50 protein-coding genes (2 of these 50 cut by a window edge) are annotated in these 57,671 nt (G+C 49.0%); 26 read left to right on the forward strand and 24 right to left on the reverse strand.

Annotated features, from left to right (window positions below):
* Together FOC66_RS01020 and FOC66_RS01025 are read left to right on the forward strand one after the other, a co-directional pair.
* Positions 1-180, forward strand: partial view of a zinc-finger domain-containing protein gene (locus tag FOC66_RS01020; protein ID WP_003745781.1) — the 3' portion only. 18 nt of this gene lie to the left of the window's left edge; only the last 180 of its 198 coding nucleotides appear in the window; the start codon falls outside the window, past its left edge; the stop codon is at positions 178-180.
* 3 nt (positions 181-183) lie between these two features.
* Positions 184-540, forward strand: a complete 357-nt coding sequence (locus FOC66_RS01025) for a hypothetical protein (protein ID WP_003745784.1) — start codon at positions 184-186, stop codon at positions 538-540.
* A 6-nt stretch (positions 541-546) separates the two neighbouring features.
* Here the strand turns inward: FOC66_RS01025 and mutY are convergent, their stop codons facing one another.
* Positions 547-1,581, reverse strand: a complete 1,035-nt coding sequence (mutY, locus tag FOC66_RS01030; protein WP_003745785.1) for an A/G-specific adenine glycosylase — start codon at positions 1,579-1,581, stop codon at positions 547-549.
* 162 nt (positions 1,582-1,743) lie between these two features.
* Between mutY and FOC66_RS01035 the strand changes: the two genes are divergently transcribed.
* The gene (locus tag FOC66_RS01035; protein WP_003745786.1) at positions 1,744-2,784 is read left to right on the forward strand and encodes a zinc-dependent alcohol dehydrogenase family protein; all 1,041 of its coding nucleotides are present in this window, start codon (positions 1,744-1,746) and stop codon (positions 2,782-2,784) included.
* 69 nt (positions 2,785-2,853) lie between these two features.
* On the opposite strand, the gene trmA is transcribed toward FOC66_RS01035, so the two are convergent.
* The 4 genes from trmA to FOC66_RS01055 all read right to left on the reverse strand — a co-directional run bounded on the left by trmA (position 2,854) and on the right by FOC66_RS01055 (position 6,998).
* Positions 2,854-3,939, reverse strand: coding sequence for a tRNA (uridine(54)-C5)-methyltransferase TrmA (gene trmA / locus FOC66_RS01040; RefSeq protein ID WP_003745788.1), 1,086 nt, complete (start codon positions 3,937-3,939; stop codon positions 2,854-2,856).
* Between the two features lie 117 nt (positions 3,940-4,056).
* On the reverse strand, positions 4,057-5,559 hold the full coding sequence (gene pta / locus FOC66_RS01045) for a phosphate acetyltransferase (RefSeq protein ID WP_003745790.1): 1,503 nt from the start codon (positions 5,557-5,559) through the stop codon (positions 4,057-4,059).
* A 476-nt stretch (positions 5,560-6,035) separates the two neighbouring features.
* Positions 6,036-6,671, reverse strand: a complete 636-nt coding sequence (locus FOC66_RS01050) for a DUF805 domain-containing protein (RefSeq protein ID WP_003745792.1) — start codon at positions 6,669-6,671, stop codon at positions 6,036-6,038.
* A gap of 18 nt (positions 6,672-6,689) precedes the next feature.
* On the reverse strand, positions 6,690-6,998 hold the full coding sequence (locus tag FOC66_RS01055; RefSeq protein ID WP_003745794.1) for a hypothetical protein: 309 nt from the start codon (positions 6,996-6,998) through the stop codon (positions 6,690-6,692).
* Positions 6,999-7,166: 168 nt separating this feature from the next.
* Here FOC66_RS01055 and FOC66_RS01060 point away from each other — a divergent pair, with 168 nt between their 5' ends.
* Positions 7,167-7,478: a helix-turn-helix domain-containing protein gene (locus tag FOC66_RS01060; RefSeq protein WP_003745796.1), complete on the forward strand. Its 312-nt coding sequence runs from the start codon at positions 7,167-7,169 to the stop codon at positions 7,476-7,478.
* Positions 7,479-7,579: 101 nt separating this feature from the next.
* Here FOC66_RS01060 and prfA read toward each other — a convergent pair whose 3' ends face one another.
* From prfA to FOC66_RS01085, 5 genes are all read right to left on the reverse strand, one after another.
* Complete coding sequence (gene prfA / locus FOC66_RS01065; protein ID WP_003745798.1) at positions 7,580-8,656, reverse strand: peptide chain release factor 1; 1,077 nt, start codon at positions 8,654-8,656, stop codon at positions 7,580-7,582.
* Positions 8,657-8,811: 155 nt separating this feature from the next.
* Positions 8,812-10,080, reverse strand: a complete 1,269-nt coding sequence (locus tag FOC66_RS01070) for an Nramp family divalent metal transporter (RefSeq protein WP_003745799.1) — start codon at positions 10,078-10,080, stop codon at positions 8,812-8,814.
* A 287-nt stretch (positions 10,081-10,367) separates the two neighbouring features.
* The gene (locus tag FOC66_RS01075) at positions 10,368-11,135 is read right to left on the reverse strand and encodes a TatD family hydrolase (RefSeq protein WP_003745801.1); all 768 of its coding nucleotides are present in this window, start codon (positions 11,133-11,135) and stop codon (positions 10,368-10,370) included.
* A gap of 13 nt (positions 11,136-11,148) precedes the next feature.
* Complete coding sequence (locus FOC66_RS01080) at positions 11,149-12,132, reverse strand: asparaginase (RefSeq protein WP_003745804.1); 984 nt, start codon at positions 12,130-12,132, stop codon at positions 11,149-11,151.
* Between the two features lie 66 nt (positions 12,133-12,198).
* On the reverse strand, positions 12,199-12,861 hold the full coding sequence (locus FOC66_RS01085; protein ID WP_003745806.1) for a DedA family protein: 663 nt from the start codon (positions 12,859-12,861) through the stop codon (positions 12,199-12,201).
* A gap of 249 nt (positions 12,862-13,110) precedes the next feature.
* Between FOC66_RS01085 and ubiD the strand changes: the two genes are divergently transcribed.
* Positions 13,111-14,589: a 4-hydroxy-3-polyprenylbenzoate decarboxylase gene (gene ubiD / locus FOC66_RS01090; protein ID WP_003745807.1), complete on the forward strand. Its 1,479-nt coding sequence runs from the start codon at positions 13,111-13,113 to the stop codon at positions 14,587-14,589.
* Positions 14,590-14,856: 267 nt separating this feature from the next.
* Here the strand turns inward: ubiD and FOC66_RS01095 are convergent, their stop codons facing one another.
* From FOC66_RS01095 to nirK, 4 genes are all read right to left on the reverse strand, one after another.
* Positions 14,857-16,950 carry an AsmA family protein gene (locus FOC66_RS01095; protein WP_003745811.1) on the reverse strand — a complete coding sequence of 698 codons (2,094 nt, stop codon included), beginning with the start codon at positions 16,948-16,950 and terminating at the stop codon, positions 14,857-14,859.
* Between the two features lie 175 nt (positions 16,951-17,125).
* Positions 17,126-17,395, reverse strand: a complete 270-nt coding sequence (rpsO, locus tag FOC66_RS01100; protein ID WP_003679932.1) for a 30S ribosomal protein S15 — start codon at positions 17,393-17,395, stop codon at positions 17,126-17,128.
* A 209-nt stretch (positions 17,396-17,604) separates the two neighbouring features.
* Complete coding sequence (locus FOC66_RS01105) at positions 17,605-18,360, reverse strand: formylglycine-generating enzyme family protein (protein WP_003745813.1); 756 nt, start codon at positions 18,358-18,360, stop codon at positions 17,605-17,607.
* Between the two features lie 179 nt (positions 18,361-18,539).
* Positions 18,540-19,706 carry a copper-containing nitrite reductase gene (gene nirK, locus FOC66_RS01110; RefSeq protein WP_003745815.1) on the reverse strand — a complete coding sequence of 389 codons (1,167 nt, stop codon included), beginning with the start codon at positions 19,704-19,706 and terminating at the stop codon, positions 18,540-18,542.
* 399 nt (positions 19,707-20,105) lie between these two features.
* On the opposite strand from nirK, the gene FOC66_RS01115 reads away from it, so the two are divergent.
* The 3 genes from FOC66_RS01115 (at position 20,106) to FOC66_RS01125 (ending at position 24,319) form a co-directional block, all read left to right on the forward strand.
* The gene (locus tag FOC66_RS01115) at positions 20,106-22,361 is read left to right on the forward strand and encodes a nitric-oxide reductase large subunit (RefSeq protein ID WP_003745817.1); all 2,256 of its coding nucleotides are present in this window, start codon (positions 20,106-20,108) and stop codon (positions 22,359-22,361) included.
* Positions 22,362-22,456: 95 nt separating this feature from the next.
* Positions 22,457-23,356: a 50S ribosomal protein L3 N(5)-glutamine methyltransferase gene (prmB, locus tag FOC66_RS01120; RefSeq protein WP_003745819.1), complete on the forward strand. Its 900-nt coding sequence runs from the start codon at positions 22,457-22,459 to the stop codon at positions 23,354-23,356.
* A 225-nt stretch (positions 23,357-23,581) separates the two neighbouring features.
* Entirely contained in the window at positions 23,582-24,319 is a 738-nt protein-coding gene (locus tag FOC66_RS01125; RefSeq protein WP_003745821.1) for a toxin-antitoxin system YwqK family antitoxin, read from the forward strand.
* Between the two features lie 50 nt (positions 24,320-24,369).
* Here FOC66_RS01125 and FOC66_RS01130 read toward each other — a convergent pair whose 3' ends face one another.
* Positions 24,370-24,930 carry an adenine phosphoribosyltransferase gene (locus tag FOC66_RS01130; protein ID WP_003745823.1) on the reverse strand — a complete coding sequence of 187 codons (561 nt, stop codon included), beginning with the start codon at positions 24,928-24,930 and terminating at the stop codon, positions 24,370-24,372.
* Positions 24,931-25,098: 168 nt separating this feature from the next.
* Between FOC66_RS01130 and gmk the strand changes: the two genes are divergently transcribed.
* From gmk to FOC66_RS01145, 3 genes are all read left to right on the forward strand, one after another.
* Positions 25,099-25,716, forward strand: coding sequence for a guanylate kinase (gene gmk, locus FOC66_RS01135; RefSeq protein ID WP_003745825.1), 618 nt, complete (start codon positions 25,099-25,101; stop codon positions 25,714-25,716).
* A 52-nt stretch (positions 25,717-25,768) separates the two neighbouring features.
* A complete protein-coding gene (gene rpoZ / locus FOC66_RS01140) occupies positions 25,769-25,975 on the forward strand; it encodes a DNA-directed RNA polymerase subunit omega (protein WP_003682294.1) in 207 nt (68 codons plus the stop codon).
* A 105-nt stretch (positions 25,976-26,080) separates the two neighbouring features.
* A complete protein-coding gene (locus FOC66_RS01145) occupies positions 26,081-28,237 on the forward strand; it encodes a RelA/SpoT family protein (protein WP_003745827.1) in 2,157 nt (718 codons plus the stop codon).
* 110 nt (positions 28,238-28,347) lie between these two features.
* Here the strand turns inward: FOC66_RS01145 and FOC66_RS01150 are convergent, their stop codons facing one another.
* The 3 genes from FOC66_RS01150 to FOC66_RS01160 all read right to left on the reverse strand — a co-directional run bounded on the left by FOC66_RS01150 (position 28,348) and on the right by FOC66_RS01160 (position 29,857).
* On the reverse strand, positions 28,348-28,509 hold the full coding sequence (locus tag FOC66_RS01150; protein WP_003745829.1) for a hypothetical protein: 162 nt from the start codon (positions 28,507-28,509) through the stop codon (positions 28,348-28,350).
* 75 nt (positions 28,510-28,584) lie between these two features.
* Positions 28,585-29,046, reverse strand: a complete 462-nt coding sequence (gene recX / locus FOC66_RS01155) for a recombination regulator RecX (RefSeq protein WP_003745830.1) — start codon at positions 29,044-29,046, stop codon at positions 28,585-28,587.
* Positions 29,047-29,143: 97 nt separating this feature from the next.
* Positions 29,144-29,857, reverse strand: coding sequence for a phosphoglycolate phosphatase (locus FOC66_RS01160; RefSeq protein ID WP_003745832.1), 714 nt, complete (start codon positions 29,855-29,857; stop codon positions 29,144-29,146).
* A 421-nt stretch (positions 29,858-30,278) separates the two neighbouring features.
* On the opposite strand from FOC66_RS01160, the gene FOC66_RS01165 reads away from it, so the two are divergent.
* The 4 genes from FOC66_RS01165 to FOC66_RS01180 all read left to right on the forward strand — a co-directional run bounded on the left by FOC66_RS01165 (position 30,279) and on the right by FOC66_RS01180 (position 33,946).
* Positions 30,279-31,544, forward strand: a complete 1,266-nt coding sequence (locus FOC66_RS01165) for a Glu/Leu/Phe/Val family dehydrogenase (protein WP_003745834.1) — start codon at positions 30,279-30,281, stop codon at positions 31,542-31,544.
* A gap of 160 nt (positions 31,545-31,704) precedes the next feature.
* Positions 31,705-32,523, forward strand: a complete 819-nt coding sequence (locus FOC66_RS01170) for an FKBP-type peptidyl-prolyl cis-trans isomerase (RefSeq protein WP_003745836.1) — start codon at positions 31,705-31,707, stop codon at positions 32,521-32,523.
* A gap of 97 nt (positions 32,524-32,620) precedes the next feature.
* A complete protein-coding gene (gene purN / locus FOC66_RS01175) occupies positions 32,621-33,247 on the forward strand; it encodes a phosphoribosylglycinamide formyltransferase (RefSeq protein ID WP_003745839.1) in 627 nt (208 codons plus the stop codon).
* Between the two features lie 30 nt (positions 33,248-33,277).
* Complete coding sequence (locus tag FOC66_RS01180; RefSeq protein WP_036493544.1) at positions 33,278-33,946, forward strand: DUF3108 domain-containing protein; 669 nt, start codon at positions 33,278-33,280, stop codon at positions 33,944-33,946.
* Positions 33,947-34,003: 57 nt separating this feature from the next.
* Here the strand turns inward: FOC66_RS01180 and FOC66_RS01185 are convergent, their stop codons facing one another.
* Positions 34,004-35,497 (reverse strand): Rne/Rng family ribonuclease, encoded by a 1,494-nt coding sequence (locus tag FOC66_RS01185; protein WP_003745843.1) that lies wholly within the window; start codon positions 35,495-35,497, stop codon positions 34,004-34,006.
* Positions 35,498-35,734: 237 nt separating this feature from the next.
* On the opposite strand from FOC66_RS01185, the gene grxC reads away from it, so the two are divergent.
* The 4 genes from grxC (at position 35,735) to recG (ending at position 42,037) form a co-directional block, all read left to right on the forward strand.
* Entirely contained in the window at positions 35,735-35,992 is a 258-nt protein-coding gene (gene grxC, locus FOC66_RS01190) for a glutaredoxin 3 (protein WP_003684090.1), read from the forward strand.
* A 21-nt stretch (positions 35,993-36,013) separates the two neighbouring features.
* The gene (gene secB / locus FOC66_RS01195; RefSeq protein ID WP_003745844.1) at positions 36,014-36,448 is read left to right on the forward strand and encodes a protein-export chaperone SecB; all 435 of its coding nucleotides are present in this window, start codon (positions 36,014-36,016) and stop codon (positions 36,446-36,448) included.
* A gap of 255 nt (positions 36,449-36,703) precedes the next feature.
* Positions 36,704-39,748, forward strand: a complete 3,045-nt coding sequence (locus FOC66_RS01200; protein ID WP_036493548.1) for a TonB-dependent siderophore receptor — start codon at positions 36,704-36,706, stop codon at positions 39,746-39,748.
* A gap of 249 nt (positions 39,749-39,997) precedes the next feature.
* Entirely contained in the window at positions 39,998-42,037 is a 2,040-nt protein-coding gene (recG, locus tag FOC66_RS01205; RefSeq protein ID WP_036493777.1) for an ATP-dependent DNA helicase RecG, read from the forward strand.
* 64 nt (positions 42,038-42,101) lie between these two features.
* On the opposite strand, the gene gdhA is transcribed toward recG, so the two are convergent.
* Positions 42,102-43,436: an NADP-specific glutamate dehydrogenase gene (gene gdhA, locus FOC66_RS01210; protein WP_003745850.1), complete on the reverse strand. Its 1,335-nt coding sequence runs from the start codon at positions 43,434-43,436 to the stop codon at positions 42,102-42,104.
* Positions 43,437-43,848: 412 nt separating this feature from the next.
* Here gdhA and FOC66_RS01215 point away from each other — a divergent pair, with 412 nt between their 5' ends.
* Complete coding sequence (locus tag FOC66_RS01215) at positions 43,849-44,643, forward strand: thymidylate synthase (RefSeq protein ID WP_003745852.1); 795 nt, start codon at positions 43,849-43,851, stop codon at positions 44,641-44,643.
* A gap of 59 nt (positions 44,644-44,702) precedes the next feature.
* Here the strand turns inward: FOC66_RS01215 and FOC66_RS01220 are convergent, their stop codons facing one another.
* Positions 44,703-46,079 (reverse strand): transferrin-binding protein-like solute binding protein, encoded by a 1,377-nt coding sequence (locus FOC66_RS01220; RefSeq protein ID WP_003745854.1) that lies wholly within the window; start codon positions 46,077-46,079, stop codon positions 44,703-44,705.
* Between the two features lie 419 nt (positions 46,080-46,498).
* Here FOC66_RS01220 and smc point away from each other — a divergent pair, with 419 nt between their 5' ends.
* Positions 46,499-49,984 (forward strand): chromosome segregation protein SMC, encoded by a 3,486-nt coding sequence (gene smc, locus FOC66_RS01225; RefSeq protein WP_003745856.1) that lies wholly within the window; start codon positions 46,499-46,501, stop codon positions 49,982-49,984.
* Positions 49,985-50,077: 93 nt separating this feature from the next.
* Here smc and FOC66_RS01230 read toward each other — a convergent pair whose 3' ends face one another.
* The 3 genes from FOC66_RS01230 to pmbA all read right to left on the reverse strand — a co-directional run bounded on the left by FOC66_RS01230 (position 50,078) and on the right by pmbA (position 53,330).
* Positions 50,078-50,587: a cold-shock protein gene (locus tag FOC66_RS01230; protein WP_003745858.1), complete on the reverse strand. Its 510-nt coding sequence runs from the start codon at positions 50,585-50,587 to the stop codon at positions 50,078-50,080.
* 154 nt (positions 50,588-50,741) lie between these two features.
* A complete protein-coding gene (locus tag FOC66_RS01235; RefSeq protein ID WP_003745861.1) occupies positions 50,742-51,911 on the reverse strand; it encodes a glycosyltransferase in 1,170 nt (389 codons plus the stop codon).
* Positions 51,912-51,998: 87 nt separating this feature from the next.
* Positions 51,999-53,330, reverse strand: a complete 1,332-nt coding sequence (gene pmbA, locus FOC66_RS01240) for a metalloprotease PmbA (protein WP_003745863.1) — start codon at positions 53,328-53,330, stop codon at positions 51,999-52,001.
* Between the two features lie 124 nt (positions 53,331-53,454).
* Here pmbA and yjgA point away from each other — a divergent pair, with 124 nt between their 5' ends.
* The 5 genes from yjgA to recJ all read left to right on the forward strand — a co-directional run.
* Complete coding sequence (yjgA, locus tag FOC66_RS01245; RefSeq protein WP_003745867.1) at positions 53,455-53,988, forward strand: ribosome biogenesis factor YjgA; 534 nt, start codon at positions 53,455-53,457, stop codon at positions 53,986-53,988.
* Between the two features lie 71 nt (positions 53,989-54,059).
* Positions 54,060-54,770 (forward strand): hypothetical protein, encoded by a 711-nt coding sequence (locus tag FOC66_RS01250; RefSeq protein WP_003745869.1) that lies wholly within the window; start codon positions 54,060-54,062, stop codon positions 54,768-54,770.
* Positions 54,771-54,963: 193 nt separating this feature from the next.
* Positions 54,964-55,395, forward strand: a complete 432-nt coding sequence (locus tag FOC66_RS01255) for a hypothetical protein (protein WP_003745871.1) — start codon at positions 54,964-54,966, stop codon at positions 55,393-55,395.
* Between the two features lie 16 nt (positions 55,396-55,411).
* Entirely contained in the window at positions 55,412-56,311 is a 900-nt protein-coding gene (locus tag FOC66_RS01260) for a hypothetical protein (RefSeq protein ID WP_003745872.1), read from the forward strand.
* A gap of 119 nt (positions 56,312-56,430) precedes the next feature.
* On the forward strand, positions 56,431-57,671 hold the 5' portion of the coding sequence (recJ, locus tag FOC66_RS01265; RefSeq protein WP_003745874.1) for a single-stranded-DNA-specific exonuclease RecJ. The gene runs 460 nt beyond the window's last position; 1,241 of the gene's 1,701 nt are visible here — the first part of the coding sequence; the start codon lies at positions 56,431-56,433; its stop codon lies off the right edge, out of view.

Genomic DNA, 57,671 nt, shown 5'->3' on the forward strand with positions numbered 1-57,671 from the left:
AAAAACGTTGTAGTCATCAAACCGCAGGATTTGCCGCTGCATTGCTCCGGCCCTAATCATGAAACATGGAACGGCCATCCGCGCGTGTTCTTGCCGATTCAGTCCAATAGTGAGATTGAATGCCCGTATTGCGGCACTTATTACCGTCTTGATGGCGAGATTCCGCATCATCATTACTAATCTATGTCTATGTCGAACAAAATCATCTGCGCTTTGTGCGTGAGTTTGTGCGCTGCGTGCGGCTCGTATAAGGCCGTGCGCCCTGACGCGCCGTTACCGGTCATTGCACAGGCGCAGACGTATTCTGTCCGTTATCAATCCGCACAAGGTCGGACGATTACTGCAATTTATATCAACAGCCACAGCCCGATGATGGTTGAGCTGCGTGAAGGCAATACGGTTGAGAAACTGGTGCAAGTCCGCTTGCGGAGTCAGGGCGTCGAGTACGCCAATCCAAGCTCGCGTTGGCAGATTGGCGACGGGTTTGCCGTACTGATTCGCGGCGGAAAAGAAGTTGTATTTAAAGAGATTGTGGAATAGGGCGGTTTAGCCTTTAGTCAAATATTTGATTAAAGGTTTGGGCAAACCATAATCCGCCAAATGTTCCAATGATACCCAAAGGCCGTCTGAAAGATGTTCAGACGGCCTTTGTTGCGTCTGAAAAGGGGTAATCATCAATAAACGGTGGGTTAGGCGGTGGGTAAACGTGGTTTGTTCTTCAAGGCCGTCTGAAATAATGCCGAAGCGTTCGGCGTAAGCATACAAATCGTCTAATTTTTCAAAACAGGGTACGCAATACAGACCGCCCCAAATGCCTTTGGCAGGGCGTTTTTCAAGCAATAATGCGCCGTCAGTGTTATGGATAATCAGCCAGTAAAGCGGTAGGGTTTGCACTTCGGGAGCAGTTTTTTTGCGGGGAAGCTCGTCAATGCGGTTTTGTTTTTTTGCTTCGCAGATGTCTGCCATAGGGCATTGATGACACAAAGGTTTTGTCCGTTTGCAGACGGTTGCGCCTAAATCCATCAGCCCTTGTGTATAGGCAGGCATATCGGCGTTTTCAGACGGCAGCAGGCTTTCGGCAAGTGTCCAAAGCGAATTTTCAAATTTTTTATCTTGCGGATTGCCGTCTTGGGCAAAGACACGGCAGAGAACGCGTTTGACGTTGCCGTCCAAGATGGTTTCTCGTCGGTTGAAAGCAAAGGCAGAAATGGCGGCAGCGGTACTTCTGCCTACGCCGCAGAGCGACTCCAAGTCCTTGCGTTCGGATGGAAAGATACCGCCGAATTGTCCGATGACTTGTTGCGCGGCTTTGTGCAGGTTGCGTGCGCGGCTGTAATAGCCCAAGCCTGCCCACAAGGATAAAACCTCGTCTTGCGGCGCAGCGGCAAGCGATTGCACGGTTGGGAATTTGGCTAAGAAACGCGGATAGTAGTCCAATACGGTAGCAACCTGTGTTTGTTGGAGCATGATTTCTGAAAGCCAGACGGAATAAGGGTCTTTGACCTGCCAAGGCAAGTTGTGACGGCCATGCAGCCGTTGCCAATCGATGAGTCGTCGCGCGAAGGATGTGGGTGTGTTCATTAATATTTACTTTTTAATTATTCATTTTTAAAACATAGTGTTACACTATAACATACGAAATAATAGTCAGGATTGACTTATCTGGTGGAGGGGTATATAAATATAGTTAACGTGGATTTACGCTGTATTGTTAAAGTTTATTAACCGATCAAGGAGATTCACATGAAAGCAATGGTTTATCATGGCGCAAACGACATCCGTTTCGAAGAAAAACCTCGTCCTCAAATTATCGATCCGACCGATGCAGTCGTCAAAATCGTTAAAACCACGATTTGCGGTACTGACTTGGGTATTTGGAAGGGTAAAAACCCTGAAGTTGCCGACGGTCGTATTCTCGGTCATGAGGGCATCGGTATTGTAGAAGAAGTCGGCGACGCTGTAAAAAACATCAAAGTTGGTGATAAAGTCATTATTTCATGTGTCAGCAAATGCTGTACTTGCGACAACTGTAAAATCCAACTTTATTCACACTGCCGCAACGGCGGTTGGATCTTGGGCTATATGATCGACGGTACGCAAGCCGAATACGTCCGTACGCCTTATGCCGACAACAGCTTGGTTCCGCTGCCTGACAACGTCAACGAAGAAGTTGCCCTGCTGTTGAGCGATGCCTTGCCTACCGCCCACGAAATCGGCGTGCAATATGGCGATGTGAAACCTGGCGATACCGTATTCATCGCCGGTGCCGGCCCTGTCGGTATGTCTGCGTTGCTGACTGCGCAACTGTATAGCCCTGCCGCCATCATCGTTTGCGATATGGATGAAAACCGCTTGAAACTGGCGAAAGAATTGGGCGCGACCCATACCATCAACCCTGCTTCCGGTGATGTGAGCAAGCAAGTTACCGCTATCGTCGGCGAAGACGGCGTAGATTGCGCCATTGAAGCGGTCGGTATCCCTGCGACTTGGAATATGTGTCAAGACATCGTGAAACCCGGCGGTCATATCGCAGTGGTCGGTGTACATGGTCAATCCGTTGATTTCAAACTGGAAAAACTGTGGATTAAAAACCTTGCCATTACTACCGGCCTGGTTAACGCCAATACCACCGAAATGCTGATGAAAGCCATTTCCAGCAGCTCAGTAGATTACACCAAAATGATGACCCACCATTTCAAATTCAGCGAATTGGAAAAAGCTTACGATGTATTCAAACACGCTGCTGAAAACCAAGCCATGAAAGTAGTTTTGGAAGCGGATTGATTTGAAAATCGCTTAATATGCCGTTAATTAAAGGCCGTCTGAACATTCAGACGGCCTTTTTGTATGGTTTTATTTTTTCTTCTTCAACCAAACGCCGCTTTCGATATGGTGGGTAAATGGGAATTGGTCGAACAGGGCGGCGCGTTCAATGGTATGGGTTTGACAGAGCGTGTCGAGATTGGCGCGCAGGGTCTCAGGGTTGCAGGAAATATAGAGGACGTTGTCGAATCGGGCCACCAATTTGAGCGTCTCATCATCAACACCGGCGCGTGGAGGATCGACAAAAATAGTTGAAAAGTCATAGTTTTTCAAGTCGATGCCTTGTTCTTGCAGGCGGCGGAATTCACGGTTTTGCGTGTAGGCCTCGGTAAACTCTTCCGCAGACAGGCGGGCGATTTTAAGATTGGTAATTTGGTTGGCTTCAATATTCCATTGGGCGGCGTTGACGGAAGTTTTGGAAACTTCGGTTGCCAGCACCTGATTGAAATGTTGTGAAAGCGGCAGGGTAAAATTGCCGTTGCCGCAGTACAGCTCAAGCAGGTCTTTGCCTAAGTTTTGTGCTGCATTACACGCCCACGTCAGCATTTTTTGGCACACTTGGGCATTGGGTTGGGTAAAGCTGCCCTCGATTTGACGATAGCAGAAGGTTTTGCCGTTGACTTCCAATGCTTCGGTCACAAAATCTTGGCTCAATACGATTTTTTGTCCGCGGCTGCGGCCGATGATGTGGATGCCCAAATTGTGCGCCAGCTCTTGCGTGGCTTGTTGCCATGCTTCGTTCAGCTTCTTGTGGTAAATCATGGTTACCAGCATTTCGCCGCTTAAAGTGGACAAAAATTCGACGGCGTACCAGCGGTTTTTCAGCTCGGGATGATTGGATGCGGCTTCAATCAGTTTCGGCATCAAGGCATTGATGGATTCGGATGCGGCAGGAAATTGGTCGCAACGAATCAGGCTTGCCCCGCTTGCCTTTTGCCCGCGCTCAAACATGGCGTAAAACATTTCGCCGCCCTCATGCCAGATGCGGAACTCGGCACGCATTCTGTAATGCTGTTCCGGAGATTCAAAGACTTCGATTTCAGGGAAATCCAGTCCTTGGAAAAGTTGCTGAAGATATTGCTTTTTATCGGCTAGTTGTTGCTGGTAGGCAGTCATCAGGGCAGTCTTTCAGAAAATAATGGCGAATTATAATATAGTTGGTGCAAAGATACGAAAGGCCGTCTGAAACATTGGTTTCAGACGGCCTTTGATTTCAAAGCATCAGCTTGTCAATCAGCCTTGCATTTGTTTGGCTTGAACGGCAGTCAGGGCGATGGTGAAGACGATGTCTTCAATCAATGCGCCGCGGGACAAGTCGTTAACCGGTTTGCGCAAACCTTGCAATAACGGACCTACGCTCAGGACGTTGGCGCTGCGTTGTACGGCTTTGTAAGTACAGTTGCCGGTATTGAGGTCTGGGAAAACCAAAACGGTTGCTTGACCAGCGACAGCGCTGCCCGGAGCTTTGGATTGGCCAATAGATGGAACGGTAGCCGCATCGTATTGCAACGGACCTTCGATGGCCAAATCAGGGCGTTTTTCATTAGCCAGTTTGGTTGCTTCGATCACTGCATCGACATCAGGGCCGCTGCCCGAGTTGATGGTAGAGTAGGAAATCATGGCTACTTTTGGATCGATACCGAAAGCTTTGGCGCTGTCGGCAGATTGGATGGCGATGTCGGCCAGTTGTTCAGGCGTTGGGTTCGGGTTAACCGCGCAGTCGCCGAATGCCAATACTTGGTTAGGCAGCAACATGAAGAATACGCTGGATACAAGGCTTGCACCCGGAGCGGTTTTAATCAGTTGCAGGGCAGGGCGGATGGTGTTGGCAGTAGTGTGGACTGCGCCGGAAACCAAACCATCCACGTCGTTTTGAGCCATCATCATGGTGCCGAGTACGACAGTGTCTTGCAGCTGTTTGCGTGCATCTTCAGGAGTCAGGCCTTTGGATTTACGCAATTCGCACATTGGCTCGACGTATTGCTCAACCAAAGAAGCAGGATCGATGATTTCCAAAGAATCAGGCAGGGAGATGCCGCGCTCTTTCGCTACGTCCTCAACTTCTTCGCGGGTCGCCAACAGTACGCAACGGGCGATGCCTTTTTCGTGACAGATAGCAGCGGCAGCGACGGTACGTGGTTCTGCACCTTCAGGCAGGACGATGCGCATATCGGCTTTGCGTGCGAAATCGATCAGGTTGTAACGGAATTGGGCTGGAGACAGGCGTTTAGCTTCGCGTTTGGCCAAAGCGGATACGTCTTGCAGTTTGTCGCTGGAGCCGAAGAAAGTCAGGCCGGTTTGCTCGGCGACTTGTGCGCCTAAAGCAGCGGCTGCGCCGTCAATGATAAAGCCTTCCAATAAGCCTGGGGAGTTGGTGTAGAGCTGTTTGGCGAGGTTTAATTGTTGGGTGATGGCGGCTGCGTCGGTGTTGTCGGATTTCAGCGCCAATACAACGCCTGCGTCCAAAGACAACGCCAATTCGACGTTTTTGCCTGCCAAGAACAATTTGTCTGCATCAGGAGTAATGCCTTCGATAACGAGATTATCTGCGTTCAATGCTGCAACTTTACCGACAAGTGCGTCAAACCAGTCGTCGCTCTTGCCTTGAGCCAACAGGGCTTCTGTAGTGGAGTCAACGGCTTGGAAAACTTGCGCATTCAATGCCGCTGCAAATGCTTTTGCCGCTGCATCGGCGCTCAGGCCGGTAGATACCGGTGCGATCAGGATTTTTGCCATTTTGTGTCCTCTCTTTCGGTGATTGTAGAAGGGTGTTGCTGTGGCGCAGCTGGTGCTGCATTTTATCACTTTGGGATAACATATACACAGCCATATTGACATATGTCATCAGACCGTCTGAAAAGTATAAACGCAATGGACCAAATCCATCAATCCCCCATTGCTGCCAAAAGCTCGGCTTGATGCTCGGCAATCAGGGCATCATGATTTTCTCTAAAAGTGTCAGTTTATATATTTACTCAAAAATAAATATTTTTTAATTTTAAAAAAGATAGCACTATTTTAAATATACTGTTCATAGGAGAAATTCTGGTATTCAGGTAATTTAGAAATAGAGCTCAGTGATTGAAGGTTAAGTCATAATTTTTGGAAATATTAGAATATCAGTAAAATAGAAATGAGTAAGAGAAAGTTTGATTTATTCATTGGGAAAGGCCATCTGAAATGTTTGTTTCAGATGGCCTTACTCTAGAAGGTTAGTTTTCAGGCATACTACCCCATTGATTATCCCCATTGAAGGATGGTTGGCACATCAAAACAATTAGCCAGATTGGGCCAATAATAGGAATAAGTATAATGAGAAACCACCAACCTGATTTTCCTATATCATGGAGACGGCGAATAACGACAGATAAAGATGGAATAATTACAGCTAGAGCAAATAGGTAATATAGGAGGAAGAAAATATCTCCAAGACTTTTGCTAATTCCAGACATTATTATTGCGACAATAAAAATGGAAAAATCTGCAATTATTCTAAAGAGTGTATATCCCCAAAATTCTCGTTTGGATGCTCTCCCTGAAAATTGTGCATAACGTTTAGATAGCGTTTCCAAAAATAAGGCAAACAGTGATAATTGTCCATTTTCATTTCTGGATTGCGCCACAGTATTGAATGCATTTACGACATTATTAGATGAACTGCTATTTAGTGCCTTGTAAATACCAATAGCCTGACCATCTCCATTAATATCAAAATCAACATTCATGCCTCGAGTAGGAATGTTTTGTTCTTTCCATTCTTCGCTTTTAAATGGATAACGCTTACCATCCTCCCCGTTGATCAGACCACCACCGTTTTGAATTGAAAAGTCTAAAATTTGTCCCTTCATTTGTATCACTCCTAATATTTAATTGATTTCTAAGTAGAAACTACTTTTATCTTTATTCTGCCATTTGATTGAGTAAGTGATGTTTTCACTTCCTTTTGTTGTGGTCAATTTGGCAGAACATACTCTTATTTCGGCATCATGATTAACGGCAGTTTCTTCCACATCATCCAATGAAACAAATTGACCTAAAAGAAATGAGCGTTGGTTAATGATTTTTTTAACCAAATCTTCTGCGTCACTTGAACCGCATGAAGGTAAGCCCCCCATACAACCAGTTAATAACATCACTGGTAAAATCCCAGCAAAGAGATAGTGTTTAATTTTCATTTGGTCACCTCAAGATTTAAAGTTTCATAAAAATGGAAAAGTACAGTAAAACTGTATGAAGTATTGCATTTAAGTATTTTTATGTCAAGAAGTACAGCAATACAATTTTAATTGAATCTATTTCTCTCTAATATCTTTTGCATGAATATAAGTCGTGCAATTAGATTTTTGAGAAAACAAAAAGGTTGGACACAGCAGCAACTTGCTGATTTTGCAAATACTTCGAAAAGTAATATCTCCAATCTTGAGAATGGTAATCAAGGATACAGTGAGGCTATCTTAAAATACCTTGCTGATGCATTGGGATGTCGTGTTTCGTCTATTTTTCTGCTAGCAGAATACTTGGAAAGACAGCAAAACAATACATTAAAGGATTTAGAAGAAATGCCGGTCGAACTGATTTTTTTACAACTTCCTGAACCTTTACAACAGTCTTTTAAATTATTGATGATCCAGACCTTGGAGCAAATCTCAAAATAAATACTGTTTTATAGGTTTGTTTATTTTTAAATAAAAGCCGTCTGAAATTTACATTTCAGACGGCTTTTATATTGGTAATGATGATCAGAGTGAGGCAAATATCAATCCCCCATTGCCGCCAAAAGCTCGGCTTGATGCTCGGCAATCAGGGCATTGGTGATTTCTTCTAAATCGCCGTCCATCACAAAATCCAGTTTGTGTAGGGTAAGGTTGATGCGATGGTCGGTCACGCGGCCTTGGGGGTAGTTGTAGGTACGGATACGCTCGCTGCGGTCGCCGCTGCCGATCAGGGATTTGCGTTCGGCGGCTTCTTTGGCTTGGGCTTCGCGTTTTTGCGCGTCGTTTAAGCGGGCAGCGAGGACTTTCATCGCCTGCGCTTTATTGGCGTGTTGGCTGCGGCCGTCTTGGCATTCGACCACCATGCCGGTGGGCAAGTGGGTGATGCGGACAGCGGAGTCGGTTTTGTTGATGTGCTGACCACCGGCGCCGGATGCGCGGAAGGTGTCGATGCGCAGGTCGGCAGGGTTCAACTCGATGTCTTCCAGTTCGTCCGCTTCGGGCATGACGGCGACGGTACAGGCTGAGGTGTGGATACGGCCTTGGCTTTCGGTAGCAGGGACACGCTGTACGCGGTGGCCGCCGGATTCAAATTTCAGACGGCTGTATGCGCCCAAGCCGATAATGCGGGCGATGACTTCTTTATAGCCGCCCAATTCGCTTTCGTTGGCGGAAACGATTTCGACCTGCCAGCGGTTGCGCTCGGCGTAGCGGCTGTACATGCGCAGCAAATCGCCTGCAAACAGCGCGGCTTCGTCACCGCCCGTTCCGGCGCGCACCTCGATGAAGATGTTTTTGTCGTCGTCGGCATCTTTGGGCAGCAAGAGTTTTTGCAGTTCGGTATCGAGCGTGTCGATTTTGGCTTTGGCCGCTTCGATTTCTTCGGCGGCAAAGTCTTTCATTTCAGGATCGGACAGCATTTCTTCGGCATCCGCCAAGTCGCTTTGCGCCAGCTGATAGTTTTGGAACACTTCGACCACGGGCGTCAATTCGGCGTGTTCGCGCGTGAGTTTGCGGTAGTTGTCCATATCGGACGTGGCTTCAGGCTGTCCGAGCAAATGCGTGACTTCTTCCAGTCGGTCGCTGAGTTGTTGTAGTTTTTCTAAGATAGACGGCTTCATAAATTTTCCAAAATACGGATGCCGTCGAGTGGTCTGCAACGGCGAAATAAGGAGTCATTATAATGGGTTTGAATGAAAATTCAACAAGATATGATGGATTGGAAAGGCCGTCTGAAACTTGTTTTTGAGTTTCAGACGGCCTTTTTCATATGGGCTTATTTAGGAGCAGCCAAGATGCCTGTTTGGTTCAGCAGGAACAAAACGGTAAAGCCGGTCAAGTAAATCAAACCGATAATGGCAAGGAAATTCATGCCCATGGTCAGTTTGTGGCGTTTGTCGCCTTTGACGAGGCGGTAGTTCAGCCAAGCGAACACAGGGGCGGCAACGAAGGCAGTAATCATGGCGAATTTGAGCAGCTCTGCCATCGCGCTGTTGAACCAGAAAATCACGGCCAAGCCTGAGCCTGCGACCCAGACGTTCCAAGCAAACAGTTCGACGTTGCCGGTTTTGTCTTTACCGCGCAGCAGGCGTACCGGTTCGGCAATCGCGCGCGCGTAGCCGTCTACTACGGTAATTGTGGTGCCGTACATACAGGCAAAGGCGATAAATGCCACTAGTGGACGCGACCAGTCGCCGATGGTAACGGCGTACATATTAATCAGTTGGCCAACATATTTGCCGCCCGCCATTTGTACTTCCTCGCCGTTGCCGTATTGTACATATGCACCCAAGGCGAGGAAAACGACCGCCAAAATCGCGCTGGTGATGTAGCCGACGTTGAAGTCGAAAATACCGTCGCGGTAGCTGGAAGGGTTGATGCGTTGTTTTTCGGTAACCCACAAAGAGTTGATGGCGGAAATTTCAATCGGCGCAGGCATCCAGCCCATCAATGCGATGAGGAAGCCCAAGCCTGCCAGTGTCCACGGGGTAGGCTCGATAAAGTCGGGTTTCATCTGCATGCCGCGAGACATGGCCACGGCGGCTGCGGCGACGGTGGCGATGGTCAGGCTGACGATGATGATTTTGGAAACGTTGTCCAATGCTTTATAGCGGCCGCTTGCCAAAATCAGCAGGCAGGAAACCATAATCATGACGGATACCATGCCGGTATCGAAAGTCAGCGACGGGATTGCCATTTTGACGATGGCGGCGGTAACGATGGCGACCGCACCGGCATTAATCGTTGCCGATGCAATACATAAAATCAAAAATACCCACAAATAAACGCGGCTTTTCTCGGCATAGCCCTCAATCAGACTTTTGCCCGTGTCCAGCGTGTAATGTGCGCTGAAGCGGAAAAACGGGTATTTGAACAGGTTGGTCAGAATAATAATCAGCGCAAGCTGCCAGCCGTAAAGTGCGCCTGCCTGCGTGGAGGCAATCAGGTGCGAGCCGCCGACTGCCGCCGAAGCCATCATGATACCCGGGCCGAGGGCATTGATTTTGCTCTTCCAGGTGGAAGCGTGTGTATGTTGTTCAGTCATAATTAGTTTCCGCCTTTTTCAGACGGCCTTATTATCAAAAAAAAGCATATTTTAACGTAAATAAAAAGTTTGCCCAATAATATGCGTAATACTTTTTATCAATCAAAAGGAAAATACGGTGTTAAAAAGCCGAGATGACGGAGTGAACGATATTTTGTGCCAAAAACATTTTTTCAGATGGCCTTGTATCGCTTTTTATTCATGAACATGGGGTAGGGAGGGCAGAGTGTGTCGGTTTGGAAACGGAGCGGCCGGGCGAGGCTTTTTGATGCCTTGAGGTCGGTATATTAAGGGGAAGTATGGAGCAGGGAATTCACGTTTTGCTCGGTTGCTTCAGCCAGTTGTGCCAGCGGTACGCCGCGTAGTTCGGCGGCAATTTCGGCGATACGGCGGATGTTGGCCGGGGTATTGGTTTCGTGGCCGAGCATAAAGGGGCTGTCGGTTTCGAGAACAAAATCCGTGTCATCTAAGGCTTGTAAGGCGGCACGGACTTTTTTGGCATTGGGATTGAGCAGCAGCGAGCCTATGCCGATTTTGAAGCCGAGTTTTACCAAAATCTGCGCTTCTTCTACGCTGCCGGAGAAAGCGTGGACAATACCGCCTTGTGTGAAACCGGCGGTTTTGACGGCGGCGGCAATGGCGGCGGTGGCTTTCAGATTATGGATGATGACGCGGCGGTTGAGGTGTTGGGCGAGGATAAGTTGGCGGATAAAGACGTCGGTCTGCGTGTCGCGTTGCGCTTGGGTTTGCTCTTTGCCATAAAAATCCAAGCCGATTTCGCCAACCCATGCTTGCGGATGCCGGATTAATTCTTTCTCTAACTCTTGGAATGCCGCTTCGTTGAGGCCGTCTGAAAACCACGGATGAATGCCCAAAGCAATATGGATGTTTTCAGACGGCCTTTCCAACTGCGCAACGGAATGCCAATCCTTGGGGGACGTAGCCGGTACGATAAAACGCGCCACACCGGCGGCTTGCGCTTCGGCAAGTACGGCAGGCAACGTATCGGCAAGTTTGGGATCGGCAAGATGGCAGTGGGTGTCGGTAAAAGTCATATTAAATGGCGGTTTACAGCAGATTTAATTGTTGTAATTCTTGTTGCACCTTATCTACATTCCAGTCATGAGATACGGCGAGGGTCATCAGCGCAGTGGCGGTTTCGAGATTGCATTTGCCGCCGTTGATGATACCTGCCTGACGCAAAGCATCGCCTTGGGCATAGACGGCGGCGGCGCAACCTTGCAGCACTTGGCTGATGTTGAGCAGCAACTTGCCTTGTTGCGTAAAGGCTTGAACGGCTCGTACAAACGCATCGTTGCTCGGCGCATTGCCGTGGCCGTAGCTTTGCAGAATCAGGGCTTGGGCGCAAAGGTGGGGCAGGCCGTCTGAAAGTTCTTGCGCGGCATAACCGGGAATCAGCGTGCGGACGGAAACTTTGGCTTCAGGATAGGGAAGACGCGGTTTGAGGCCGTCTGAATGCTGGGTCGGGGCGGTACGGATATTGTGCCAACCTTTGTTTTCCTCCCATTCGGCGAGCTCGCCAAAATGCAGATTGTCAAAACCTGCGGCGGTCTCGGTGCTGACCTTGCTGCTGCCGACGGCGGGGAAGAGCTTGCCGTCAAAGGCAATCGCCACTTGTTTGAGCTTGAGCGAGAAGGCGGAAATAGCGGTGGCCAGGTTGCGCGGCGCATCGCTGTTGGCGGCATCGTAAGGCCATTGCGAGCCGGTCAGGATAACGGGTTTGTCCAAACCTTGCAGCGAGAGGGCGAAGAGGTTGGCGGTGTATGCCATGGTATCCGTGCCGTGCAACACCAAAATGCCGTCATAGTCAGGCAGCTTGGCGATAATAAGCTCCAACCAGTCGCGCTGGTTTTGCAGCGTTACCGCGGAAGAATCGATGAGCGGCTGACAAACGTGCCATTCGAAATCAAGGCCGTCTGAAAAGGGGGCAAGGGCTTTATCGACGAGAGCGGTGTCGGGACGCAGGCCGGCGCTGCTTTGGGTCATGCCGATGGTGCCGCCGGTGTAAAGGACGAAGATTTTTTGTTTCATGGTGTTTCTGATGAATGATTGAGGCCGTCTGAAAGCGGAGAAGTGTTTCAGACGGCCTGGAATGATTTATTGATTGGTTTGTTTTTTGGCTTTTGCCGCGCGTTTTTCGTGCAGTTTCTCGCGGAAGAAGGTGTGGCGGCGGTGTTTTTTCCACCAAATCCAGCCGACAATGACTGCGCCGATGCCCAGTACGATAAAGATACCGGATTGCAGGCTGTGCATTTTTTTCATCAGCCAGTCGGTATTGCGTGCGCCGTATTCGCCCAAATAAATCCAAACCGGAACGGAAATCAGTGCGGCCAAACCGTCCATCAGGATGAAGCGCAGGTAGGAAACCTTGCGGCTGATGCCTGCGGTCACGAAAACGGCGGTACGCAGGCCGGGCAGGAAACGGGCGACGAATAAAACCCAGTTGCCGTATTTGTCGAATTTTTCCTGTACTTGGGCATAGCGTTTGGGCGTCATCACGCGCGCAATCGGTTTGAATTTAAGGATTTTTTGTCCCCAAATCCGGCCGGCCGCAAACATAAAGCCGTCGCCTACCAATACGCCGAGCATGCCGACGGCAAACATAATATGCGAGTTGGTATAACCCAGGCCGGAAATCACACCGCCGGTTACCAGCGTCAAATCTTCAGGAATCGGCACGCCGAAGCCGCAAATAACCAAAACGAAAAACACGGCCGCATAGCCGTATTCAACGAAAAAAGATTCTAAAATTGCAAACATGGCCGCCGTCCCACGATAGATATTGATTGATGACTGGATTAAGTTGGAATTCTACCAAAGATAAGGCCGTCTGAAAGCAATCACAAGCAGATATTGTTCAAATTTGACGGTAGTTTGCAAAAAATATGGAAATTCGGATGCGGAAAGTTGGGATATGGACGGATTTGGCAGGTACAATAGCCGCTGGTTTATCTTTCAAACCCGAAATGGAAGTCTGTTTTCAGACGGCCTGTTCAGGAAAATGAAATCATGAAATACAGAGATTTGCGAGAATTTATCGCCGGATTGGAAGCCGATGGCAAACTCAAGCGCATTCAGCATCCGGTGTCGCCGCATTTGGAAATGACCGAAATTGCCGACCGCGTGCTACGCGCCGAAGGGCCCGCGCTGTTGTTTGAACACCCGATTAAGCCCGACGGTACGCGCTACGATTATCCCGTGTTGGCAAACCTGTTCGGCACGCCCGAACGTGTGGCACTGGGCATGGGTGCGGACAGCGTGTCCAAGTTGCGCGAAATCGGGCAGACGCTGGCGTATCTGAAAGAACCGGAACCGCCCAAAGGCATCAAAGACGCGTTTTCCAAACTGCCGTTGCTGAAAGATATTTGGAGCATGGCGCCGAACGTGGTGAAAAACGCGCCGTGTCAGGAAATCGTGTGGGAAGGCGAAGACGTTGATTTGTATAAACTGCCGATTCAGCATTGCTGGCCGGAAGACGTTGCGCCGCTGGTAACGTGGGGTTTGACCGTCACGCGCGGCCCGTACAAAAAACGCCAAAATCTCGGCATTTACCGTCAGCAGTTAATCGGCAAAAACAAACTGATTATGCGCTGGCTGTCGCATCGCGGCGGCGCGCTGGATTATCAGGAATTCCGCAAACTCAATCCCGATACACCGTATCCTGTCGCCGTCGTGCTCGGCTGTGACCCTGCCACCATTTTGGGCGCGGTAACGCCTGTTCCCGATACTTTGAGCGAATACCAATTTGCCGGACTGTTGCGCGGTTCGCGGACGGAGCTGGTGAAATGTATCGGCAGCGATTTGCAAGTGCCTGCCCGCGCCGAAATCGTATTGGAAGGCGTGATTCATCCGAACGAAACCGCGCTGGAAGGCCCATACGGCGACCACACGGGCTATTACAACGAGCAGGACCATTTCCCCGTATTCACGGTCGAACGCATCACCATGCGTGAAAACCCGATTTACCATTCCACCTACACGGGCAAACCGCCCGATGAGCCTGCCGTTTTGGGCGTGGCGTTGAACGAAGTGTTCGTACCGCTCTTGCAAAAGCAGTTCCCCGAAATCACCGATTTCTACCTGCCGCCTGAAGGCTGCTCCTACCGCATGGCGGTGGTCAGCATGAAAAAACAGTACGCCGGACACGCCAAGCGCGTGATGATGGGCTGCTGGTCGTTCCTGCGCCAGTTTATGTACACCAAATTCATCATCGTGGTGGATGACGATGTGAACGTGCGTGACTGGAAAGAAGTCATCTGGGCAGTCACCACGCGCATGGATCCCGTACGCGACACTGTTTTGATGGAAAACACGCCTATCGACTATCTGGACTTCGCCAGCCCCGTCAGCGGACTTGGCGGAAAAATGGGTTTGGATGCGACTAACAAGTGGCCGGGTGAAACCAACCGCGAATGGGGTCGTGTGATCAAAAAAGACCCTGCCGTTACGGCAAAAATCGATGAGATTTGGGAGCGTTTGGGTTTGTAGATGTCATTTCTATTGGAATTTATACTTCAAATCGTGATGGAAATGATTGGGGCAGTGTTTGAAGGTACGGTAGAAATATTGAGGCTCGATTGGAGAAAAAGAAAACTCTCCAAAGAAGGCTTGATAATGTTGACCGTATGGTCTGCCGTCATTGTTGCACTGATTGTGTATATGGTCATTCCTAAGTAAACATCTTATTCTGACAATACATCTGTTAAAAGGCCGTCTGAAACTTTTTGGGTTTCAGACGGCCTTTAATTTGAAAACCTAGCGCGGTTTGAGCCACTTCCATTGTTCTTGTATGGTTTCTTGCAGGGCTTTTTGTTTTTCTGCCGGTGTGTTCATGCCATTGGTCAAGCGGCTGTAATCAAGGGTAATGGAAGGGTTTTGTACGGTTCCGCCGATTTTGAGGGGAATCGGTTTGTTTTTGGGTTGCAGTACGTTGCTGATAAGCAGGTTTTCGGACAGTTTTTGGGTATTCAAATCGGTATAGCCGCTGCTGACAACGTGCAGGCTGTCGGAAAACAGTTCGGTGTTGATATGATGGCTGATGCCTTTCTCGATTTCACTATTGAGGATGAAATGATGGAAAGGGGTTTTGAGGTTGCTGTTGTCAATTTTTTCCGAAGAGATACCGTTTTTCAGAATGCTGTCCATATCAATGCCGTGCCATGCGCCGTTGGTAATATCGAGGAGCAGGCTGCCGTTTAGGGCTTGTATCATTTGGGCGCGGTCGTTGCCGGAAGTTTGAATGTCGATAACGGCGTCGCCGCTGCCGCTGAAGCTGTGGAAGCCGAACAAGTCTTGTAGCAGCGGTTGAATTTGTATGCCTTTTGCGTTTTGCTGAAGGTGGTAAGAAGCGGGTTGGGTAGCCGCAATACTCAGTCCGCCTTCTGTTTTGCCGCCATAAAGCCCGGCTTTGAAACGGTGCAGGGCGATATGTTCTTTATCTGCGGTAAGCAGGGATTCGACGTTTTCAAGTTGCAGACCGGCAGTTTGAATGGTGCCGATTTGGAGGTTGGCCTCAATGTCGGGCAGCCAGGATTTGGCCAGCAGGGAAGGAAGACTGAGCGACGGCTGGGTTTTCAGGTCTTCTAAGTAAGGGGTCAGATTAAGTTTTTGTAAGGCGATACCGGCGTCAAGGTGCGGACGCGGTTGGGCATCGCGTTGGTATTTAAAGGCCAAGGCGAGGGCTTGTCTGTCAAATGCGCCTTTCAGACGGCCTTCCCATGTATTGAGGCTGAAATTAGCCTGTCCTTCGAGTGTGCTGATGAAGCGTGGACGGGGAAGGCGGTTGATGGTGTCTTGCAGGGTACTGAGGTGCAGTTTGGGCGCATCGATGCCTTTGCCTTTTTGCCAAACCAACGGGCTGGAAAAGGTAAAGTTGGTTTGGAGGCGGTCGTTTTTATGGCTGCCTTTGAGTTCAAAATTGGCGGCGGTCAAAACGGTTGCGTAGAGGTTGGCTTTGTCCAGTTTGAATGAGCCGTCCCATTGGTTGTTTTCGCTGCCGGCAGTCAATGCGCCGTTGAGTGTATTGAGGTGTAAATAGCCGTTTTTGAATTGCAATAGGGGCGAACGTGCGTTGATATGCAAGTTTTGAAAGTCGCTTTCGGCTTGCAGATTGAAGTCGCGGAGTAGGGCGGTTTGGTTTTGCCAATTAAGGCTGCCTGCGATTTGGGCATCCAGCTTGTTTTTGAGTAATACGGTTTGCAGGTTCAGCTTAAGGGCGGGAACACTCCAACCGGCATTGTTGGGTACCAGATAGCCTGCACCCTGCCAACTGATGGGGTTGCCGATGTTTTGCAATGTGCCGCTGATGTCGAAGGGACGGCCGTCTGAATCGGCTTGCTGCAGGGAAAATTGCAGGTTGTTTAAGGCAATATTTTGCTCTTTAGTGTGATAACGGATGCTGCCGTTATTGATGATGATGCGGTTGAGCTGAAAACTTTCTTTTGACGATGGGTCTTGTTGCAGGCAGGCGGGCAGATGGTGTTTGGAGTCCAGTGTCAGTGTCGGGTTTAAAAGAATCCATTTCTCAATTATGGGCGCATCCGACCATAGGCTGCTCCAGCCAAAGCCCATTTTGGATTCGGCGATGTTCAGCGTCGGTGTGTCAGGTTCGGAAGAGGAAAGGCTGAGGTCTTTTAAAATCAGCGTGGGGCGCGGCAGCCATTTTCTGCCGATAGTGGCGTTGTATTTGATTTGGCAGCCATGGGCGGAAAAGTTTTTTTGTATGAATGCGTCGATGTTTTCTGTGTTGAATATGCGGAACATTAAGGCACTCAATACCGCCGCGAGGCATAAAAGCGCGGTAATGCCGAAAACCAGGGTTTTCAACCAAAATTTTCCTGAGTGCAACATGGAATGAACAGACAATTCAGATTCTCGCTTTGATGGGAGCTTTAAGGAGTGATTGGGAGTTTAAGCCTTGCTGCTTAAGCGTGTGGAAGTATAACACAGAGTAGGCCTGTGTTTCAGACGGCATGGGCATGTGAATAAAAACACCGCCCAAAGGCGGTGTTGATTTAAGCATAAATTATTTACGCAGACCCAGGCGAGTAATCAGTGTACGGTAAGTATCAGGCTGAGTACGGCGCAGGTAAGACAGCAGGCGACGACGTTGGCTAACCATTTTCAACAGGCCGCGACGGCTGTGGTGGTCTTTAGGGTTGGCTTTGAAGTGAGGAGTCAGGTCGTTGATACGGAAAGTCAACAGAGCGACTTGTACTTCAGAAGAACCGGTATCGCCTTCTTTGCGTTGGAAATCTTTAACAATTTGTGCTTTTTGTTCTACGGTCAATGCCATGATGGATAACTCCGAAAATAAAAGAACCTTTTCAGGTTCGGACAAGTTTGCCAAGCCAAACGACCTAAGCAAACTCCTAAGTGCCTTTTTATAAAGACGGGCGGATTATGCCACAATTTGTCTTTGTGCGCCACATCTTTTCAGACGGCCAAAAAAAGCGGCGATACCTTCCAGTACCGCCAAAGCTGCTTTGGTGATAAAACTAAACTTTATTTGCTTGCGCAGCGGAAGCCTAAGTTATTTAAAACATATTTGGATTGCAGGCTGGTACGGATGCCGTAGCGCAAGAAAGCAGCATAGTTGGATGGGTCGCTTGAGCCTACGGATGCGCCGCTACAGAACATTTGTGTGTTGGACGAACCGGCTGAGAGTTGGCTGCTGTTGAAGTCTTCAGTCCATTCCCAAATCAGGCCGTGCATATCGTATACGCCCCAGTAGTTGGGTTTGTTTTTACCGATGTCGTGCAGGCCGTTGCGGCCGCCGTCTGCATACCAATCTAAGATGGTACGGTTGTAGCCGGGTTCGGCAGAGCCGTCTTTTTGAGTGGCAGAGGCTAAGCCTGCAAATTCCCATTCGTCAATAGTCGGCAGGCGTTTGCCTTTGGAAACGCAGTAGGCATTGGCGGCAAACCATGAAACATTGGTTACCGGATGTTTGAGTTCGCTGGCCTTAGGCGCATAACTGTTGCTGCCGTTTTTTACCCAATGTTTCAGGTAAGCCTTTTCAGCTTGTTTAGAGCTGATTTTGTCTTTTTGCCATTGTGGATGTGTTTTCAAAAATTCGGCAAATTCGGCATTGGTTACAGGATATTTATCAAGTTGGAAGGGCTTGACTTTAATAAGGGAAGTCTCTTTTTTGAGATAGAGAGGGCGATAGCTGCCTCCTTCGATTTTTACCATTTCAGCTGCAAATGTATTGCCGCAGATTAAGGCACTGCCTAAGAGGAGGAGTCGTATGAGTTTCATGGTACGCCCTTATTATCGTTTGAAAACAGAAAATTTATTTTTGAGATAGCCTAATCATAACAAGGCCGTCTGAAAAATCAATCTGTCTGATTGAAATTGAATAGGAAGATTAATTGTGATGGAAGCCACTGCGACTCTAAGAGAAGAGCAGCAGTGGCTTGGCGTATTAAACCGAGGGATTATTTAGCGGCTTCAGAAGCAGCAGGTGCGGCAGACGCAGCGGCTGGGGCAGAAGCGGCAGCACCGGCAGGTTGGTAAGCGGTGTCGCTCAGTTTTTTGGTCATGATTTCAGGGTTTTCGTCACCCTCAACTTTCAATTGACCCAAAGCACCTTTGTTGAACGCACGGAAGATAGAGTGGTCAACCAAAGTGTAGCTGCCTGGAATATCGACTTTGAATTCGATCATGGCGGCGCCACCGGCAGGAATCACAGTGCTTTGTACGTTTTCGTTAATCAGTTTACCACCTTCAACATATACTTTGTCGAAGATTTCGCCGATAACGTGGAAAGAAGATACCAAGTTAGGACCACCGTTACCAACGTACATACGAACAGTTTCACCAGCTTTAGCTTTCAGGGCATTGTCGCCGGCGATAGAGCCCACGTGGCCGTTGAATACAACGTATTCAGGTTGTTCGGCAATGGCTTTATCCATGTCGAAAGGTTGCAGGCCTTGAGCGCCTTTTTTACCTTTAGTATAGAAGTCACCTTGTACGATGTAGAACTCTTTATCTACTTTAGGCAGACCTTCTTTAGGTTCAACTAAGATCAAACCGTACATACCGTTGGCGATGTGCATACCTACAGGAGCAACGGCACAGTGGTAAATATACAAACCGGCTTGCAGAGCTTTAAAGCTGAAAGTAGAAGTGTGGCCTGGGGCAGTGAAGGAAGCTTCTGCACCACCGCCTTGACCGGTAGCAGCGTGGAAGTCAACGTTGTGAGGAACGGTAGAAGAAGGATTGTTAGAGAATTCTACTTCTACGGTATCGCCTTCGCGTACACGGATCATTTGGCCCGGAACGTCGCCGTTGAATGTCCAGTAGTGGTATTCAACACCGTCTTCCATGGTCATGGTTTTTTCGACGGTTTCCATTTTAACGCGTACTTTAGCCGGATGATCGCGATCGATTGCAGGTGGAACTTCCGGAGCGTGAGTCATGATGGCATCGACTACAGGCAATTCTGAAGAAGGAGTCTCGGCAGCAGCTTGTGAGTCAGAAGCAGCAGGAGCTTCGGCAGAAGCGGTGGTAGCCGGAGTTTCAGCTGGTTTAGCAGCTTGTTCGCCGCATGCGGCCAGTGCAAATACAGAAGCGATAAGTGCAGCTAAGGTTTGGCGTTTCATGTTTAAAGTTTCCTTATTGTAAGAAAAGTTAAGTATCCTGATAGGATGGTTTGAAATTTTGTATGATTATGTAGGCGCTTGTTTGGGTGTATTTTGACATAAATCAAATTGTTCAATGAATATGAATCTTTTAATCCTTAAATACTCCTTTAGTAGTATAAAAAACTAAACCGAAAAGTTTATTTTTGTGTGAAAATGTTAGTGTGGGCTTAACACAAAATATAACAAAGGAGGAGTTATATAGGATAATAGGAATCAATATCATGTAAGTTAATGGTTTTAAAGGAATATTATTGACAAAATATTTCTTTACTTTTAAAACCGTGATACAATCTTTAACATTCATATTTGATGAATTAATACCCAACCACTTTTTACCAAAATCAAGGAGTACTCAAAATGGGACAGTACAAGAAGCTTTGGTACTTGCTGTTTGCCGTACTGGCAGTATGCTTTACCATTCTTGGTTATATGGGTAGCGAGGTCTATAAAAAGGCTCCGCCATACCCTGAACAAGTCGTTTCTGCATCCGGCAAAGTCCTGATGACCAAAGACGATATTTTGGCAGGTCAATCTGCATGGCAAACTACCGGCGGTATGGAAGTTGGCTCTGTATTGGGTCACGGTGCATACCAAGCTCCGGACTGGACTGCTGACTGGCTGCACCGCGAGCTGGTTGCATGGTTGGATCTGACTGCGCAAGAAACTTACGGCAAAAAATTTGACGAAGTTTCTCCTGAGGAACAAGCTGTTCTGAAAACCCGTTTGGCTGACGAATACCGCAACCAAAGCCGTATTAAGGAAGACGGTTCTGTCGTTATCAGCGATACCCGCGTGAAAGCGATCGAAAGCATTCTGCCTTACTACCACGGTGTGTACAGCGACGATCCTAAGTTCCAAACCACTCGCGAACACTTTGCAATGAAAAACAACACATTGCCAAGCCAAGAAGCGCGTGAAAAACTGTTCAACTTCTTCTTCTGGACTTCTTGGTCTGCTTCGACCAACCGTCCTGACGAGAACTTCACTTACACCAACAACTGGCCGCACGAGCCTTTGATCAACAACGTACCGACTACTGAAAACTACATGTGGTCCTTCACCAGCGTGGTATTGTTGCTGATGGGTATCGGCTTGCTGATGTGGGGTTACTCTTTCTTGACCAAACACGAAGAGGTTGAAGTACCTACTGAGGATCCTATTTCCAAAGTACAACTGACTCCTTCTCAAAAAGCGTTGGGCAAATATGTATTCCTGACTGTTGCGCTGTTTGTCGTACAAGTACTGTTGGGTGGTTTGACTGCTCACTATACTGTCGAAGGTCAAGGCTTCTACGGTATTGATACCGCACTGGGCTTTGAAATGGCCGACTGGTTCCCATATGCGTTGACCCGTACTTGGCACATCCAATCCGCTATTTTCTGGATTGCAACCGGCTTCCTGACAGCAGGTCTGTTCTTGGCTCCGATTGTGAACGGCGGTAAAGATCCTAAATTCCAACGTGCCGGTGTGAACTTCCTGTACATCGCCCTGTTCATCGTAGTCGGCGGTTCTTATGCAGGTAACTTCTTTGCTTTGACTCACATCATTCCGCCTGAGCTGAACTTCTGGTTCGGTCACCAAGGTTACGAATACTTGGATCTGGGTCGCTTCTGGCAACTGTTGCTGATGGTCGGCTTGCTGTTGTGGCTGTTCCTGATGCTGCGTTGTACTGTCTCTGCCTTTAAAGAAAAAGGTACAGACAAAAACCTGTTGGCTATCTTCGTAGCTTCTATGGTCGGTGTGGGTGTGTTCTATGCTCCTGGCCTGTTTTACGGTGAAAAATCTCCAATCGCTGTGATGGAATACTGGCGTTGGTGGGTGGTTCACCTGTGGGTAGAAGGTTTCTTCGAAGTGTTCGCTACTGCCGCCTTCGCATTCATCTTCTACAACATGGGCTTTGTCCGCCGTAGTACTGCTACTGCTTCTACTTTGGCTGCTGCTGCCATCTTCATGTTGGGTGGTATTCCAGGTACATTGCACCACTTGTACTTCTCCGGCTCTACCTCTGCTTCTATGGCAATCGGTGCATGTTTCTCCGCTTTGGAAGTTGTACCTTTGGTTCTGCTGGGTCGTGAAGCTTACGAACACTGGTCTTACCAACATCTGTCCGACTGGGCGAAACGTCTGCGTTGGCCTCTGATGTGCTTCGTAGCAGTTGCCTTCTGGAACATGATCGGTGCCGGCGTATTCGGCTTCCTGATTAACCCGCCGATTTCCCTGTTCTACATCCAAGGTCTGAACACTACTGCAGTTCACGCTCACGCGGCTCTGTTTGGTGTGTATGGTTTCTTGGCTCTGGGCTTCGTATTGCTGGTTGCACGTTACCTGAAACCTAATGCTCAATTTGACGACAAACTGATGACTTGGGCATTCTGGCTGCTGAACGGCGGTCTGGTAGGTATGATTGCCATCAGCCTGTTGCCGGTTGGCGTGATTCAAGCTTATGCTTCTATCACTCACGGTCTGTGGTATGCCCGTAGCGAAGAATTCCTGCAAATGGAAATTCTGGATACCCTGCGTTGGGTTCGTACCGCTGCTGACTTGATCTTTATCGGTGGTGCTGTCTGCGTTGCTATCCAAGCTACCAAAATCGTATTCAGCCGCGATAAATAATCTTAAGCTGAATTAAATCGAAGGCCGTCTGAAAAGTTTTCAGACGGCCTTTCTGTTATAATTTCAATATTCTTAAATCGACAAGACAAAACATTATGTTTAACCAAGCTGCTCAAGAGCTGACCACTGTTCGCGATTTATTGCGTTTCGCCGTCAGCCGTTTTAACGATGCCGGACTGTTTTTCGGACACGGAAGCGATAATGCCCATGACGAGGCAGCCTATCTAATTTTGCACACTTTGAATCTGCCTTTGGATACATTGGAGCCTTATTTGGATGCCAAATTGTTGCAAAGTGAGAAGGAAGAGGTATTGTCCATTCTCGAACGCCGCGCAGTGGAGCATATTCCTGCCGCGTATCTGACGCATCAGGCATGGCAGGGTGAGTTTGATTTTTATGTCGATGAGCGTGTCATCGTGCCTCGTTCTTTTATTTATGAATTGCTTGGCGACGGTATCCGTCCTTGGATTGAACATGATGAGTTGGTGCATCGAGCTTTGGATTTGTGTACCGGTAGCGGCTGTTTGGCCATTCAAATGGCGCATCACTATCCCGATGCACAAATCGATGCCGTTGATTTGAGCTTAGATGCTTTGGAAGTAGCGGCCATCAATATCGAAGATTATGGCTTGGAAGACCGCATCAGCTTGGTGCATACCGATTTGTTTGAAGGTTTAGATGAAACCTACGACTTAATTGTTTCCAATCCGCCTTATGTTGATGCGGAATCTGTGGAAGCGTTGCCTGATGAATACCTACATGAGCCGGAATTGGCTTTGGGTAGCGGAGAAGATGGTTTGGATGCTACACGCCAAATCATTTTGCAGGCTGCGAAATACTTGAATCCGAAAGGTGTATTGCTGGTTGAAATCGGCCACAACCGCGAAGTATTGGAGGCGGCTTATCCGGAATTGCCGTTTACTTGGTTGGAAACCAGCGGTGGCGACGGGTTTGTATTCTTATTGACCCGTGAGCAATTGTTGGGTGAAGAATAGTTTATTGTGATGTAAATAAAATAGAGGCCGTCTGAAAAAAATTCAGACGGCCTCTATTTTGTAATGTCTTTAATGTTTTAAGAAAATACAAACGCCTATGATATGTCGGTTGTGAAATCCAAGCAGGGTTTGAAACTATGGCTTATAATATTTGTCATAGATTCAAATGCCGGTAGATTTTTATTACTGACTTTTTGTAGAACATATACTGCCAAACCCAATATTATGAATAATTGTTTAAAATCAGGCCTGTTGGCTGCTGTTTTATTCAGTACGCCCGTTGTCGCTTTTGCCCAGCAATATACCGTTTATTTCAATCAAAACGGTAAACTGACGGCAACCATGCCTTCGGTTGCTTATGTCCGCCAATACAAAATTGCGGCAGGCAAGGCGCAGGTTCAGGATTTTTACTATCCATCAATGAAAAAATATTCTGATCCGTACGAGATACCTGCTGGTCAGATTAAGGTTTTTGTGCCGGCTCTGGACAATGGCACACTGACCCTGTGGCATTTTAACGGGCAGAAAAAGATGGTTGGCAGCTATCGCAACGGCAAGCCGCACGGCGAGTGGATTAACTGGTATCCAAACGGCAAAAAATCTGCGGTCATGCCTTATCAAAACGGCTTGAGCGAGGGTATAGGCTCTCGTTATTACCGCAACGGCGTCAAAGAAAGCGAAATCCAATTCAAGCACGATAAGGCCAACGGTCATTGGAAACAATGGTATTCAGACGGCAGCCCGAAAACCGAAATGATGATGAGCAATGATAAACCGACAGAGATTATCAGTTGGGATGAAAATGGCCGCATTGTGTCTGAATTGAGTATTCGCAACGGCAAACGCAGCGGCATTATTTTGGATTGGTATGATGATGGTGCGAAGAAATCCGAGTTGGTGTATAAAGACGACCAGTTGGTGAAAAAAACCTTTTGGGATACAGACGGATACGTTCTCGAATAATTTTGACAATAAAAAAACCGCAGGCTGATCGGCTTGCGGTTTTTTGTGTGTTACATACAGCCTTTGTTTTGGCACAGGGTAAATAACGGCGCGCCGCTTTCGCGGATTTTTTTGCCGCCGTCCAAGTCGGTAAACTCCAAAATAGCAGCCGTTTCGATTACTTCGCCGCCCAGTTTGCGGATCAGCTCGACGCCCGCCAGCATTGTGCCGCCGGTCGCCACCAAATCATCTACCAACAAAACGCGTGCGCCCGGCTTGATGGCATCGGTATGGATTTCTACCGTTGCTTCGCCATATTCCAAAGCGTAACTTTGAGAAACCGTATCAAACGGCAGTTTGCCTTTTTTACGAATGGGAACGAAGCCGACATTCAGTTGATAGGCCAAAGCCGCACCGATGATGAAACCACGCGCGTCCAAGCCTGCCACAACGTCAACTTTTTGCCCCATATAGCGGTAAACCAGCAAATCGACCAGCAGGCGGAAATATTCTGCGCTTTGCAAAACGGGAGTAATGTCATGAAACAAAATCCCTTTTTGCGGCCAGTTTTCAATTTTACGGATTTTGTCCGCCAAAGCTTCTACGCCCATTACTTCAGGATGAATCAACATTTCGACATTCCGAAATCAAAAAGTTTTTAACACGCCATTGTAGCGGTCATATGCAAACTTGCCAAATTAATCGATACAATAGCCAAATTTTGCAACAGGCCGTCTGAAATTCCGAGAAACATTGTGTTGTGTTATAATTTACAGATACATACCATCGGCTGAATTACCATGCAAAATCACAAAAAAGGCAATATTTTCATCATTTCCGCCGCTTCGGGCACAGGCAAAACGACTTTGGTGTCGCGCCTGTTGAAAAATCATGACGATATCCGTGTTTCCGTTTCTCACACCACGCGCCAGCCGCGCGAAGGAGAGGTGCATGGCGTGCATTACCACTTTGTCCCCAAAGACGAATTTGAATCACTGATTGAGCAAAGGGCCTTTTTGGAACACGCCAATGTGTTCGGCAATTATTACGGCACCAGCATCGCCGGCGTAAATTCGTTGAGCGAAGAGGGCTATGATGTGATTTTGGAAATCGATGTGCAAGGTGCGGCGCAAGTGCGTAAATCGTTGCCTGAAGCCAGCAGCATTTTCATTTTGCCGCCTTCCTTTGAGGTATTGGCGCAACGTTTGATCGGCCGTGGTACGGATAGCGAAGAAGTCATTCAAACACGCCTGTCCAAAGCCCGTCACGAGATTGAACAATCTGTTTTGTTTGATTACGTCGTCGTGAATGACGATTTGGATCGTGCCGAAGCCGATTTGTTCCACATTATTAAAGCAGGCCGTCTGAAAAAATCTGCCCAGCAGGGATTTATCTCAAACCTGTTGGAAAATTCGTAAAAAACAGCGAAAATAACCGTTTATTTGAAACATAGAAAGAAAGCAAGCAAACATGGCCCGTATTACTACTGAAGACTGCACAGGTAAAATCCCTAACCATTTCGACCTCACACTCGTTGCCGCTCGTCGCGCACGCCAACTGGAAAACGGCAATACGCCTTTGGTTGACGACATCCGCAACAACAAACCAACCGTAACCGCCCTGCGCGAAATCGCAGCCGGACAAATCGGAACCGAGCTTCTGACTCGCAACAAATAAACCAACCGGCAAACCGATAAAACCGCCGTGCGGACTGTATCGGTGCAATATAACAACCGATACAGTCTGACGGCTTAAAAAATAGCCATAAAAGGCCGTCTGAAAATGCCAGCCCCACTGCCTACCGCTCCTTATGACCCGTTGACAGCAGAAGCGCGCGATCTTCTGTTTCGCACCGCATCCTATCTCAATGAGAATGAACAGGCCGAGCTTGAAAAAGCCATTGCCTACGCTTTTCATGCCCATGACGGACAAACCCGTAAGAGCGGTGAACCCTACATCACCCATCCCCTTGCCGTTGCCACGCAGCTTGCGATTTGGCACATGGATGTTCAAGGCCTTTGCGCAGGCGTTATGCACGATGTATTGGAAGATACGGGTGTAACCAAAGTCGAAATGGCGGCGGAATTCGGCGATACCATTGCCGAAATGGTAGACGGCCTCTCCAAACTGGAAAAACTCAAATTTGAAGATCATGCCGAGCATCAGGCGGAAAGTTTCCGCAAACTGATCCTCGCCATGACTAAAGACGTGCGCGTCATCGTCGTCAAACTGGCCGACCGATTGCACAATATGCGCACCCTTGGCTCTATGCGTCCGGACAAGCGCCGCCGCATCGCCAAAGAAACCCTCGAAATTTATGCTCAAATCGCCAACCGCATCGGTCTGAACAACGCGTATCAAGAGCTTCAAGACTTATCGTTCCAAAACCTTCACCCAAGCCGCTACGAAACCCTGAAAAAAGCCATGGACAACAGCCGCAAAAACCGTCGCGATGTTGTCGGCAAAGTGCTGCGTGCATTCAGTCAGCGTTTGGTCGGTGTCAATATTGAAGCTAAAATCAAAGGCCGTGAGAAAAACCTATACGGCATTCATCAAAAAATGCTGGCTAAAAAACTGCGTTTTGCCGAAGTAATGGATATTTACGGCTTTCGGGTCATCGTCAACAGCATTCCTGCCTGTTATGCCGCATTGGGTGCATTGCATAATTTATACCAACCCAAGCCTGGTCGTTTCAAAGACTATATCGCCATCCCGAAAAGCAACGGTTATCAAAGCCTGCACACGACCTTGGTCGGTCCTTACGGTTTGCCGATCGAAGTGCAAATCCGTACGCGTGAAATGGATGCCGTAGCCGAGGGCGGTATTGCCGGCCATTGGATTTACAAATCCGGAGAAAACACTCCGGATCAGGCCGTCCTCCATATGAACCGATGGTTGAAAAATATTCTTGACCTGCAAGCCAGCAGCTCAAATGCCATCGAGTTTCTGGAACATGTCAAAGTCGATTTGTTCCCCAACGAAGTCTATATCGTTACTCCGAAAGGCGATATTTTGACCTTGCCTAAGGGCGCAACGCCGATTGACTTTGCCTATGCCGTGCACACCAATATCGGTCATAAAACCGTTGCCGCGCGCATTAATAATATCATGATGCCGTTGCGTACCAAGCTGAAAACGGGCGATACGGTCGAAATCATTACTTCCGAACATGCCAAGCCCAATGTGGCATGGTTGAATTTTGCCGTTTCCAGTCGTGCGCGCAGCGCCATCCGCCAATACGTTAAAAATCTGAATCGTCACGATGCCGTTGTTTTGGGTGAGAACCTGCTGCAAAAAGCTTTATCCAGCCTGCTGCCTAAAGATGTTTTGCTTTCAGACGACCTTAAAGAAAAATACCTTGCCGATTTGAATACCAAACAAACTTCGTTTGAAGAAGTTCTCTACAAAGTCGGTATGGGGCATACTTTGCCGATTCACGTTGCCATGCACATTGCCGAGTTGGCTGGCCAACATTTCGGCAGTGAGGTCAAACTCAGCCCGATTAAAGTCAACGATCAAGAGACCGGCCGGATTCATTTTGCCGAGTGTTGCCATCCGATTCCCGGTGATCCGATTCGCGCCTTATTGGTCAAAGACAAGGGCATGATTATTCACCGTGATACCTGCCAAACTTTAGTCAAAGCCGATCCGGAAGAGCAGTTGGATGCCGGTTGGGACAGTATGCGTAATCAAACGTATCGCACCATCCTCAACGTCAAATCCGAAGATGCCCATGGCTTGCTGGCTTCAATGGCGCAAGCGATTTCCAACTCGGGTGCGGACATCGAATCTGTCGATACGCCGACCAAAGCCCAAGCAGGAACGGAAGGTTTTGTGGAATTTAAATTCATGATTAAAGTCAAGGACTTGGATCAGGTTAATCAGATTGTTCATGAGATGCATGCCAATCCGAATATCCGCAAAGTGATTCGAGGATAATCTCGTTATAAGCAAAGGCCGTCTGAAAGTGTTTTCAGACGGCCTTTTGAGTATGTACAAACAAACTTCTTTCAGTTTGTTTTGAAGAAAAATAATGCTTCAGGTTGGATTTAACTCAACCAAAATCGGAAAACCAAGAAGAAAACCAAGACCAAAACGCCGGCCCAAACCAGCAACATGAATCCGGCCACTGCCTGACCCAAGCGGTAAACAGGGTTTTTGCGTTCGTCTTCGAGTAGGGGGTTGGATGTATCGTGTGGTTTGTCGGACATGATGAAGCTCTGATTGGATTATTGAATGAAAGCGTAAGGGTACGCCGATAGCCGTAAAGATTCAAGTAGGAATGATTATTGATAGAAGTCTTCTTCTTCATTCCACGCGGTTTTTAAGGCCGTCTGAATGGTGTCTGCACCAAAGCCACGATACGCAAGGAAACGCGCTTGTTTTTGTTTTTCTTTCAAATCTTCAGCTTCTTGCTTGAATTTTTTACGCAAAACAGAAATGGCGGTTTGCAGCTCGTCCTCTCTGTCGGGCAGTAATTCTCGACAGTCATCCGCATCAATACCTTGTTGCGCCAAGGCTTGTTTGAGGCGGAGCGTGCCGTAACGGTTGCTTTTGCTGTGAATATAGGCTTCTGCGTAACGTTGGTCGGATTGCCAATTTCGTTCGGCGAATTCGTCCAAAACCTTTTCCAATTCTTCTTCGCTTTCAGCGTGCGGAGCCAGTTTGCGTTTCAAACCGACGCGGCTGACTTCTTGACGGGAAAGAATATCCAAGGCGCGGGCACGTAAGGTTTTAGGGGGTCTCATGGGATATGGCGGGGGGTGAGGTGACTACATTGAATTACATTTTCAGACGGCCTGATTGGGAAAATAGCCGAAAAGGCCGTCTGAAAATAAAGCCGAATTATTCTTCGTCTTTATTTTTTTGCGGTTGCAGATTTTCGTAGATTTCAGGCAGGGCGCGAATCAACAAATCAGGTTTGGTCGCTTTGTCTTGGGAGAGCAAGGTCATGTCGCCGTAGCCGAATGTTACGCCGACGCTGAAACAACCGGCTGCTTTGGCGGCAAGAATATCATTTCTAGAGTCGCCCACCATCAGCATATTGGCAACATCGATGCCCAAAACTTCGGCAGCATGTTGAAGCGGCAATGGGCTGGGTTTTTTCTCAGTCAGGCTGTCGCCGCCGAGAACCAGGCTGAAGTAGCCGTCGAGATTGAGCTGTTTCAGCAGCTCTACAGCCAGTACTTCGTTTTTATTGGTAATGACAACCAATGGAATACCCAAGGACTTGAGCAGGCCGAGACCGGCTTCGGTTTCAGGGTAAGGGTGGGTAAAGTCGCTCAGGTGTTCGCGATAATATTTCATAAAGAACACAAAACCTTTTTCCCAGATTTCAGGATCAGCTTCTTTTTCACGATCATGGGTGATGACGCGATGAACCAACTTGCCGATGCCGTCGCCGACATAACTTTCAACCGTTTGAGTGGGTAAAACAGGTAAACCCAAGTATTCGCACATGGCTTGGGCTGCGGTAGTCAAATCCGGAATGGAATCGCATAAAGTACCGTCCAAATCAAAAGCAACGGCTTGAACGTGTTCTAAAGTAGCAGCGGTCATTAAATAGCTTTCTGTCATATCATTTAAGGCGTTATTTTAGCATTATTTCCCCGATTTGCCGATGTTTTGCCGATTTTCCAATGGCTGCTTGTTTAAATTGTTAACAATTTTCGCAGGCGTAGGATTGGTTGTTTGTCGGGAAGGGCGGAAGTGATTTTGTCAACAAAAAGGGAGCTTGGGTAGGTATTGAAAAACAAAGAGTTTGTATCGTTTTTGGAAAGGGTTTGAGAAATATTGGGGCCGGGCCGTCTGAAAATTTTGAGTCAAGGCGTCCATATTTTCAGACGGCCTCAAACTAAATTCATATATAAATGAATGGATTTGCTTTTTATTGACTACATGCTATTACATTTTTTCCCGTTTTTGTATATAGTAACAAGTATGGCTCTCGTCTAATCATGTGTATGAAAAGGAAAAATACATGTCCGCATCTGCTGTTAAAGAAACACTGAATCCGTTTGAAATTGCACAAAAACAAGTAAAAATTGCCTGCGATCGCCTGAATGCCGACCCGGCAGTATTTGAAATCTTGAAAAAGCCGCAACGTGTTTTGGAAGTGAACTTCCCTGTCAAACTCGACAACGGTACAGTAGAAAATTTCACCGGTTACCGTTCCCAACACAATAACGCCGTCGGCCCTTACAAAGGCGGCGTGCGCTTCCATCCCAATGTGAATCTGGACGAAGTCAAAGCCCTGTCTATTTGGATGACCATCAAATGTTGCGTAGCCGGTATTCCTTACGGCGGCGGCAAAGGCGGCATCACTTTGGATCCGCGCAATTATTCCGAAGCAGAATTGGAACGCATTGCCCGCGCTTATTCCGAAGCCATTTCTCCGCTGATCGGCGAGAAAATCGACATTCCCGCCCCAGATGTGAACACCAACGGCAAAATCATGTCTTGGATGGTTGATGCCTATGAAAACGTGGTAAAACATTCCGCACCGGGCGTATTCACCGGTAAACCGGTTGAGTTCGGCGGCTCTTTGGCGCGTACCGAAGCCACCGGTTACGGCGTAAACTTCGCCGCCGTCCAAGCTTTGGAAAAACTGGGTAAAGACGTGAAAGGTGCCACTTACGCCATTCAAGGTTTCGGTAACGTGGGCTACCACACCGGTTACTATGCACACAAATCCGGTGCGAAAGTCGTTGCCGTATCTACTGTTGACGTTGCCATCTACAACGAAAACGGCTTGGATATGGAAGCGCTGTTCAAAGAATACCAAGAAAAAGGCTTCATCACCAACGAAGCCGGTTACGGCAAAGAAATCAGCAATGCCGAACTTCTGGCTTTGGATGTGGACGTACTCGCCCCTTGTGCATTGGAAAATCAATTGACTTCCGAAAATGCAGGCAAAGTCCGCGCGAAAATCGTGGTTGAAGGCGCAAACGGCCCGACTACTCCTGAAGCCGACGTTATCCTGCGTCAAAACGGCGTATTGGTTGTTCCTGACATTTTGGCAAACTGCGGCGGCGTGGTTGTATCTTATTTCGAATGGGTACAAAACCTGCAAGGCTACTACTGGGAGTTTGACGAAGTTCAAGAGAAAGAAACCGTGGTTCTGCGCCGTGCGTTCCGCGATATTTGGAACTTGGCTCAAGAATACGATGTTGACCTGCGTACCGCTTCTTACATGATGAGTATCCGTCGTGTTGAGAAAGCAATGAAACTGCGCGGTTGGTATTAATCGGTTGACCGATAGCTAAGACAAGGCCGTCTGAAACCTGTTTTCAGACGGCCTTGATGTTTTTAATAAGAGCCTTTACAAATTTTAATCCACCTTGATTCCATTTCAATCAAACTCAGCTATAATCCCCTTTTTTGACCTTTCCGGAAAAGACATAATCATGAACAAAACTTTCAAATTCAGCGCATTGGCTTTGTCTGCTCTGTTGGCGATGACTGCTTGCAACCAACAAAAAGACACTGCCGCCAAAGATGCCCCTGCTGCTTCCGCAGCTTCAAATGCGACTGCAGATGCTTCCGCCATCGGTTCTACTGCCCAACAAGCCAGCTACGCAATGGGTGTGGACATCGGCCGTTCATTGAAACAAATGAAAGACCAAGGCACAGAAATCGATTTGAAAGTCTTCACCGAAGCCATGGAAGCCATGTTTGAAGGCAAAGAAGTCAAAATGACTGAAGCCCAAGCTCAGGAAGTGATGATGAAATTCCTGCAAGAGCAACAAGAAAAAGCGGCTGCCAAACGTGCTGAAGATGCCAAAGCAAACTTGGAAAAAGGCGAAGCGTTCTTGAAAGAAAACGCGACTAAAGAAGGCGTGAAAACCAGCGCTTCCGGTCTGCAATACAAAATTACCAAAGAAGGCGAAGGTAAAAAACCGACTAAAGACGATATGGTTACCGTTGAATATGAAGGCCGTCTGATTGATGGTACCGTATTTGACAGCAGCAAAGCCAACGGCGGCCCAGTCAGCTTCCCTGTAAGTCAAGTGATTCCAGGTTGGACTGAAGGTATCCAACTCTTGAAAGAAGGCGGCGAAGCAACATTCTACATCCCAGCCAAATTGGCTTACCGCGAAGTGGGCGCCGGCGATAAAATCGGCCCGAACGCCACTTTGGTATTCGACGTAAAACTGGTTAAAGTCGGCGCACCTGACGCTGCCGCACAACAACCAGTACAAGTTGACGTACAAAAAGTTCAATAATCCGAATCAAGGCTTACGCCCTTAAACAACGGATAAAAGGCCGTCTGAAAAAATTCCGTTTCAGACGGCCTTTGTTCCAAACCAACAAGGAATTATGATGAAAAATATCGTCATCCTTATTTCCGGACGCGGCAGCAATATGCAGGCGATTGTGAATGCCGATATTCCCAATGCCAACATTGCAGCCGTATTGAGCAACAACGAGACCGCAGCCGGATTGGCATGGGCGGCAGAGCGCGGTATAGCCACCGACAGTTTGAACCATAAAAACTTCGACTCGCGTCTGGCATTTGATCAGGCCATGATGGAAAAAATCGATGCCTATCAACCCGATTTGGTTGTATTGGCGGGCTTTATGCGCATTTTGACTCCGGAATTCTGCGCCCATTATGAAAACCGCCTGATCAATATCCATCCGTCCATCCTGCCTTCTTTCACCGGTTTGCATACCCACGAACGCGCATTGGAAGCAGGTTGCCGAGTGGCAGGCTGCACCATCCATTTCGTAACCCCTGAGCTGGATTGCGGCCCGATTATTTCGCAAGGCATTGTGCCTATTTTGGACGGTGATACTGCCGACGACGTTGCCGCACGCGTGCTGACGGTTGAACACCGGCTTTTCCCGCAAGCCGTTGCCGATTTTGTTGCAGGCCGTCTGAAAATCGAAGGCAACCGCGTTTTGAATGCACAACGCAATGCCGCCGGTCAAAGCCTGCTGGCTTGATTGAAACACCATACACACAAGGAAAACATTATGAATCCGATTAAAACAACCCTGCTGACACTTTCCCTGCTCACAGCCTCCGTCGGCGCGCAAGCCGCTGAATTGCCGCAATCTGCCGTTTTGCAATACTCAGGCAGCTACGGTATTCCTGCGACCATGACCTTCACACGCAGCGGCAACCAATACAAAATCGTCTCTACCATCAAAGTGCCGCTTTACAATATCCGCTTTGAATCCGGCGGCAGCATTAACGGCACAACCTTGAATCCGTCTTACTACAAAGATGTACGCGGCGGCAAAGTGTATGCCGAGGCCAAATTCTCCGGCGGCAACATCACTTACGGCAAAGCAGGTGATTTGAAAACCGAAAAATCCGGCCCGGCCATGGACTTGTTCACTTTGGCATGGCAACTGGCCGCCAATGACGTGCGCCTGCCGTCAGGTTTGAAAATTACCAACGGTAAAAAACTGTACACTGTCGGCAGCATGAACAAAATCGGCAACGAAAGCTATAAACTGAACGGCGGTACAACGCCTGTGAGCAAATATCGCGTCCGCCGCGGCGACGATACCGTTACTTACTCGTTTGCTTCCGATATCGACAATATCCCGGCACAAATCAGCTATACCGATGACGGCAAAACCTACAACCTGAAACTGACTTCCGTCAAAATCAACGGTAAAGTAGTGAAACCGTAATCTTTATTTGCTCAAACAAGAAGGCCGTCTGAAAAGTTTTCAGACGGCCTTTTATCTTTACAGCAACACAATATCGTATTGTTCCTGCGTGTAGGCGGTTTCGACTGCCAGCGAAATCGGTTTGCCGATAAAGTCTATCAACATTGCCAGCGATTGAGATTCTTCGTCTAAGAACAAGTCGATGACATTTGGAGCGGCCAAAATGCGGAAGGCCTGGACATCGTAGCGGCGCGCTTCGCGGACGATTTCGCGTTGGATTTCGTAGCACACGGTTTGCGGTGTTTTCAGACGGCCTCGGCCTTGGCAGGAAGGGCAGGGTTCGCAGAGGATTTGGCTTAAGTTTTCACGCGAGCGTTTGCGGGTCAGTTCGACAAGGCCCAGGCTGGTAAAGCCGTTGAGGGTGACGCGGGTGCGGTCGAAACTCAGGGCTTTGGCAAGCTCTTGCAGGACGGCTTCGCGGTGGACTTCCTGTGCCATATCGATGAAGTCGATGATGATGATGCCGCCGAGATTACGCAGGCGAAGTTCGCGGGCGATGGTGTGGCAGGCTTCGAGGTTGGTGCGGAAGATGGTTTCATCAAAATTACGCGCGCCGACAAAGCCGCCGGTGTTGACATCGATGGTGGTCATGGCTTCGGTGGACTCGATGATGAGGTAGCTGCCGAAGTTGAGGTTGACGCGCGGTTGCAGGGCGCGGGCGATTTCCTGCTCGATGTTGTGGGTTTCAAATAGGGGGCGTTCGCCTTTGAATAGCTCGATTCTGCCCAATGCGCCTTGAACGTATTGTTCGGCAAACTGGGTCATGCGGCGGTGGTTTTCGGTGGAATCGACCAGGATTTTGTGCGTATCGAGGCTGAACATATCGCGCAAAACGCGCAGGCTCAAAGGCAAATCTTGATAGAGCAAGGTTTCGGGCGGCTGGATTTTTGCCTGTTTTTGAATGTGTTCCCACACTTTGGTCAGATAGTTGATGTCTGATTGCAGCTGGGCATCGGAAGCGTTTTCAGCGTTGGTACGGATGATGTAGCCGTGGCAGGCGTTTTCGGGCAGCAGGTTGTTGAGGCGCTCCCTCAGGCTGCTGCGTTCGGCATCGTCCTCAATGCGTTGGGAAATGCCGATGTGGTCTTCTTGCGGAAGATGGACGAGGAAACGGCCGGCCAGTGAGATTTGGGTGGAAAGCCGCGCGCCTTTGGTATTGATGGGGTCTTTGATGACCTGAACCAAGACGGACTGGCCTTCAAAGAGCATGTGTTCGATGCGTTGGGTTTCGTCCGGATTGCGGCGTTGTTCGAGGACGTCGACGATGTGCAAAAACGCGGCGCGTTCCAAGCCGATATCGATGAACGCGCTTTGCATGCCGGGGAGGACGCGTTTGACGACGCCCAAATAAATATTGCCGACCAAACTGTGGCCGCTGTTGCGCTCGATGTGCAGCTCGCAGATATTGTTCTCTTCCAAAACGGCCACACGCGTTTCTTGCGGCGTGATGTTGACGAGGACGGTTTCGGGCGGACGCACGGCGTCCTTGGGGATGGGGATTCCTGAAAGCATGGGGATACCTGATTTTGAATAGAAAAACTTTTGCGAAGTGTTCTTCTTCAAAAAAACAAATGGCAAAAGTCATTCATCGAAAGCGCTTATCATACTTTAATTATGGGTTTTCCGCATCTGCACAAATGTTTATGCCAAGAGGCCGTCTGAATGTTTTTTACAACCGTACGGCGGGAACACTTGTAAAATAACGCTTATGCCCATATAGTCATGAACATTGGTATTTTGGAAGAAATCATGCAAACCGTTACTGTTTATACTGGTCCGTATTGTCCGTACTGCACCATGGCGAAAAGGCTGTTGCAGGCGGTAGGCGTGAAAGAAATCAACGAAATCCGCATCGACGGCAATCCGGAAGTTTTTGCCGAAATGCAGCAGCTTTCCGGCCAGCGCAGCGTGCCGCAGATTTTTATCGGCGACACCCATGTCGGTGGCTTTACCGATTTGTACCGCTTGCAGCAGGAAGGCAAGTTGGACGAATTACTGAATCCTTAACCCTTAACTTAGGAAAATAAAATGAGCGAAGAATTGCAACCCGTATTCAGCGTTGAGCGTCTGTATGTAAAAGACTTGTCTTTGGAAGTGCCTCACGCACCACAAATCTTCTTGGAACAAGGCGAGCCTGAAGTGGATATGCGCGTTTCTACCGGCAACACCAAACTGGAAGACGGTTTCTACAGCGTTGACGTTACCGTTACCGTGACTGCCAAACTGAATGAAGAGCGTACCATGTTCTTGAACGAAGTTACCCAAAGCGGCATCTTCCGTCTGGAAAACATTCCTGAAGAAGACGTACAACTGCTGCTGGGCGTTGCTTGTCCGAACATCCTGTTCCCTTACGCACGCGAAGCCATTTCCAACAGCGTAACCCGCGCCGGCTTCCCACCTGTACTGCTTGCTCCGATCAACTTCGAAGCAATCTACCAACAACAACAGGAAGCTAACGCTTAATCGCGTTATATCTAAATTAAGGCCGTCTGAAACATTGCGTTCAGACGGCCTTTTTTATTTGAAAATTAGGACATAAGAAAAATCTATAATAAAAAGTTCATATATTAATGTAATAAGTATATAATGATACCGTTTATCATTACGATAATATTTTAATTTAATGGGTTTATATACCATTTAAAATCAACATATTGAAATTTATCCAGCAAGTAGATTCTATTAATTAAGGAAATAGTTGTGAAACCTGATTTTCAAATGAAAACAATTTGTTTGTTATTAGTGCTGCCTTGCCAAACTGTTTTTGCAGATACGGGACATCAAGAAGTGGAACATGTAGATATGGATACGGTCAAGGTCAGCGGCAAACGGCAGGCACAAAGGAATACCGAGCGCAGTCAGTCTTATACAATCGGAACGATGGCAACGGCGACTGGCTTGCGTATTTCAGGCAAGGATACGCCGCAGTCGGTGAGCGTAATGACGCGTCGGCAGCTAGATGATAAAGCAATATATTCTTTAGAAGAGGCAATGAAAAACACTACGGGAATCAACGTGGTTCGCGATTCGGGTCTACAAACTCGTTTTTTGTCTCGTGGTTTCTATGTTGATCAGATTGGTGAAGACGGTATTACCACTAATGTGTCTGGACGTTCGGGCTATACGGCAAAAATTGATGTCTCTCCGAGCACAGACCTTGCTGTTTATGATCACATTGAGGTTGTCAGAGGTGCAACCGGTCTTACTCAATCCAATTCCGAACCAGGTGGAACCATTAATTTAATCCGTAAGCGGCCAACAGCTTTGTTTAAGCATACCGGTGAAATCAGCACTGACCATAGGGGCAGCAAGCGTTTGGCTTTGGATGTATCTGGAAGCTTGAATAATGAACATACGGTACGCGGTAGGCTGGTTGGTGTTCATGAGGACCACCGTTCTTTTAAAGAGGGTGTATGGAACAAGAAAGACATGGTTTATGGCGTGATCGATACGGATTTGAGTGATAACAGTATGCTGACATTGGGCGGCACTTATCAGAAAAATAAAGACATTCCCGATTTTGCCGGCGTGATTTTACCTTGTGAGGATCAAAAAACTGCGGCCTTCAGCTCCAGTCCTGCCTGTAACAATCCTTTGAAATTGCCACGTAAAACTTATTTGGGTGAAACCTCATGGTCACGCCTGAATGCTGATAAATACAATATTTTTTCCGGTTTCAAACATGTCTTTGACAATGGATGGCAACTTAATGCCGAAATTTCTTATACGCGTAACGATTCAGATGCCAAAGTCGGACAATTTTTTCTGAAAAACGAACACGCGGCAGGTATTTCAGCATCTGAGGCAACGGGTTTCTTAACCGAAAAGGGAGAGGTTATTCCTTTTGAGCCTAAAGACAAGGCATTGGCAAAATTAAAAGAATATCGTGATGGCGTCACTAAAACATATGAAGAGAAAAAAGCAGATTACGTTGCCCATCATTTCGATGCATCTGCTTTTGAACAATATCGCTCCCAAAGGGCGGCAGCACGTCGGGCAGGTTTTGATCAATGTATGCAGGACATTGGTTTGGATTTCCTGTGCAACGACTGGCAGGATCCGGGTGTAGAAGTAGATAAAAAAGAGTTTGTTGATAAGGAGCTTGCAAAGCAAGGCATTGTTAACAATGCAGAAGGCCTGTTTCCCAACCGTCTATACGACTCAGCATACAATCTTCGCCGCACATACAACCGCCGTTACAACTTCATGCCGTTGCACTATACCAAACACGATGTGCAATGGGGCTTTAAGCTGGATCTGACAGGTAACTACCGCCTGCTTGGACGTGAACATGATTTCTTTGTCGGCTATGCGTATAACAATGAAAAAATCCGTTCTGCTTATACGGAAATCTATCAAAACCGTTATTTTGTCCGTCCTCAAGGTTATGCAGGTGCAGGCAGTTGCGGTATTCATCCCGATGGACCGGAGCGTAATCCTTTAGAAAAAGGTATTGCCGAACCAGATTGGCATATTTATAACGAAAAAGGTAATAACAAAATCTATGTGCCGGAATGCAGTGGCGCGCATATTACCAAATATACTCCCCGTTTGGATGCGGAGGGCAAGCCTGTCTGGACAGTCAACGACAATGGTGAACGCGTAATGGTGCAAGATCCTGTTTACGAATTGGATGCAAATGGAAACAAAATACAGGAGCGGGATGAAGAGGGAAATTTGAAATGGGCAAACCAATATCTGAAAATACCGCTGTGGAAAACTGTTCAGGTTGCAGATGATCATGTTCCGGCGTTATACAATTATTCGAAATACCTTAACACGAATAAAACACATTCTTTGACTGTCAGCACCCGCTTTAATGCAACCAACCGTCTGCATCTCTTGGGCGGTATGCACTATACGCGCTATGAAACCACACAAACCAAAGAAATGCCTGTACGCTACGGCCAGCCTGCTACGGCATTTCAAACTGAGAGTAGTAACAAAATCGACAAAGAACACTACACCTCAAAAATGCAAAGTCATCGGTTCACGCCATATGCAGGCATTACCTACGACCTGACACCGCAACAAAGCTTGTATGCCAGCTATACTAAGATTTTTAAACAACAGGATAACGTTGATGTAACCAGCAAATCCGTTCTTCCACCACTCATCGGGACTAACTATGAAATAGGTTGGAAAGGGTCGTTCCTGCAAGGCCGTCTGAATGCTTCGCTTGCCTTGTTTGTTTTACAGCAGAAAAACCGTACCGTTGTCGATTTTGGATTTGTTCCTGATACTAGTAGTAACGGAGGTTCATTCCAAACCATCGCCAAACCTGTGGGTAAGGTTAAGAGTAGCGGCGCAGAACTTGAATTGGCTGGCGAATTGTCGGAAAACTGGCGTATTTTTGTTGGCTACACATATAACAAAAGCAAGTATAAAAATGCTGCAGAAGTCAATGCGGAGCGGTTGGAGAAAAATACGACTGCCGACCCGTATAACTTCAGTAACTTCACGCCGGTACATATGTTCCGCCTCGGTACAAGCTACCGCTTGCCTCAAACTAAATTGACCTTGGGCGGCGGAATATCCGCGCAAAGTCGCACAAGTAGCCTTTACAATATTCGCCAAGGAGGCTACGGACTTATAGATGGCTTTGTTCAATATGACTTTCACAAACACGGCAGAATCAGCCTGATCGGAACTAACTTGGCTGACAGGACGTATTTTGAAAATAACTACAACCGTACGCGAGGTCAAAACAATTTCTATGGCGAACCGCGGACAGTCAAACTGAAATTGGATTGGCATTTCTAGAGAGAATGGATAATGATTGGGTATGTAAACATTATTGGCTAAATTCCTGATAAAAGTATGGGTTGAATATCCTTCTTTTTTGAAAGCTGTTTCCTAACAATGGCTGAAGTTGATTCGATAGCCGGCGTATTTTCAAATATTAATTTGTTTCAAGTATTCAGCTTTGAAGGCCGTCTGAAACATTGCGTTCAGACGGCCTTTTTGTTTTCGGATAAAATACAGCAAACTTTCAATCAGCTGCCTTTTAAGATGACGCCCGAAACCCAAAAACAGCTCAAAATCACCGATGTTTCCGCTAAGAAGCTAGAGAAACTCAACCTCCATACCGCATGGGATTTGGTGTTGCACCTGCCGCTGCGTTACGAGGACGAGACGCACATCATGCCGATTAAGGACGCGCCGATCGGTGTGCCGTGTCAGGTTGAGGGCGAGGTCATCCATCAGGAAGTCACGTTCAAACCGCGCAAGCAGTTGATTGTCCAAATCGCCGACGGTTCCGGCAGCGTCCTTTTTTTGCGCTTCATTCACTTTTACGCCAGCAACCAGAAACAGATGGCGGTCGGCAAGCGCATCCGCGCCGTGGGTGAAATCAAACACGGGTTTCACGGCGACGAGATGATTCACCCTAAAATCCGCGATGCCGAGAGCAGCGGTTTGGCGGAAAGCCTCACGCCGATTTATCCGACCGTAAACGGCTTGAACCAGCCCACTTTGCGCCGTATTATTCAGACGGCCTTGGACGTTACGCCGCTGCACGACACCTTGCCTGATGCTTTATTAGGCCGTCTGAAACTGCCACACCTCGCTGAAAGCCTGCGCCTTTTGCACTCTCCGCCGCCGAGTTTCACTATTCATCAACTTTCAGATGGCACGCTGCCTGCATGGCAACGGCTCAAATTTGACGAACTTTTGGCACAACAGCTTTCCATGCGCTTGGCGCGACAGAAGCGTGTCAGCGGCACGGCGACGTCATTGGGCGGCGACGGCACATTGACTCAAGCCTTGCGTCATGCTTTGCCGTTTGCCCTGACCGATGCACAAGAAAAAGTTGTTTCCGAAATCCTCCACGATATGGCGCAAACCCACCCCATGCACCGCCTGCTGCAAGGCGATGTCGGCAGCGGCAAAACCATTGTTGCTGCTTTGTCCGCGCTGACCGCCATTGAATCCGGCGCGCAGGTGGCTGTAATGGCACCAACCGAAATCCTTGCTGAACAGCATTTTATCAAGTTTAAACAATGGCTTGAGCCTTTAGGTCTTGAAGTCGTCTGGCTTTCCGGCAGTCAGCGCAAAAAAGCCAAAGACGAAGCCAAAGCCAAACTTGCCGACGGCACCGTCAAAATCGCCGTCGGCACGCACGCCCTGTTTTCAGACGACGTCGAGTTTCAAAATCTGGGCTTGGTGATTGTGGACGAACAACACCGCTTCGGCGTCGCCCAACGCCTCGCCCTCAAAAACAAAGGACGCGACGTCCACCAGCTGATGATGTCCGCCACCCCCATCCCGCGCACGCTCGCCATGAGTTTCTTCGCCGACTTGGACGTGTCCGTCATCGACGAATTGCCGCCCGGACGCACCCCGATTAAAACCCGCCTCGTCAACAATGTCCGCCGCGCCGAAGTCGAAGGCTTCGTCCTCAACATCTGCCGCAAAGGGCAGCAGGCATACTGGGTCTGCCCGCTGATTGAAGAAAGCGAAACCCTGCAACTGCAAACCGCCACTGAAACCCTAGCCCAGCTTCAGGCGGCATTGCCCGAACTCAACATCGGCTTGGTACACGGGCGCATGAAAGCCGCCGAAAAAGCCGAAGTCATGGCTCAGTTTGCCGTAGGTCGTCTGAATGTATTGGTCGCCACCACCGTCATCGAAGTCGGCGTAGATGTACCCAACGCCGCCCTGATGGTGATCGAACACGCCGAGCGCATGGGCTTGGCGCAGCTGCACCAATTACGCGGACGGGTAGGACGCGGCGCGGCAGAAAGCGTGTGCGTCCTCCTATTTGCCGAACCCTTGAGCGAACTCGCCAAAGCGCGGTTGAAAGTCATTTACGAACACACCGACGGCTTTGAAATCGCCCGCCAAGACCTCAACATCCGCGGCCCCGGCGAATTTCTCGGCGCGCGCCAAAGCGGCGTCCCCATGCTGCGCTTCGCCAATCTCGAAGAAGACCTGCACCTCTTGGAACAGGCGCGCGAAATCGCCCCCTTGCTGATTGAACAAAACCCCGAAATCGTCGAAGCACATTTGGCAAGATGGCTTTCCAGCAGGGAAGGTTATTTGGGCGTATAAAGTTTGTATGAAAAGAAAAAGGCCGTCTGAAAACAGACGGCCTTTGGTTTGGCTGGATAGAGGTTTAGAAACCTTGTGCCAACATGGCATCGGCTACTTTGACGAAACCGGCAATGTTCGCACCATTGACGTAGTTCACTTTGTCGCCGACTTTGCCGTATTTCAGGCAGGATTCGTGGATGTTGTGCATGATGTCGAACAGGCGTTGGTCGACTTCTTCTCGAGTCCAAGACAGGCGGATGGCGTTTTGGCTCATTTCCAAACCTGAAGTTGCTACGCCGCCGGCGTTGGAGGCTTTGCCCGGAGCGTAGAGGATGCCGGCTTTGATAAATTGTTCGACCGCGCCTAAAGTTGACGGCATGTTCGCACCTTCGGCAACCACATAGCAACCGTTTGCCAGCAGGATTTTGGCAGCGTCTGCGTCCAATTCATTTTGGGTGGCGCAAGGCAGGGCGACTTCGGCCGCGATGTTCCACGGTTTTTGGTTTTCAAAGTATTGCAGGCCTTGTTCTTTGGCGTAAGTGGCCACGCGTTCGCGGCGTACTTCTTTCAGCTCGATCAAAGCGGCCAGTTGCGCTTCGGTCATGCCGCTGTCAGGGAAGAGGACAAAGCCGTTGGAGTCGGAAACGGTCAATACTTTTGCACCCAGTTGGATGGCTTTTTCGGCAGCGTATTGCGCCACGTTGCCGGAGCCGGAAATCAATACGCGTTTGCCTTCGATGCTGTCATTGCGTGTTTCCAGCATGGCTTGGGCAAAATACACGCAGCCGTAGCCGGTGGCTTCAGGGCGAATCAGGCTGCCGCCCCATTCGAGGCCTTTGCCGGTCAGGACGGAAGCAAATTCGTTGCGGATTTTTTTGTATTGGCCGAACAGATAGCCGATTTCGCGGCCGCCTACGCCGATGTCGCCGGCAGGAACGTCAGTATCGGCACCGATGTGGCGGTAGAGTTCGGTCATAAAGGCTTGGCAGAAGCGCATTACTTCGGCATCGGATTTGCCTTTAGGGTCGAAGTCGGAACCGCCTTTGCCGCCGCCCATAGGCAGGGTGGTCAGCGCGTTTTTGAAGACTTGTTCAAAGGCGAGGAATTTCAACACGCCCAAATCGACGGTCGGGTGGAAACGCAAACCGCCTTTGTAAGGGCCGATGGCAGAGCTCATTTGAATACGGTAGCCGCGGTTGACTTGAACTTGGCCTTTGTCGTCCATCCAAGTGACGCGGAACATAATCACGCGTTCCGGTTCAACAATACGCTCAAGCAGGCTTTGTTGGGTGTATTTCGGGTTTTTCGCCAAAAACGGATCCAAACTCATGAACACTTCTTCAACGGCTTGGTGGAAGGGTTCTTGGTTGGGGTTGCGTTGTTTAAGATTGGTAAACAGGGTGTTCAGGTCAGTCATTTTTCAACTCCTATTGAGTGAGATGTTTCAATATTTATGTTTTGAAATATAGCTGTAAAAATTTTACTTGCCAAGAAAAATTTTGACCAGATTGTTGACATTATTTTTTTACCAATTTGTAAAAATGGAATTATATTTTAAATTATAATAAAAATTATGGTTTATATTTTACATTTAAAAATAATAAGCTATAAAGTTCTAAGTAATTAAACTAGAAAATTCCAAAATTTTTTTGTAAAAATTTTATTTAGCTCAAAATTTCGTGTAAGCAAATGATAAATTGTCAACATTATTAATGGGTATGCTCTAAGTCTAGAGGAAGGGTTAGCCCATTGCAGACAGAGAGGCAGGCCGTCTGAAAATTCGGTACAATATGCATCAAATTCCCACAACACATACATTAAGGAAACCCATGAAAGCCTATCACGACCTTATGCGCCATGTCCTCGACAATGGTATCGACAAATCCGACCGTACCGGCACTGGCACGCGTTCCGTGTTCGGTTACCAAATGCGTTTTGATTTAAGTGAAGGCTTTCCGCTGTTGACAACCAAAAAACTGCATCTGCGCTCGATTATTCATGAGCTGCTTTGGTTTCTCAAAGGCGATACCAACATCAAATACCTGAAAGAGAACAACGTTTCCATTTGGGACGAGTGGGCGGACGAAAACGGCGATTTAGGCCCGGTTTACGGCTACCAATGGCGCAGCTGGCCCGCACCTGACGGCCGCCATATCGACCAAATTGCCAATGTGGTGGAACAAATTAAGAAAAATCCCGACTCGCGCCGCCTGATTGTGTCCGCATGGAATCCCGCTTTGGTCGATGAAATGGCTTTGCCGCCTTGCCACGCGCTGTTTCAGTTTTACGTTGCCAACGGCAAACTGTCCTGCCAGCTTTACCAACGTAGCGCCGATATCTTCCTTGGCGTACCGTTCAACATCGCCAGCTACGCATTGTTGACCATGATGATGGCGCAAGTGTGCGGCCTGGAAGCCGGTGAGTTTATCCATACGTTTGGCGATGCCCATTTATACAGCAACCATATCGAGCAGGCCCGACTACAATTAAGCCGCGATTTCCGAAGCCTGCCGACCATGAAAATCAACCCTGAAATCAAAGACTTGTTTGCCTTCAAATTTGAAGACTTCGAGCTGGAAGGCTATGATCCGCATCCGCACATCAAAGCCGCCGTGTCGGTGTAATCCAAGCTAAAAAACAAAAGGCCGTCTGAAACTTCAGGCGGCCTTTTGTTTAGGCAGGTTTATTGACGTTTCGCGCCATAGCCACCGATTAAGTGTTCGGTTGCATCTTTGTTTTTCAAGCCGTAAGTGCCGCCAATTTCTGCAGCATTGGGGCCGTAGAATTTGCCGTTCAGGTTGCCACTTAACTTGTCATCGGCCGTGCTGACTTTGCCGGAGAAGAGGTTACCGTCTTTCCAGCTTGCCGTACCTTTGAAATCGTAGTTTTTATCTGCTTGGGATACACGCTTACCATTTTCCAAAGTATGGAAGTGTGAGTTTGACGTTTCAAAACGGACACCTTTGAGGCCGAAATCAACGATAGCCATGACATTGGAAGTCAACTGACGATTGTTCTTGTCGGTAACCACATAGGCAGTGGAAATACCTTTGTAGGTGGCTGTACCTTTAGCAGGCAGGGTAGTGAAGACAGTTTCATCGCCCAGGCTTTGGTAGCCTTGGTATACATGTCCTTTAGGATCGGTGTAATGCGCGAAGGTTTGATATGTCCAGCCGGCCGCAGAAGGATCATGCAACACAATTTTGGTGCCGTCATCAAAATTGATGACATAAACACCATCGAATTGTTTGTCAAAAACTAAGCCGTTTTTATCGGTGCGGAAGTAGGCTAAATTATCGCTGTCAATTTTATTAAAGGTTGCCAGATTAGTGCGATGTTGCAGATTTTTTTTGTATAAAGCGTCTAAGTCTCTAATTTTAGCTTCAATTTTCTTTATTTTGTCATGATCAATTTGGCCAGACTCTGAGTTTTGTTCTTTTTTTAGATTTTCTTTTTCAGCTTCTAACTTCTTATAAAGTTCAACAATACGTTCATCCAAAGTTGATTTACCGTATGCAAATTCGGTATTTTTCTCTTTTCCCGTTTGTTCACTGACATCAGTTTGAGTATTGCCTTTTGAATATACTTTGGCAATAACAGAAGCGTAGCTTGTCCATGTAGGTTGGGTTGCGTTGCCATCAGTGGTCTTGTTAAACAATACAACGCCGTCCATTTTGACTTCATCATTGCTGTTAAAGTCAATAGAACTGATCAGACCATTTTGGTTGCGGTCTTGATTGTCCGTTTGGAACATTTTGCCTGCGGTATCTCTGCGGATTTGTACGTTAGGGTTGGATTGCTGTGCACCTTTGGAGGAGATGAAATGTGTGTGCAAAGGCTGGGTAATGTTGGCCGGATCGATTGGAGCTTCATCGGTCAGTTTGGCAAGATTGTCGGCACTGTTGGTGAGCGTAGTAGACGGCGCTTTCGGAGTGTTGGCATTGCTGTTGTTGGCAGGATTGCCATTATTGCCAGCAGAGTTGCCGGTATTATTGGTAGGAGTTGCGCCGGTGCTTAAAGCAGATGAACCGCCGCCTCCGCCACCGCCGCATGCGGACAAGATGGCTGCGCTGATGGCTGTAAAAACGATAGTTTTAAGTTTGGTTTGGATGTGACATGAGATTCCCTGTATAGTTATTCGCTTGATGAAAAGGTCGGAGAGATCGTTTATCTGATTTTTAAACCTTTAATGCCCGATAATAACCATAAATCATAAAAAAATAAACAGTTTGTTTTCATTTCTGTACAAAAATTAATCAAAGGGAAGGTGGTTGGGTGGATATTTTTTTAGTTAATTGTTTTATATGAATTTATTTTGAATATTTTAGTGAGTTCGATAGCTGGTCTGTTTCTTTTTAACAAACTTTTCAGACGGCCTTTGAAGATAAAAGAGCAGTCGGACTTTATGGATGCTTTTCTCTCAACGAATCAGCGTATTTCCGTTAAAATACGCCTTCTTTTCCGATTCGAAACATTGCCATGCGCCTGACCCACATCAAACTCTCCGGCTTCAAATCTTTTACCGACCCGACCACGATTCATGTGCCGGGGCAGCTTGTTGCGGTTATCGGGCCGAACGGTTGCGGCAAGTCGAATGTGATTGACGCGGTGCGTTGGGTGTTGGGCGAGGCTTCGGCGAAGCAGCTTCGCGGCGAGAGTATGCAGGACGTGATTTTTAACGGTGCGGCGACGCGCCGTCCTGCGCCGAGGGCTTCGGTGGAGCTGGTGTTTGACAACAGCGACCACAGTTTGCAGGGGGCGTGGGGGCAGTATGCCGAGGTGAGCATCAAGCGGCAGCTGACGCGTCAGGGCGAATCGACTTATTTCATCAACAATCAGACCGTGCGCCGCCGCGACATTACCGATTTGTTCTTGGGTACGGGCGTGGGCGCGCGCGGTTATGCCGTTATCGAGCAGGGGATGATTTCGCGCATCATCGAAGCGCGGCCGGAGGAGTTGCGCGCCTATATCGAAGAGGCGGCGGGCGTGTCCAAATATAAGGAACGCCGCAAGGAGACGGAAGGCCGTCTGAAAGACACGCGCGAGCATTTGCAGCGTTTGGGCGATTTACAGAACGAGTTGGCGCGTCAGGTGGAAAAGTTGGAAAAACAGGCAGAAACCGCCGAACGCTACAAATCCCTGACCGCGCAGTTGAACCAACAACAGGATTTACTCGATTACGCCCAATGGCAGCAATCGCTTGCCGCCGCCGACAAGGCGACCGCGCAGCATCAGTCTTTGCAGGCGCAGCAGGACGAAACCGCCGCGCAGGTTCAGGCGTTAAACGACGAAGTACACGCCTTGCAGACTGCCGAGCAGTCGCAGCAGCAGGCAGTACACGAATTGAGCAACAAACGCGGCGTGTTGCGCGAGCAGATTGCCCGTTTGGAAGAACAAATCCGCCATCAGCAAAACCTGCACCAACGCATCGAACGCGACAAACAGGCGGCGCAGGCGCAGTTGCAACGTATCCATCAGGAGCAGCAGCAAATCCGCGTGCAGCTTGAAGAAAACGAGTTGCAGGCCGAAGAAAAGCAAACCGAATTGGCGGAATGGGCGATGCAGGTTGCCGAACACGAAGAGCGTCTGCCCGAATTGGAAGAAGCCCAAGCCACGCTTAATGCCGCCTTCCAAACCCAGCAGGACGAGGCAAACCGAATCCGCCGCGAACTGGCGTTGAAGCAGCAGCAGCTTGCCCATGCCGAACAAACCGTTGCCAAGCACGAAGAGCGCAAAGGTCGTCTGAAACAGGAAAACCAAGCCCTGAACCTGCCCGACGAGGCCGAAACCGCCGCCGCGCAGGAAGCCGCCGCCTTGTTGCAAAGCCAGCAAGAGCATTACGAAGAACAAATCATTGCTGCCGAAGAAGCCCTACACGCCGCCCGCGAGGCGTTTCAGACGGCCTCAAACCGCTTCCAAAGCCTGAAGCAGCAACACATCACCTTGCAGGCGCAGCAGCAGGCGTTGTCGCAAATCCTGTCGCAACAGCAGGAAGCAGCCGACTTCTGGCAGGCAACCGACCACGCCGCCGCGCCGCAACTGTGGCAACACATCACCGCGCCCGCCGAGTGGCAGCACGCCTTGTCCGTCATCCTTGCCGAACGCCTGCACGCCCGTAGCGTGCCGTCTGGCTTCGTTCCCCCCGTGCCGTTGCCGCAGGGGCAGGCGGCATGGCTTTCAGACGACCTCTCCGGCGGCATCAAAAAATCCCTGCCCGTACAGGCATTGTTGAACCAAATCCAAGCGCAGCCGCCGTTTCAGACGGCATTGCACCACTGGCTCGACGGCGTATTGTGCGCGCCCGATTTGAGCTACGCCCTCGCGCATCAAAGCGATTTGGGCGCACACCAAATCTGGCTCACGCCCGAAGGCCATCAGGTCGATAAAGTCAGCGTCCTGCTCTATGCCAAACCCGCGCAGGAAAGCCTGATTGCCCAAAAAGCGCGCCTCGACGGCATCGCTTCCGAACTGGAAAACCTCGCCCCCGAACTTTCCGCCGCCGAAGCCGCGTTCAAACAGGCGGAAGCCGCCGTGCGCTCGTCCGAAGTGCAGCACAAAAACCTGATGCAGCAACAACAGCAGCACACGCGCCAATACAGCCAGGCGCAGCAACGCGCCGCCGAACTTCTGGCGCGCACCAACCAAGGGCAAATCCGCCGCGAACACATCGAGCGCGAACTGGCGCAGTTGGCGGAAGAACAGACCGTGTTGCAACACACGTCCGACGGGCTTTCAGACGACATCGCTACTTTGCAGGAAGCCGCCGCCGAACTCGAACACCAACAACAGACCACCGCGCACAGCCGCCAAGAGCAGCAAGGCCGTCTGAAACAGGCGCAGCTTGCCTTGTTGGAAGCCAACCGCCAATACGGGCTGGCCGAAGTTGCCGTCCATAAGCTCAACCAGCAAAAACAAAACTACCAGCAGCAAATCGCCCGGCTCGAACAGCAAACCCTGGACTGGCAGGAACGCCAGCAAGAGCTTGCCCTCGCCTATGAAACCGAGTTCCAAAACGACGAGCAGCACATCAAGCTCGACGAGCTGACAGAAGCCGTGCACACGCTGGACGAAGAATACATCGCCGCACAGGAAAAACTCGCGCAGATTCAGGAGCAGGGCAGGGAGCAATACGCCCGCGTACAAACCCTGCAAACCAAGCTGCCGCAGCTTCAGGCCGCCACCCAAACCGCCCTGTTGCAGCAGCAGGAAGCCCTGATTAACGCCAAACGCTACCATCAAAACCTGACCGAACGCGCCGCCGATTTGGACACGCTCGAAGCGTTGGCGAAAGAATCGCCGAAAGTATTGAACAGCAGCATCGGCAGCCTCATCCAGCAAATCGAAGCCCTCGGCGCCGTCAACCTCGCCGCCCTGCAAGAACTCGAAGAAGCGCGCGAACGCGACGGCTACTACCGCAGCCAGAGTGAAGACGTGCAGGCCGCCATCACCCTTTTGGAAGAAGCCATCGCCCAAATCGACGACAAAACCAAAGCGCGTTTCAAAGAAACCTTCGATGCCGTCAACGGCAAAGTCCAAACCTTCTTCCCCACCTTATTCGGCGGCGGCGAAGCCACCCTCAAAATGATAGGCGACGACCTCCTGACCGCCGGCGTGTCCATCATGGCGCGCCCGCCCGGCAAGAAAAACAGCACCATCCACCTCCTCTCCGGCGGCGAAAAAGCCCTCACCGCCATGAGCCTCGTGTTCGCCCTGTTCAGCCTCAACCCCGCCCCCTTCTGCCTTCTGGACGAAGTCGACGCCCCGCTGGACGACGCCAACACCTCGCGTTTCTGCAACCTGGTCAAAGAAATGTCGGCGCAAACCCAGTTCCTCTACATCTCCCACAACCGCCTGACCATGGAAATGGCGGAGCAGCTGGTCGGCGTAACCATGCAGGAAAAAGGCGTATCGCGCGTCGTTGCCGTAGACATCAAACAGGCGTTGGAAATGGCCGAACCGAATTGAGGTAAGAATAAAGGCCGTCTGAAAGAATGAGGAAGAAATCTATCATTTCATCTTCCCATTTTTTCAGACGGCCTTTTTGTATTGGATAAAGCGTTATTGTTTCGACACATCATCTTTGGCGCGTTGAGGCTGCCCCGAGCGTTGGTTGCTGCGGTTGACGGCATCGCGCCATGCTTTGCGTTCGGCTTCGATTTTGGCGGCTACTTCGTGAACCATGGTTTCTTGTTTTTTGACGGCCGGTTCTTTGGGTGTATTGTCGGAAAAGTGGAGGCCGTACCACAAGGCGGCGAAAATGCTGCAGACGAAGATCACGGCAATCAGGCCGACGATGGCTTGTTTGCCGGCGAGGGGTTTTTCGGGGGGAGGGACGAGGACATCGAAGCAGTCGGCGCAATCGAGGGCGAAGCAGACGTTTTCGGCTTCTTTGCGGCCGCGCCGGCCTTCTGTGATGTTGAAGGAGATGTGTTGCCCTTCGGCCGGAAGGCGGGTAAGGGTGGTGAAGGCGGCAAGGGCAAGAAAGATTTCTTGGCCTGTGTCTTCTATGGTAGCGGCGCCGAAGCCGCGCTTGCTGTTCCAGCGAGTAATCGTTCCGTAATAGCGCATAATGTATGTGGGGATATTATTATAGGTAACAGTTTTTCTTTCGACTGATTTTAAATCAAAAAGTTTGGTTATTGTCTTAATTTTACACTAGATTTGTCTTGTTGGAAGAAGGCGGGCCGTCTGAAGGATTTCAGACGGCCTGCATGGTTTATGCCTATTTATTAAGCACTTTTTGGAAGGTGTCGATCAGGTGTTGCGCTATGGCTCGGCTGCCGAATTGTTGCAGGCAATCTTGGCGCAAACGGACGGGATCGTAGTGTGCATGGTTTTCGTATAGGGTGAGCAATGCTTTGGTCAGTTCCGGTATGTTTTCGATTGGCACCAGCAGGCCGTTGTCGGAAGTGACGATGGATTCGGGGCCGCCGCAGCGTGTGGCGATAACGGGCAAACCTTGCGACAGTGCTTCGATATAGACGACGCCGAAAGTCTCGGTACGGCTGGCGAGGACGAATGCGTTGCTGTGGCGCATGAGGTCTAGGGTTTGGTCGGTGGTCAATGCGCCGGTAAAGGTAACGGCGTGGTTGATGTCCAAGTCGCTTGCCAGTTGTTTCAGACGGCCTTCTTCTGCGCCGCCGCCGCCGATTTTGAGTTTGAGCTGCGGATAGGTTTTGAGTGCTTCGGCAAAAGCAGGCAGGAGCAGGTCGTGGCCTTTGAGGTGGCGCAGGTGGGAGACGCTGCAGAAGGTGAAGTCTTGATGGTTTTTTTCGGGGAATTCGAAATCCTGTTCAAAATTGCTGCCCAGCATATTGGGCAGGTATTGCCAGTCTGTACCGGCGTAGGTTTTTTCGAGAATGCGGCAGAAATCACGGCTGACGGCGAACCGGGCCGCGCTGTGGCGCACGGCTTCGTGCATGGACGGCCATTGGTTTTTGCGGACAAGGCCGCGTGAAATGGCACTGCTGTGTTCGGTAATCACATAGGGAATGCCGTATTTTTTGAAGATGGCACAGGCCAAAATGGCGGCGTAGTTGACGCAATGGGCGTGAATTACGTCGGGTTTGCCGTTGTCGGCGATATAGGCTTCAAAAGCTTTCATGCCTGCGTTGACCCAGCGGATGCGGTCGATGTCGACAACCGGGCAGCGCGGGAAGAAATACATGCTGTCGTAGGCGTAAGTGTTGAGTCCGCCTTGCTGATGGCGACGCAGGCCGTAGAAGCGCGAGAAGATGGTTTTCGGCTGGCTTCTCAAGTAGCGGAACATGGGAACGACCATGCCGATTTTCATGCCTTCGCGTTGCAGGGCTTGGGCTTGGAGGCGGAAAAAGATTCCGTCCACGTCGGTTTCGGAAGAGGGGTACCAAGAGGGGATGACGACAATATGCATGATGTGTTTTTTATGGAGGTAGATAACGGCGAGGCCGTCTGAAAAGAAAAGATATCTTTCAGACGGCCTTTGGTATATTTAGTTCAATCAGTTGCCGGCAACCGTCATTTTGGAAACCAAGACGGAGCCGATTTGGTTGGACGAACGGCGTAATGCGTCGTCTGCCACGCCGATGATGTCGCGGTACATATCCTGCAAACGTCCGGCAATGGTGATTTCCTGAACCGGATAGGCAATGACGCCGTTTTCCACCCAAAATCCGGCCGCGCCGCGCGAGTAGTCGCCGGTAATGGTGTTAACGCCTTGTCCCATCAATTCGGTAACCAGCAAACCTGTTCCCATTTCTTTCAACAGGTCGGCCTGCGTGGCGTGGGTGTGGTTCAGATACAGATTGTGCGCGCCGCCGGCGTTGCCCGTTGTCTGCATACCGAGTTTTTTTGCACTGTAACTGTTGAGGAAATAGCCTTTGACGACGCCGTCTTTCACCACAAAACGCGGCTGCGTGGCCACGCCTTCGGCATCGAAATAAGTGCTGCGGAACGAGCGCAGGATATGCGGCTCTTCACGAAGGCTGAGAAACTCGGGCAGCACCTGTTTGCCGATGCTGTCAATCAGGAAGCTGCTTTGGCGGTAGAGCGCACCGCCGCTGAGTGCGCCGATAAGGTGGCCGATTAAGCCGACGGCGACAGTGGTGTCGAACAGTACGGGATAGCTGCCGGTCGGAACGCTGCGGCTGTTCAGACGGCGTAAAGTCCGTTCGGCTGCGGTTTTACCGATGAGTTCGGGCGCGTCCATGTCTTCGTGACGGCAGGAAGAATCGTACCAATAGTCTCGCTGCATGCCGTGTTCGTCGCTGGCGACCACGCTGCAAGAAATGCTGTGGTGCGTGCTTTGCTGGTGTGCGGCAAAGCCGTGGGTGTTGCCGTAAACGTATTGGTAATGGCCGGTATGAACCGATGCGCCTTCGGAATTTTCAATGCGTTTGTCCGTTGACAGCGCAGCCTGTTCGCATTGCTTGGCCAAATCAATGGCGGATTCGGTACTCAAATCCCATTCGTGGTAGCGGTCGAGGTCGCCGATATGGGTTGCCATCAAGGCAGCATCGGCAAGGCCGGCGCAATCGTCTTCGGCGGTATAGCGCGCAATATCGATGGCGGCCTTGACCGTATCTTGCAGGGCGCGTTCGGAGAAGTCGGCAGTGCTGGCGCGGCCTTTGCGTTGGCCGACATAGACCGTAATGTCTAAAGATTTGTCTTGTTGGAACTCGATTTGTTCGATTTCGCCCAGGCGCACGCTGACGCTTTGGCCGAGCGACTCGCTGAAATCGGCTTCGGCCGAGGTAGCGCCGGATTGTTTGGCCAAATCCAGCGTGTGTCCGCACAAGCGCAACAGCTCGTCCGGTGTGTGGTTAAACAGCATAAAAAGGTTTCCTGACAGGGTTTTGCGGCATTTTAACCGTTTCAGACGGCCACTGCAAAAATCGCACGGAAAGGCCGTCTGAAAACTGATAAAATAGGCAGATTCAGAAAATCAGGTAAACACAATGTTTGAACAAGAAGACGAATGGGTCAGCAAAACCCAAATGAAAAAGCAGATGAACGATTTGCAGGCTTTGGGTATGGAATTGACCAAGCTCTCCAGTGATACGTTGAAAAAAATCGGCTTGGACGAAGACTTGTTTGAAGCCATCGCCACCTATAAAAAAATCACGTCCAACAGCGCGCTCAAACGCCAAGCCCAATTTATCGGCCGCCTGATGCGCGATACCGACCCCGCACCCATCGAAGCCTATTTGGCCAAACTGCGCGGCGACAATGCAGCACACAATGCCTTTTTGCAACGCGTCGAGCAGGCGCGTACCCGACTGTTGGCAGACGATGGCGCGATTACCCAATTTATGGCCGATTTTCCGCAAGCAGACGCCGGTAAATTGCGCACCTTGATCCGCAACACCAAAAAAGAGCAGGAACAAAACAAACCGCCGAAAAACTTCCGCGCGCTGTTCCAAGAAATTAAAGCAGTGATGGAGGCCGGTCAATCCGATGCTTCAGAAGAAGGGCAGGATTGGGAGGAATAAACCTTAAGGCCGTCTGAAAACGGATTGCGGTTTTCAGACGGCCTGTATCGTAATACCGAAGGAGGATGACCATGAAATTTCGCCGCTCTGCAACCGCCTTGCTGGTTGGTGTATTGACCCTGAATGGTTGTACTACCGATCTTTGGGAAAGAAATAGCCCGTTCCATAAAACCACGACTGAAAAAACCGTTGCCAAAGACAATATTCACGCATTTGGCGTGGTTGCCAAAGACAATACGCAACTGGAAACAGGCAGCTTGGTCATGATGGGTGGAAAATATTGGTTTGTCGTTAATTCTAAAGATTCGGCCAAGTTGAAGGCGATCTTGGATGCTAAGCTGAGCAAACGGTTTCAAATGGTTCGGCAAAACCCAAAACAGGTGTATGAGGCTTTGCCGGTTGAATTAAAATCCCCTGAAGCGCAAACTTTCCGCTCGAATTTCTGCCTGCGTTACGATACTCAAAAAGTTGCCGAGATTGCCAAGTTGAAACAGCTGGCGTTCAAGCCGGTCGAACTCGATGACAAAACTGTCTACACACGGTGTATTTCTGCCGAAGGTCATTATTACGCAACGCCGAAAAATGTTGCCGAAGACCGCCGTTTTGACACTGCCGTTCCGGTCAGAATTTATTATGTGGAAACCAAAACAAGCACCGATGTTTGGAAGTTGACGGGTAATATCCTGAAAACGCCATTTACATTGGCTTTGGACGCAGTCGGCGCAGTGATAGCAGGCTCCTATGCCGTGATCGGTGAAATTGTCGATGATTCACGCAAATAATATCCAAGGCCGTCATCCCTGCAGGGGATAGAAAAAAGGCACATCCCATGCTTTTATAAGCATGAATTAGAATCACCTTGAAATTAAATATTTTGAGATACATTATGAAATGTTGATAGAGATTTTTCTTATGGCCAATAATAGTAAAATTCGAATGACAAACAAAAATAGAAGTCTTTATAAAGGATTAATTATGCAATTAAGAAACTTAGCAGTATTACCAATTGTTATGTCACTTGTGTTTTTATCAGCTTGCGAAGTAAGTAACCATGAAAAACATTCTGAAATCCAACAATCAACCTCAAAAGGAAAAAGCAAAATGCAACCCCAAAGTCCTATGCTGAAAGAAATTTTTGCCAGTGAAAAGTACATCGAACCCGGTCAGTCCAAAGATGTAAGCCATATTGTTGCTAAATATCTCCCGATTGGTTCTTCTAAAAAGGAGGTAATTGAAAAATTGACCGAGATGAATCAACACTACAGCGATAAAGGACATATTATCTACGCAGGCTATGGCAAACAGATTCACCCGATGATTCCTAATCCAGAGGTAATGATTGAATTAAAATTTAACGCTTCTGGCTATCTGGAAAATATCGATAGTGAATTCTATTATGCTCAATAACAATAGGAGAATATAAATGGCAAACGAAAAAATTGAAGTCGGCTATCGGCATATCGGCACATTTGCGAATGTAGATTATCACCACAAATTTCTACTCTATACTGATAAAATGGGACAACAATATACTATCAGTGGATGGGTGGGTAAAGAAATTTCCCCACAACTTCCTTTGGGAAAAATCCATATTGAAACCGGCTTACCAAAGAATATTGGTTTACCATATAATGCCCAAAATCCGGATAATTTCAATAATAGGAAAACTGCTTGGTATAAAAGTTTAGATAAAGAACCTATTTCTCCACAAAAGCAATACCGCGAGCTAATCGCTGAAGCTCCTGATTTATCAGCTAAATGGGCTGAAATGGTACGCAATGCTCAAAGCAAGAACAATATCTATCCTTATGATTACTTAAGGCAAAATTCCAATACCCTTGCCGATACCTTATTGCGTGAAGCAGGCTTTCCTGAGCCTGAAAAAGATGGAATATTCCAACATCTTGCCCCAGGTTCGGGAAATAAGCTGAATAAGAGTCTTGTGCCGAAAGATCCTGAGGATCCGCATATCTCCGACATTAAAGATTTGAGTTATCTTGATGAAGAGAAACTCAGAGGAAATCCTCAGTACACCATGCAAATTCAAGAAGAAACATCTCACCATGTCGAAACAGCGGCAACAACCGACAATCCCAAGCCTCAATCCAAATACGAAGAAACTATGGCGATGCTGCAAGGATTATTGAATGATACCGACGGTTCGTATGCAAAAAAACTTTTGGCTGATAATCCTGACAAAGTGGCCAGTTTCAATGAAAGAGTCCAACAGACTTTAGAAGAAGAGTGGCAACAACAGCTTGTTGCTCAAGAAAACCAAAATATTCAACAAGAAAAACAACGAGGCTTCTCTCGTTCTGTCTGAAGCAAACATTACTCTGACTAATGTAGCTTGAGGGGTCGTCTGAAAAACGGTTTTCAGATGACTTCATCCTTTTACAATATCCCTTTCAAATATACAAAACTATCCTTGATTTCCACATCATGTCCGTCAAAATCCAAACACGTTCTATTAATCCGACTGTTTTTAACGACTTGCTCACTGCCGGTACCGATCCTTTGATTGCAAGGCTGTGTGCTGCGCGTGATGTGCAAAGTCCGGCCGAGTTGGACGACAAGCTTGCTGCGCTTTTGCCGTATCAAACGCTGACAAACTGCGAAGCCGCCGCCGGCCGTTTGGCGGATGCGGTTGAGCGTCAGGAAAAAATCCTGATTGTCGCCGACTACGATGCCGACGGTGCAACGGCGTGTGCCGTCGGTATGAGCGGTTTGGCGGCGATGGGGGCGAAAGTGGATTTTCTTGTGCCCAACCGCTTTGAACACGGCTACGGCTTAACGCCCGAGCTGGCCGAAATCGCGGCAGAGCAAGGCGTGGATTTATTGGTAACGGTGGATAACGGTATCGCCAGCATTGCAGGCGTGGCGCGTGCGCAGGAGTTGGGTTTGGATGTGATTGTGACCGACCACCATCTGCCTGCCGAGACCGTGCCCGACTGTATCATCGTCAATCCGAACCAAAAAGGCTGCGGCTTTCCCAGCAAAAGTTTGGCGGGCGTAGGCGTGATTTTTTATGTATTGATGGCTTTGCGTGCCGAACTGCGCCGCCGCAATTATTTTTCAGACGGCCTGAAAGAGCCGAATCTAGGCGACCTTTTGGATTTGGTCGCACTCGGTACCGTCGCCGATGTCGTCGCCCTCGACCACAACAACCGCATCCTCGTGTCGCAAGGTTTGAAACGGATGCGTTCGGGCAAAATGCGCCCCGGCATCCGCGCTTTGTTTGAAGTGGCGCGGCGCGATTGGCGCAAGGCGCAGCCGTTTGATATGGGCTTTGCGTTGGGACCGCGCATTAACGCCGCCGGACGGCTGGACGATATGTCGGTCGGCATTGCCTGTCTGTTGGCGCGAGATGATGCCGAGGCGCAGGAACTGGCGGCCCAGTTAAACAACCTCAATATCGAACGCCGCGAAATCGAGCAGTCTATGCTGCAAGACGCGCTGAATGATTTTCCCGAAACTCTGCCTCCAGGTCAGACGACTTTGGTGGCGTATCGAGACGACTTCCATCAAGGCGTGGTCGGCATTGTTGCCAGCCGCCTCAAAGACCGTTTTTATCGTCCGACCATCGTGTTTGCGCCTGCCGACAACGGCGAAGTGCGCGGTTCGGGACGCTCCATTCCCAATTTGCACCTGCGCGATGCTTTGGATTTGGTATCCAAACGCCA

Source organism: Neisseria mucosa (assembly GCF_013267835.1).
GTDB lineage: Bacteria > Pseudomonadota > Gammaproteobacteria > Burkholderiales > Neisseriaceae > Neisseria.

Bases quoted from the DNA above. Each gene is read 5' to 3' on its own strand.
- FOC66_RS01025 (WP_003745784.1), top strand. From the start codon at position 184: ATGTCTATGTCGAACAAAATCATCTGCGCTTTGTGCGTGAGTTTGTGC.
- mutY (WP_003745785.1), bottom strand. From the start codon at position 1,581: ATGAACACACCCACATCCTTCGCGCGACGACTCATCGATTGGCAACGG.
- FOC66_RS01035 (WP_003745786.1), top strand. From the start codon at position 1,744: ATGAAAGCAATGGTTTATCATGGCGCAAACGACATCCGTTTCGAAGAA.
- trmA (WP_003745788.1), bottom strand. From the start codon at position 3,939: ATGACTGCCTACCAGCAACAACTAGCCGATAAAAAGCAATATCTTCAG.
- pta (WP_003745790.1), bottom strand. From the start codon at position 5,559: ATGGCAAAAATCCTGATCGCACCGGTATCTACCGGCCTGAGCGCCGAT.
- FOC66_RS01050 (WP_003745792.1), bottom strand. From the start codon at position 6,671: ATGAAGGGACAAATTTTAGACTTTTCAATTCAAAACGGTGGTGGTCTG.
- FOC66_RS01055 (WP_003745794.1), bottom strand. From the start codon at position 6,998: ATGAAAATTAAACACTATCTCTTTGCTGGGATTTTACCAGTGATGTTA.
- prfA (WP_003745798.1), bottom strand. From the start codon at position 8,656: ATGAAGCCGTCTATCTTAGAAAAACTACAACAACTCAGCGACCGACTG.
- FOC66_RS01070 (WP_003745799.1), bottom strand. From the start codon at position 10,080: ATGACTGAACAACATACACACGCTTCCACCTGGAAGAGCAAAATCAAT.
- FOC66_RS01075 (WP_003745801.1), bottom strand. From the start codon at position 11,135: ATGACTTTTACCGACACCCACTGCCATCTTGCCGATCCCAAACTTGCC.
- FOC66_RS01080 (WP_003745804.1), bottom strand. From the start codon at position 12,132: ATGAAACAAAAAATCTTCGTCCTTTACACCGGCGGCACCATCGGCATG.
- FOC66_RS01085 (WP_003745806.1), bottom strand. From the start codon at position 12,861: ATGTTTGCAATTTTAGAATCTTTTTTCGTTGAATACGGCTATGCGGCC.
- ubiD (WP_003745807.1), top strand. From the start codon at position 13,111: ATGAAATACAGAGATTTGCGAGAATTTATCGCCGGATTGGAAGCCGAT.
- FOC66_RS01095 (WP_003745811.1), bottom strand. From the start codon at position 16,950: ATGTTGCACTCAGGAAAATTTTGGTTGAAAACCCTGGTTTTCGGCATT.
- rpsO (WP_003679932.1), bottom strand. From the start codon at position 17,395: ATGGCATTGACCGTAGAACAAAAAGCACAAATTGTTAAAGATTTCCAA.
- FOC66_RS01105 (WP_003745813.1), bottom strand. From the start codon at position 18,360: ATGAAACTCATACGACTCCTCCTCTTAGGCAGTGCCTTAATCTGCGGC.
- nirK (WP_003745815.1), bottom strand. From the start codon at position 19,706: ATGAAACGCCAAACCTTAGCTGCACTTATCGCTTCTGTATTTGCACTG.
- FOC66_RS01115 (WP_003745817.1), top strand. From the start codon at position 20,106: ATGGGACAGTACAAGAAGCTTTGGTACTTGCTGTTTGCCGTACTGGCA.
- prmB (WP_003745819.1), top strand. From the start codon at position 22,457: ATGTTTAACCAAGCTGCTCAAGAGCTGACCACTGTTCGCGATTTATTG.
- FOC66_RS01125 (WP_003745821.1), top strand. From the start codon at position 23,582: ATGAATAATTGTTTAAAATCAGGCCTGTTGGCTGCTGTTTTATTCAGT.
- FOC66_RS01130 (WP_003745823.1), bottom strand. From the start codon at position 24,930: ATGTTGATTCATCCTGAAGTAATGGGCGTAGAAGCTTTGGCGGACAAA.
- gmk (WP_003745825.1), top strand. From the start codon at position 25,099: ATGCAAAATCACAAAAAAGGCAATATTTTCATCATTTCCGCCGCTTCG.
- rpoZ (WP_003682294.1), top strand. From the start codon at position 25,769: ATGGCCCGTATTACTACTGAAGACTGCACAGGTAAAATCCCTAACCAT.
- FOC66_RS01145 (WP_003745827.1), top strand. From the start codon at position 26,081: ATGCCAGCCCCACTGCCTACCGCTCCTTATGACCCGTTGACAGCAGAA.
- FOC66_RS01150 (WP_003745829.1), bottom strand. From the start codon at position 28,509: ATGTCCGACAAACCACACGATACATCCAACCCCCTACTCGAAGACGAA.
- recX (WP_003745830.1), bottom strand. From the start codon at position 29,046: ATGAGACCCCCTAAAACCTTACGTGCCCGCGCCTTGGATATTCTTTCC.
- FOC66_RS01160 (WP_003745832.1), bottom strand. From the start codon at position 29,857: ATGACCGCTGCTACTTTAGAACACGTTCAAGCCGTTGCTTTTGATTTG.
- FOC66_RS01165 (WP_003745834.1), top strand. From the start codon at position 30,279: ATGTCCGCATCTGCTGTTAAAGAAACACTGAATCCGTTTGAAATTGCA.
- FOC66_RS01170 (WP_003745836.1), top strand. From the start codon at position 31,705: ATGAACAAAACTTTCAAATTCAGCGCATTGGCTTTGTCTGCTCTGTTG.
- purN (WP_003745839.1), top strand. From the start codon at position 32,621: ATGAAAAATATCGTCATCCTTATTTCCGGACGCGGCAGCAATATGCAG.
- FOC66_RS01180 (WP_036493544.1), top strand. From the start codon at position 33,278: ATGAATCCGATTAAAACAACCCTGCTGACACTTTCCCTGCTCACAGCC.
- FOC66_RS01185 (WP_003745843.1), bottom strand. From the start codon at position 35,497: ATGCTTTCAGGAATCCCCATCCCCAAGGACGCCGTGCGTCCGCCCGAA.
- grxC (WP_003684090.1), top strand. From the start codon at position 35,735: ATGCAAACCGTTACTGTTTATACTGGTCCGTATTGTCCGTACTGCACC.
- secB (WP_003745844.1), top strand. From the start codon at position 36,014: ATGAGCGAAGAATTGCAACCCGTATTCAGCGTTGAGCGTCTGTATGTA.
- FOC66_RS01200 (WP_036493548.1), top strand. From the start codon at position 36,704: ATGAAAACAATTTGTTTGTTATTAGTGCTGCCTTGCCAAACTGTTTTT.
- recG (WP_036493777.1), top strand. From the start codon at position 39,998: ATGACGCCCGAAACCCAAAAACAGCTCAAAATCACCGATGTTTCCGCT.
- gdhA (WP_003745850.1), bottom strand. From the start codon at position 43,436: ATGACTGACCTGAACACCCTGTTTACCAATCTTAAACAACGCAACCCC.
- FOC66_RS01215 (WP_003745852.1), top strand. From the start codon at position 43,849: ATGAAAGCCTATCACGACCTTATGCGCCATGTCCTCGACAATGGTATC.
- smc (WP_003745856.1), top strand. From the start codon at position 46,499: ATGCGCCTGACCCACATCAAACTCTCCGGCTTCAAATCTTTTACCGAC.
- FOC66_RS01230 (WP_003745858.1), bottom strand. From the start codon at position 50,587: ATGCGCTATTACGGAACGATTACTCGCTGGAACAGCAAGCGCGGCTTC.
- FOC66_RS01235 (WP_003745861.1), bottom strand. From the start codon at position 51,911: ATGCATATTGTCGTCATCCCCTCTTGGTACCCCTCTTCCGAAACCGAC.
- pmbA (WP_003745863.1), bottom strand. From the start codon at position 53,330: ATGCTGTTTAACCACACACCGGACGAGCTGTTGCGCTTGTGCGGACAC.
- yjgA (WP_003745867.1), top strand. From the start codon at position 53,455: ATGTTTGAACAAGAAGACGAATGGGTCAGCAAAACCCAAATGAAAAAG.
- FOC66_RS01250 (WP_003745869.1), top strand. From the start codon at position 54,060: ATGAAATTTCGCCGCTCTGCAACCGCCTTGCTGGTTGGTGTATTGACC.
- FOC66_RS01255 (WP_003745871.1), top strand. From the start codon at position 54,964: ATGCAATTAAGAAACTTAGCAGTATTACCAATTGTTATGTCACTTGTG.
- FOC66_RS01260 (WP_003745872.1), top strand. From the start codon at position 55,412: ATGGCAAACGAAAAAATTGAAGTCGGCTATCGGCATATCGGCACATTT.